Source organism: Ornithinibacillus massiliensis (genome assembly GCF_018310345.1).
In the GTDB taxonomy this organism is placed as follows: domain Bacteria; phylum Bacillota; class Bacilli; order Bacillales; family Amphibacillaceae; genus Ornithinibacillus; species Ornithinibacillus massiliensis.
The window spans coordinates 230,686-288,356 of sequence record NZ_JAGXBY010000002.1 but is presented as its reverse complement, the minus strand read 5'-3'; the positions used below and the strand labels follow the sequence as shown (position 1 = coordinate 288,356).

The following is a 57,671-nucleotide window of genomic DNA, read 5'->3' as shown; positions in this document are numbered from 1 at the left end:
TGATAGCCCTGTTGATAAAGTGTATAACCGCCAACCTTAGCTGGATTATTCATCGTAATTTTATAATCATCTACTTTAACTAGCTCTTCCTCAGCACCTAATACTTCTGCTTCTTCTGCATGATAAACGGTAGCATTTGTTTGGAAATTACTAGGAATAATTCTCCCTTCTTGTTGAAGAGCATCTTTGAATCGTTCATCATTTTCATCATATGTATCCAGGATAAACTCATGATTCTCGATGTAATATTCACCATCCGTCCCTGGGATTACAACGGTTTCACCTTCACGGACCCACATATAATCCGATAAATAGAAAAAGGGGGTTGTCCGAAGTAGTGCAGCAACTAATATAATAATAAGACCGATATGATTAACATAGGGACCCCATCTAGAAAATCTACCTTTTTCAGCTACAATATGCCCATTTTCTTCCTTAATACGATAATGTTGCTTCTGTAAACGTTCTTTCACTGTGTTTACATCTTCATTTGACACTGTTTCTGTTTGACTATAAAATCGTTGTCTATTTATAAATGATTCGTGTCGCTTTGCTCGTTGTCTCTTAAGTGCTCGATACAACGGAACAAATCTGTCAATACTACAAATTACTAACGACACACCAATCAATGCGATTAAAATTAAGTACCACCAAGAACTATATAAGTTATGAAATCCTAGTTGATAATAAATCTTCCCCAATATGCCGTACGTTTCAGGATAAAAAACTGCTGGATCCCGAGACACTGCATCAGCAGGAATATATTGTTCCAAAGGAAAAATCGTACCAATTCCAGATGCTATTAATGCCAAAACAATTAGCCAAACAGCAACTTTTACCGAGGAGAAAAAGTTCCAGATTTTATCAATTATTGTTTTGTTATATGTAGTAGAACGTCTTGCACTTCCCTCATAGCGCATATTCAGCAATTTCCGCTTATCATTACCATCAATATGCTGATTCGCCTGAACAGGTTTACCACAGGCTTCACAAAGGACTGTTCCCTCTGGATTTACATGTCCACATTCACACTTAATATGATTCATAGATATCCCTCTTTTGTCTTATGATTCAGAAGGTTGAATTTGCTTTAAATACCCCTCTAATCGTTCAAGAGTAAGGGCACCCTCCACAACATCAACTATCTCACCCTCAGGACTAATAAAAAATGTACTAGGAATTGGACCTATTTTGTAAAGATCTCTTACCTGTCCTTTCGTGTCATGAGGTATAGGGAAAGTCAAGTTATGCTTCTCAGCAAATTTGTCTATTACAAATTCCGTTGCATCTAGACTAACCGCTATAATTTCTACTCCCTTTTCTTTGTATTCTGGATATAATGATTGCATATATGGCATCTCTGCTTCACAAGGCGCACACCACGTACCCCAGAAATTCAGCATAACCCCTTTGCCTTCATAATCACTTAGACGAACTGTTTCCACTTCATTATGATCATTGACTTGCTTTAATTGAAAATCAGGGGCTTTATCGCCAGCTCTATAAACCGTCCTGTCTGCTGTAATATTGGTCACGAGTGCATAGACTACCGCCAATAGGAGTAAAGCTAAAATAACAGAACGAAATATTAATCTATTTCTTCGCTTATTTTTTTTCTTCAATTTTGCTTGCTCAATACTCATAGTCAACACTCCCCGACCAATTATACCATTATTTGGACAATGAAATTATGTCTAATCTTCAACAATTTGTGTGGCTAGGTTAACCATCTGCTTTACTTCTTTAGGAGTTAATTTCCGATACTCTCCTACACTTAACCCATCTAGAGTCAGTAACCCGTATTGTTCACGTTTCAGCTTCATAACAGGGTACCCTAATTGCTCCATCATACGACGGACATGTCGGTTTTTCCCTTCGCGCAACGTTAATTCCAGAATCATCGTATTTTTCTTCTTATCGGTAGACAGAATCCGGTAACGTATTGCTTTAAGTATTTCTCCTTTATCCCGTACACCCTTCCTTAGTCTACCTAGCTCTATCTTTGATGGAATCCCTTTAATCTTAGCAACGTATACTTTCTCAACACCATGCTTTGGATGCATGACAAGATTGGCAAATTCCCCATCATTCGTTAAAAGAAGAATCCCCGATGTATCATAATCTAATCTACCGACTGGATAAATCCTTTCTTCAATCTCTGGGAAAAAGTCAGTTACAACCTTTCTACCTTTTTCATCCTTTACACTAGAAATAACACCTCTAGGTTTATAAAAAAGATAATAAACCGGAACTTCTTTCTCAAGTTGAACACCATTTACTTCTATTTTGTCATCAGGACTCACCTTTGTACCTAGCTCTGTTATGACTTTATTATTCACCTTCACTTTTCCTTCTATAATTAGTTGCTCTGCTTTTCTTCTAGAGGTTACACCACTTTGTGCAATCACTTTTTGTAAACGTTCATATGTATTTGACATTTCATCACCAATTTCTATTCTTTTTTAACATAATAATAGCGTTAACCATATGTTAACGCTATATAAATGATTTTATCCAAAATGTGCATGATTATAAAATCATCCAAACACCAAGGTAACAATAACAATCGCTGCTATTATACCAATTATATCGGCTAAAAGTCCAACTTTTAGGGCATAGCCCATCTTACGAATACCAACAGCACCAAAGTATACAGTTAGAATATATAAAGTTGTATCCGTGCTTCCCTGCATAGTGGATGCCAGTCTTCCTATAAAGGAGTCCGGACCATGTGTTGCAATTAATTCAGTTGTAACCCCAAGAGCGGCAGAGCCAGAGATTGGTTTAACCAATGCAAGTGGTACAATCTCTGGGGGCACACCAAAAAATAATAAAATCGGTGAAATCATACCGATAATAGCATCTAAAGCACCAGAGCTTCTAAAGATAGCAATTGCTACAATCATCCCTACTAAAAAAGGAAGTAAAGAAAAGGCCATCTTAACCCCTTCTTTCCCTCCCTCGACGAATAATTCATAGGATGGTACCTTTTTCCAGGTAGCAACCAACAAGACGAACATAATAAATAACGGGATAATCCATATACTTACCTGTGAAATAAATACCATATCACTTCTTCCTCCAAGTACTTCTATAATAAAATAGCCGATCAATCATAATAGCACTAGTAGTAGAGATTAAGGTTGCTAGTATCGTAGTCCCTACGATTTCTGTTGGGGAAATAGAATCATATTGCATTCTAATAGCAATAACGGTTGTAGGAATAAGTGTTAAGCTGGAAGTATTAATCGCTAAGAACGTTATCATCGATCTGGACGCCTCATCCGAACCACTTATTTTTTTCATCTCTTCCATTGCTTTGATTCCCATAGGTGTAGCAGCATTACCAAGCCCGAATATATTAGCGGTAACATTGGAAAGTATGTAGCCTATTGCAGGATGATCCTTTGGAATCTCTGGAAAAAGCCTCACCACTATTGGTCTAAATAACTTTGCTAGTCCTTTCAAGATCCCTGCCTCTTCAGCAATCTTCATAATACCTAGCCAAAATACTAGTACACTAATAAGACCGATTGATAACGTAACGGCTTCATTTGCACTTTCAAAAACGGCTTTATTAACCTCATCCATCGTTCCGTTAAACATAGCATATAGAATGCCTATAATTGCTAAGAAAGCCCAGATTAAATTAACCATGTTATCCCATCCTAAATACTTGCTTAAATATCGAAATTACATTGGCAAAAAAGCTATTTTCATCTTCTGGTTTTCCATCTTTAAAAATAGCAACCTCTAATATTGGTTCATCATGTAACGAGAATAATTGCTTCCCGACAATTTGTTCTGTGCCAAGTTCTTTCTCAAAAGGCAACCATTCCGAGCTTACCGCTTCTCTTTCTCCATCTTTTAAAGGAAACAATGTATCATCATGAATATGGCCTTCGATCCTTTTTTCAGGTCCTATTTGAAGATCAATCATTCCTTTATCTCCGATAGATTCCATTTTATAGTTCTCATACCCCCATTCAAACATGTTGATATGATCTCGCCAATCATCTGGAGCGTTTAACGTAACAGCAATTAAGTCCATTCCATCCTTCGATGCAGTGGATACTAATGTTCTACCTGTTTGTTTCGTAAAGCCTGTCTTTCCACCGGTACAATATTTATAGAAAACGGTTAATAATTTATTTTTATTTTTCCAGCTATATTCTCTATTATCGGACTTATAGAATTTAGCACCAGTTATTTCTTGGAATGTTTCATTCTCCATGGCATACCGCATTAGTAATGCCATATCATAAGCAGAAGAATAATGGGTTTCAGAATCCAGTCCATGTGGATTATCGAAATGCGTATTTGTCATTCCTAGCCACTGGGCTTTTTCATTCATAAGATAGACAAAGCCTTCTTCACTACCACCAACATGCTCAGCAATTGTAACCGCAGCATCATTCCCAGACCGTAACATTAATCCATATACTAAATCCTCCAATTTCATTTTCTCGCCTTCCTTTAAGTAAATGGAGGATCCTTCCGTATAAACTGCTTTTTTACTGGCTTTTGCCATTTCATTCATTTTTCCTGATTCAATGGCAATTATTGCTGTCATGATTTTCGTTATACTGGCAATATTTTGTTTTTCATGTGCTTTCTTTTCAAACAATATTCGGCCGGTCGACTGTTCAATTAAGACGGCATTATTCGCAGACACACCCGGCTCAGCATGTCCAATAATCGGAAATGAAAATGTAAAGAGAATGATCGTTAACACTATCATTGCAATAAAACGCATAGTTTGTCCCCCCAGAATCATGTCTATACATTTTATGCGAAAGCTGCTTTGATATGATTAAAAATGTACAACCTCTGAGCATAATTTCTAACCATACTACAAATAAAAGGAGTTAGCCTTAGTTTTCACTTATGATAAAAGATAAAAAAACCTGAGCAAATTCTTTGAGTTCGAATTTGTTTAGGTTTTTACATGAATTATTTATTTTCTGGATCTAAGATAATGGAATAGTTTCATCTTAAGTACAAATTTGCTATAGTACATTCTAATTATTATTTGCTTCTTCTAAATCGTTAAATCGGTCAAAGAATAAATCTGCCTCATCCTCAAATTCTTCCGGATCAAAGTTGTCTGGTAATGGTGGCAGCTCTTCTAATGAGGTTAATCCGAAGTAAGTTAGAAAATCTTTACTCGTACCGAATAAGGTGGGTCTACCGATTCCCTCTTTTCTACCTACTTCTTCAATTAACGATCTTGCAAGTAAGGTTTGAACCGGTCGATCACTTTTCACCCCACGTATTTCATCAATTTCTGACCGTGTAATTGGTTGACGATAGGCGATAATCGCAAGTGTTTCTAAAGCAGCCTGAGACATTCTACTAGATTGAGGAGCTTCTACCAATCTTTTGTAATACTCACTATGCTCTGGTTTTGTCGTTAAATGGAACACATGATGCGATTCCATTATCATAATACCTCTACTCGCATGCTCATAATCATATTTTAACTCTTCGATTAAGTGTTCTACAGCTTTTTCGGAGATTTGCATAATCTTACCTAATTCTTTTATCGTAATTCCTTCATCTCCACTTGCAAATAGTAACCCTTCTAGAATCGCTTTTACATTTTTCATCTTATATTTCATCCCCTGCATAGTATACATATAATGGTTCAAAATGCTGTGTTTGTTTACACGTTACTTGATTAATTTTCATTAATTCTAACAAGGCCATAAACGTAACAACTATATGGGATTTGGTACGTACAGTAAATAATCCATCAAACGTAATTCCACTTCTTGCTTTCCTCTTTACTATATCCAATACTTCTTCCATCCGTTGTTCAATTGGTATTTCTGCCTTTTGAATACGCGTATCTAGTGGCTCTTTCCACTTCTTTCTTTCTAGCATTCTACCTAATGCACCTAGCATATCATAAATCGAGATTTCACCTTGAACGACTGTTTTCTCGATATTTAAATTGTCGAATATAACGGGAGGTCGCGTATAGGTTTGATGTGCTTCTAGTTCTTTTTCTTTGAACGTTTCCGCAGCCTCTTTGTACTTCCTGTATTCGATTAACCGTTGCATTAATTCTTCTCTAGGGTCCTCCATATACTCTTCATCTGTCTCTTCAATCTCAGGTTTAGGAAGAAGCATTTGGCTCTTAATTGCTAGAAGCGTTGCTGCCATTACTAAATATTCGCTTGCGATATTTAGCTCTAAATGCTGCATCGTATGTATGTAATTCATATACTGTTCCGTGATTTGGGCAACTGGAATGTCATAAATATCGATCTCGTATTGATTAATTAAATGTAGCAGTAAATCAAGCGGACCTTCAAATGTATCTAATTTCACCTGATATGCTTGATTCATATATGTCGCCCTTTCTAAAATTAATTCCAAGACATTAAGAGATTTATTTTACTAAAACTCGTTTCAAATGCCTATACACAGGATTGGGTATCTACATAAGTTATTAACGTAAGATAAATGTTACCCAAAAAACATTTATTCATGATTAAAAAAAGGAGGAATTTTAAATGGGTGCAGGATACAATTATGGCGGAGGCTTTGCTTTAATCGTAGTATTATTCATTCTTTTAATTATTGTTGGTGCTGCTTGGTTCTAAGATAAGCTACGATTAGCTTCGTCAACATTAACTAATACTCCTAACAAAAATCAGCCCTATACATGTGTAGGGCTGGTTTTTTTAGAAAAACTCACATTTACTTTGTCGAATATCCTGCTATTCTTATGTAGGCTAAAAACAATATCCTACTTCCCGTTCTGTCAGAAAAACATTATATTCTATAAGTGTTCCCTAGTTATTAGGGTTCTCCTCTTGCTCCATACAATGATCGTAATATACACGTATTTGATCTACTGAACTAACTTGGTGTGAGGAACCATACAGCTTCCTTGCTTCCTGAATCATCTTTTTACCAATACCAACGTTTCTGTGTGAAGGATTTACGGAAATATGTTGAATAATTGCTTGTTCACCGTCAACTCGTAATCCGATTGCACCGACAATATCATCATCTTCTTTCCAAAGATAAAGATGCCAATCTGGATTGGTTTCATACTCTTTTATAGTTTGTTGCAACTTCTTTACATCTTTTTCTTCAGGCATAAAAGACAATAAACCCATTGCAATCTTTTCCGAATTTTTTTTATAGCGATTTAACATAGATACCCCTCACTATGTAATATAACATTTAATCTAATTACTTTAATTAAATTGGAGTTCGTTATATATATTGACCTATTAATCTATATTTGTCAATTATTGTTCTAAAATACAAATATATACCAATAAGCAAATCCCCAGATAATACCCAGCACAAGTAACACCACAAATAGAAGGATATTTTTCTTGCGTTGATTCAAATAACTCATCCCTTATCATTATTGACAATTTTTATTAATTAATATACATTTTTTTGAAATAAGGCCCTCACCATGATTAACCCGTCTGATTCTTGTTTCCCTACTTTATATGGAATAGCGTTCATCACAAACAACCAACAATTATACAGCATAAATATGAGTAAATATGTATTTGGTACGCTTTGATAAAAGAGGTAACAGATGAATACAATTATTGCATTGAGAAGTGGCCCAAATAACGTAATGTAAAAAACTTCAACGTTGCTATACGGTTTTATTCGTTTACTTCCTGTGTATCCGGAACTAATAAACATTCTACCTATCTGCAACTCCATATTATAAAACACCAATCTAAAAAGCTTCTTTCCTCTACCTATCACCAGTGTAATCTCATCTGCTTTTGCAAGCTTGGCACCTAACAGATGTCCAATCTCATGGACAAAATTACTGAGTGGTGCCACGACCAAAATAAGGAAAATCAACAATAAAGCTGTATTCATCTATACCGTCCTAAAATGTTTTATTCAGAAAAAACTTTAACTTCTTTCATTACATCTCCATTACGCATAGCCTTCGCATGTTCAATACCAGATGTAACCTTACCAAAAACCGTATGCACACCATTAAGATGTGGTTGTGGTTCATGTACAATAAAGAATTGAGAACTTCCTGTGTCTCTTCCCGCATGGGCCATAGAAAGTGAGCCTTCTTCATGCTTATGTGGGTTATTATCGGTTTCACATTTAATCGTATATCCAGCGCCACCAGTACCATTACCGATAGGACATCCTCCTTGGCTTACAAAGCCTGGGATAACACGGTGAAATGTTAAACCATCATAGAAGTTTTCATTTGCTAATTTTTCAAAGTTAGCTACTGTTCCTGGTGCTTCATTTGGGTATAATTCAAATTCAATTTTATTTCCATTTTCCATTAAAATATAGCCTTTTTTAGACATCTATTCCATCTCCATTCATTTCGAAAACTATTATTACTTCATCATAATACCATTTCTATACGTTAAATTAAAGTTTTGACTCGGTTTAGGACCCAGTAGCTTAGCTAAGTCAACTTTTGGATAGTTGTTGTTTTCTATTAACACGATACAATCATGATTCATAAGAAAGGTCATGACTAATAATGTCCTCATATGTCTCTCTTTTAATAACTAATTTATCTTGACCATTTTCCACAAATACTACCGCTGCACGTTGGATTCGATTGTAATTACTTGCCATCGAGTAGCCATATGCTCCAGTTGATAGAATAGCTAATATATCTCCACTATTAACTTTAGGAATTGGTAGATCCCAAATTAGCATATCCCCTGATTCACAGCATTTTCCTGCGACAGAAACCACCGTATCGTTGGCGTCATTTGCCCGATTAGCAAGTAATCCATGGTACTTCGCTTGGTATAGTGCTGGGCGAATATTATCTGTCATTCCACCGTCCACTGAAATATAATCACGAACACCAGGTATGTGCTTCTGAGAACCGACGGTATATAAAGTAATTCCCGCATCGCCTACAATAGAGCGACCAGGTTCAATCCAAATTTCTGGTAATGGGATATCTAGTTGTTCACTATGCTCCTTCACTGTTTCAACTAGCTTCTCAACATAATGGTGGAGTGGAATTGGTTGATCCTCTTCTGTATAGCGAATACCAAATCCCCCACCTAAGTTAAGCACCTTCGGAATAAATCCATGAGAATCTTTCCATTCTGCTAGTTTATTAAATAGGATATTTGTTGCTGTAACAAATCTTTCTGTATCAAATATTTGCGAACCGATGTGACAATGTAGCCCTTTAAAATTCACATGTGGATTCTCAAGCAATAAATGAAATGCTTCATCAGCTTGTCCATTATGTAGATCAAATCCAAACTTAGAATCTTCATTACCCGTCATGATATACTGATGTGTTTTAGACTTAATTCCTGGTGTTACACGAATAATTACGTCCATTTTCTTATTATGGTGCTTCAGTATGCTCGTTAGTAATTCGATCTCAAAGAAGTTGTCCACCACCACACAACCAATATGATTCTCAACAGCCATTTCTAATTCGCGGGAACTTTTATTATTACCGTGTAAATGTATCTTTTCTGGGTTAATTCCAGCTTGTAATGCTGTATAAAGCTCCCCCTCAGAAACTACATCTACTGATAATCCCTCTTGTTTAATTACCTGTAAAATTGCAATAGAAGAGAAGGCTTTACTTGCATACGCCACTTGTGCACGTACCCCTAATTGTTTAAACGTATCAACAAATGATCTACAACGCTCCCGTATCACTGCAACATCATAAACATACAGTGGTGTACCGTATTTATTAGCTAACTCCACCGTGTCTACCCCACCAATTTCTATATGACCCAGACTATTTATCTGATATGGATATTGATCCATGAACATTTCCCATCACCTATTCATCTTTATTTGTTTGATAAGTAAAAATACTTATAAAAAATTTATCATAACCAGTCAAAAAACAAAAGGAATAAAATCAATTCACAGTAGCGAATCGTTTTATTCCTTACTCTAATTACTTATCAACTGGTTGTCGATATATATTTTTTGGATGGACTATACTAGGTCTAGTATTGGCAAAAGGAGTTGGAAACCTTAATATTGTTGTAAGCATTGCTTTTGGATTGAATGGAAGCAATGGCCAAAGATACGGCGTTCGCATAGACCGTAAACTCGCCAGGAACAGGATGAACAATGTTGTTCCGATTACATAGCCATATAATCCAAAGATTGCAGTAACTAGTAATAAGACGACTGTTGCTACCTTATTGGCAACACTCAATTCGTAACTTGGTGTTACATATGAACCAATAGCACTTAGCGATATATAGAGAATAACCTCAGGACCTAACAGCCCTACATCTATAGCAATCTGACCAATTAATACAGCAGCAATTAATCCCATCGCGGTGGACAGGGCAGTTGGCGTGTGAATGGCAGCCATCCTTAAAAACTCTATTCCAATTACTCCTAAAATAAGCTGTATTACAATTGGTATATTTCCATCCTCATTTGGTCCAATAAAGGAGAGTTCTCCAGGTAGAAGCGTTGGGTCAAGTACAAATAATAACCATGTCGGTACTAGGAAAATGGATAAAAAAATCGCTAAAAATCGAAGCCATCTAATGCAAGAGCCTATAAGTGGTGCCTGTCTGTGTTCCTCGGCATGCTGCGAATGATGAAAGAAGGTGGTCGGCACAATGATCACACTAGGAGAAGTATCCACGATAATGATTACATGCCCTTCTAACAGATGGTTTGCCGCTACATCTGGTCGTTCCGTGAACCGGACCAATGGGTATGGATTCCATCTCCGTTCGACAATATACTCTTCTAATGACTTTTCAGCCATTGTGATACCATCTATATCGATTTTTTCAATTTTTTTCCTTATTAAATCAACTAATCCATCATCTGCAATATCTTTAATATAGGATAAGCAAACATCCGTTTTTGATCTTTCTCCTACTTTTAACATTTCATTTCGCAATCGCTCGTCTCGTATTCTTCTTCTCGTTAATGCTGTATTTTCGATGATATTTTCCGTAAAGCCATCACGAGAACCTCGGATTACCCTTTCCGTGTCTGGTTCTTCCGGTGAGCGGCCAGGATAGTTACGAACATCAATTGCATATCCGAATCGCTCCCCATTCATTAACACAACGATTAATCCGGAAAGAACCTGGTCCACCACTTCATCCATCGTTTTAATTTCGGAAACTTGTTGATGAAGCAAGCGATTTTTAACAATCTCGGCTATTTTTCTCCGTTCTCTTTCCGTTTCATTTAAGTGGAGTAGTTCTTCAATAAGATCTTGTATGATCATACTGTCGATTAAACCAGTAACATAGTACAATTGAATTTCTGTTTTTAACACGGTTATTTCTCGAAACCCTACATCAAAAGAAGTCCCTACTCCAACTCTCTCTTTCATGTATCGATTGTTTTCTTTAATATTTGCTGAAACTGGTTGTTGACTCAATTGTAATCCTCCAATCTTATCTTACTAAGATTATCCATTGAAATAAGGAACCAACTATTTTTCCTAATACAACAGCCATCATGAGGGTAATAATTTTCTTATCCAGCCCTATGCGCTTAGATAATAATGGAAAAACATTCAACACTTCTGTCAATGCAGCTGCTAGCATACCGTTAAAAACGCCATGGAATGCCCCCCATATAACGAGCAAAATAACTGGATGGCTCCACGATATAGTAGCAAACGATAAATAAGTCCCAAACAAAGTTCCTAATACAACACAACCTGTATATACCTTTACCAGATGTAATGTTTTCGTAAGTTGAATTAATCTGGGAATAATACCTAGTACAGTTAGAAAAGCCACGAACCCACACCCAACAGCAAGTCCACTTGAAAAGCCAATTATGACCTCCATTGCATTAATGAGGATACTTTGGGTCATTTAATCTGTTCTCATAGTAATTGACATAATCATCAAGTGACTGCTGATATTTAAAGATTTCTACCTCTAAAGGGCTTGGCTCTTCATTAAAGCGCTTCTTAAACCAGTGATTAAAAAATAAAATCATCCCAATACCTAAACCAAATGAGTAAGGAATCTGAATCCATAATGGAAATTCATTCTCCTCTCCTGTTAGTAAATAATGTATTTTCTGCTGGACTGCCTGCATGCTTACATCATAATGAAAATTAATTATGGTCATGGCAGTTCCAATAAATAGTAGCAGCCATACTAAACAAACGACTATCATATTGGGATTCTTTTTGTATTTACTGATTCGAATGATGGTCTGCTCTGGACCAATTAATTGAATCTCTATATTTGGATAGTTTTCCGTTAAATGCTTTATAATCAAAAAACTATCGATAATAACAATTTCCTTATCTTTTTCCGTAACTCGATATATCCTTAATTCTTGTAATTTTTTAATTGCTTCATTTGAATTTGAGGATATATATGCTACATCTTTTAGCTTTAGTTCGATTGGATTCTTTATTTCTAATTTCTTTTTCATTCGTAAATAAACAATTCCATCCATTTCCTTCACCTCTGGGGAATCATTGAAGATACAAGTTAGTATTTGTTTAAACATGAAATATTATTAAATGGAAGTACAAATAGCTGAATATCCTTCACGATAATCTCATAAAGTATACAATTGTTTTAACGCTATCTGCTCTATTCCTTATTAAAAAGTAAAATTCAACTAAAAAAGCTGTAAGGGGTTTAGCCCCTCACAGCTTTTAAGGATCAATTTTACTTTTCATTTCAAACAATATTTTCTTTTCCAGTCTCGAAACTTGGACTTGCGATATGCCAAGCCTTTCAGCAACCTCTGATTGCGTCTTATCCTTATAATACCTTAGATACAGGATTAATCGTTCTCGTTCACTTAAACCGCGTATCGCTTCTTCTAACGATAATTTATCGAACCAATTGGAGTCTTGGTCAGCTATTTGATCTAATAAGGTAATCGGGTCACCATCGTTTTCAAAAACAGTCTCATGTATGGAATGAGGTGACTTCGCAGCTTCCTGGGCATGAACAACTTCCTCAGGAGAAATCTCTAATGCCTCAGCAATTTCGTTGATTGTTGGTGATCTTCCGAGTTGTTTCGTTAGATCATCTTTTTTCTTACGGATTTTATTACCAATCTCCTTTAATGAACGACTCACTTTCACACTACCATCATCACGAAGGAAACGTTGAATTTCACCGATAATCATCGGTACTGCATAGGTTGAAAAACGCACATCATAGGAAAGATCAAACTTATCAATCGATTTAATCAATCCAATACTTCCAATTTGAAATAGATCATCCGGATCGTATCCTCTATTCATGAAACGTTGAACAACGGACCATACTAATCGAATATTTTTTTCAACTAAATAATCACGAGCTTCTTTGTCACCCTGTTGACTTTTCAGAATATACGCTTTGACTTGTTCATCCGTTAATGCTTCATTCCGTTTATCCTGCTTTACATTAACCATAGGCATACATCCTTAATTATAAACCGTTTTACTTTTCGTTAACTGCTTTCTCATATGAACAGTGGTACCTTCACCTTGCTTGGATATAACTTCAACAGAATCCATAAAGTTCTCGATAATAGTAAAACCCATACCGGAACGTTCTAGTTCCGGCTTTGATGTATACAATGGTTGCCTTGCCTCATCGACATCATCAATTCCAATACCATAGTCGCGTATCGTTAATTCTATTTCACCATCATCATATACCTTACACGTAATGGATACTTTATGATTAGGGTCGTTATTATATCCATGGATAATCGCATTCGTCACTGCCTCAGAGACTACCGTTTTAATTTCAGTTAATTCCTCCATTGTGGGATCGAGCTGAGCCACAAATGCAGCAACGGTCACACGGGCAAACGATTCATTTTGACTAACACTAGAAAACTCTACATGCATTTCATTTCTCATGAAGCCACCCCCAACGTTTCTAATGCAAACATCTCATTCTCCTCTAAACGAATAATTTTGAACATACCAGACATTTCAAACAAGCGTTTGATAGAATGTGGTATCGAGCAAACAACCATTTGCCCTCCTAATTGCAGTACTTCCTTATATCTACCTAGAATAACACCTAGTCCAGAGCTATCCATAAAACTAACTAGTTCAAGATTTAAAATTACATGCTTAACCGGGCTATGGTAAAGCATGTCCTTCCATTGATCACGTAGGCCCTCTGCTTCATGATGATCCAGTTCGCCAGCTAAGCGAACAATAAGTACATCTTCTTTTACCTCAAATGTATAATCTAGACCCATTTTAATCCTCCTTACATTCCTTATGTAAGTACACATTCGTTGTGAAATGGGTAAATTCCTTCCTTGTAGACAAAAGAAGTAATATTTCTCCTAAACTAGAAGTAATTAGTCATATTTCGACAGCTTCTGAATGGAGCGTTTAAACAAGGTGAATAATGACGCCTTCTCGACATTCTCTTCAACAACAAGAGGTGTTTCAGAGATGACCGTTTCACCATTTTTAACTTGGAGCGTACCAACCTTATCGCCTTTCTTTAAAGGTAATGTAATAGCATCAAGCTTGACAGAGGTAGATAATTCGTCTACAGATTCTCCTTTTTTAAATAAGGTGCTAATGGATTGTGAGGCCACAACCGGAGTATTTCTATTCTCTGCTTTGAATAAATTTAGCTTTGTAATAGATTCTCCCTTTTCAAAGAGCTTTTTCGTTTCATATGTGTTAAATGCATAGTCTAACATCTTAGATACGCTTGCATTTCTTTCTTTTGGAGTCCCGGCCCCCATTACAACAGCAATAACCCGCATGTCACCCTTTTTCGCAGTAGCAGTTAAGCAGTACTTCGCTTCATTGGTGAAACCCGTTTTTAATCCGTCAACACCAGGATAAAAGCGAACCAGCTTATTCGTATTAACAAGCCAGAATTCGTTTTCAGTCCCTTTCCGTAAATAGTCTTCATATATAGATGTATATTCCGTAACGGACTCATGACTTAATAATTCTTTCGCCATCATTGCCATATCATATGCTGTACTATAATGATTTTCTGCAGGTAATCCAGTCACATTTTGAAACTGTGTATTCTCTAACCCTAGCTCTTTTACTTTATCATTCATCATTTTTACAAATGCTTCTTCACTTCCAGCAATTCTTTCGGCTAATGCCACACTTGCATCATTACCAGAAGCAATCGCAATACCTTTTAACAGGTCATTAACGGTCATCTCTTCGCCAGCTTCAAGGAAGATTTGTGATCCCCCCATTGATGCTGCATTTTCACTGACTCTTATGAGTTCATCTTTTTTCAATGTACCTTTTTCTATTTCCTCCATGATTAACAGTAATGTCATCACCTTCGTCATACTTGCAGGTGGTAATTTTTCATGGGCTTGTTTTTCAAACATAATCTTTCCTGTATCTCGTTCGATTAAAATGCCGGATTTAGCATCAGGAGCTAGATCAAATGACTCTTGTTTTTGTGAATCCCCTTTTTCTTCTGCTGCTACTGTAATCGTATAAAAAGAAAGGGTGAAAAATAGTAAACTAATCATTAGAACAAATTTTTTCATCGTGTTTAACCTCCAGCAATCAATATAACTCTAGGATTACCAAAATTAAACAGATTTATAATCAGGAAAAGATAAAATCTTAACAATAAATACGGGAAGTCCCTTAAGCGAGACTTCCCGATTAAACTATTCTGTAATCATTTCATAAATTAGCTTTGGTGCTTTCACATTTTCATCTGTAATGATGATACTAGACTTAATTAGTTCCACAACCGATGCTACATTGTCGATATTACAATGCATAGTAAGAAGTGGCTCTCCCTTACGTACGGGATCACCTACTTTTTTATGGAGCATAATGCCAGCAGCTAGATCAATCTCAGATTCCTTCGTTGCTCTCCCAGCTCCTAGCATCATAGCAGCAGTTCCAAGTTGGTCCGCAACGATTGTTTGCACTGTTCCAGACTGCTCTGCCGTTACCTCAATTTGCTTACGTGCTTTCGGTAGTAATTCTGGATTGTCCACAACAGTTGGATCTCCACCTTGTGAAGCAAGGAATGTCTTAAATTGTTCAAGTGCTTTACCATTAGATAGATTGTCATCAAGCATTTGTCTTGCTTCCTCAATATTGCTTGCTTTCTCTGCTAGTACAACCATTTGACTACCTAATACTAAACATAATTCAGTTAAGTCCTTTGGTCCTTTCCCGCTTAAGGTATCAATAGCTTCTTTTACTTCTAATGCATTACCAATAGCAAGGCCTAGCGGTTGACTCATATCAGAAATAACCGCCATCGTATTTCTGCCAACATTTTTTCCAATTGAAACCATTGCTTGAGCTAATTCCTTCGCATCTTCAATTTCCTTCATAAATGCCCCTGCACCGGTTTTGACATCTAATACAATGGCATCTGCACCAGAAGCAATCTTTTTACTCATGATGGAGCTTGCAATTAGAGGTATCGAGTTCACCGTAGCAGTTACATCTCGTAAACTGTACAGCTTCTTATCTGCAGGAGTTAAGTTCCCTGTTTGCCCAATAACCGCAACTTTATTTTTATTTACTAAATCGATAAATTCTTTATTCGTAATCTCTGTATGGAATCCAGGCACTGACTCTAACTTATCAATTGTACCACCTGTATGGCCTAGCCCACGGCCACTCATTTTAGCTACCGGAGCACCAACAGAAGCAACAAGAGGTGCTAGCACTAGTGTTGTGGTATCTCCAACTCCTCCAGTGGAATGTTTGTCTACCTTAATTCCTGCTATATCAGAAAGGTCGATCTGATCACCAGATTCAACCATAGCCTTCGTTAATAGTGCTCTTTCTGTTTCCGTCATATCCTGAAAATAGATTGCCATCATTAATGCACTAACTTGATAATCAGGAATGTCACCGCTTGTATAACCATTTACAAAGAAGTAGATTTCTTCTTCTGTTAGTTCTATTCCGTCCCGTTTCTTTTCGATGATATCGTACATCCGCATAGAATGTTCTACCTCCTGTTAGTTCAATGGTAATGTCTGAACAATTTTCTTCACGAATTGAAGAAAGTCTTGTTTCACTTTATCCGTAGTTTCAATCACCTCATGATGGGTTAAAGGTTGATCTAAAATACCTGCTGCCATATTTGAAATACAAGAAATTCCTAGTACCTTCATATTAGCATGATTTGCCACCATTACTTCCGGAACAGTTGACATGCCAACTGCATCTCCCCCCCAAGTTCTTAGCATACGCACTTCTGCTGGGGTCTCATAAGCAGGTCCAGTATTTCCTACATATACTCCTGTTTGAACCTTTAAGTCTAGTTCTTTAGCCGCTTCAAGTGCAAACTCGACATACTGTTTATTATAAGCGGAGGACATGTCTGGGAATCTCGCACCTAGTTGGTCATCATTCGGACCAATCAGTGGACTAGTTCCCATATTATTGATTTGATCGGTAATGACCATTAAATCACCAGGCTCAAAGCTTTCATTAATTCCACCAGCTGCATTAGTTACAATTAATGAAGTAATCCCAAGTTCTTTCATTACTCGAATTGGAAAGGTAACTTGCTGCATAGTATAACCTTCATAAAAATGAAAACGACCTTGCATTGCAAGAACTTGTCTTCCTTCTAACTGACCAATTACTAATTGTCCTTTATGACCTGATACCGTTGATTCTGGAAAATATGGAATTTGGTTATACGGAATAATAACAGGATTTTCAATCTCATCTGCTAAAACTCCTAGTCCAGACCCTAAAACTAATCCAATTTCTGGTGTAGTGGATAATTGACTTTTAATAAATTCATTCGCTTCTTTTATCTTTGAATATTCCATCTATACCTCTCCCTAATTAAATCTCTTTCAAAAAGCTCTTACCGTGCTCTGGTAATGTAACATTAAAATTATCAGCAATCGTTGCACCAATATCGGCAAAGGTTTTTCTAATTGGTAATTCCCTACCAACATCAATCCCTTTGTGATGAACAAGCAATGGTACATACTCACGTGTATGGTCTGTTCCATGATGTACAGGGTCATTACCATGATCCGCAGTAATAATTAATAAGTCATCATCCTTCAGTTTGCTCAATACTTCAGGAAGTCTAGCATCATATGCCTCTAGTGCTTCTCCATAGCCTTGTGGGTCTCTACGATGACCAAATTTCGCATCAAAATCAACCAGGTTTAAAAAGCTAATACCATGAAAATCCATGCTCATGGATTCTACTAATTTGGTCATACCGTCATCATTATCTACAGTTCGAATTGCTTTCGTTACGCCTTCACCATCGTAAATATCAGAGATTTTCCCAATGGCAATCACATCGTAGTTTTCATCCTTTAATGTATTCATAACGGTCTTACCGAAAGGCTTCAATGCATAATCATGACGGTTAGAAGTACGTTCAAATGCTCCAGGATTTCCAACAAATGGACGTGCAATAACTCTACCTACCATATATTTTTCATCTAATGTGAGTTCTCGAGCAATTTCACAAATGCGGTACTGCTCATCGATCGGAATAATATCCTCATGGGCAGCGATTTGTAATACAGAATCAGCAGATGTATAAACAATTAATGCACCAGTATCCATATGTTCTTTTCCAAGCTCATCTAATATTTCGGTCCCTGATGCAGGCTTATTGCCAATAATTTTTCTTCCAGTTCTGCTTTCTAATTCTTTTATTAACTCCGCTGGAAAACCATTCGGGAATGTTTGAAATGGTTGTTCAATATGTAATCCCATAATCTCCCAATGTCCGGTCATTGTATCCTTACCATTGGATGCTTCTTCCATTTTAGTGAAATGGGCTTTAGGCTTTACAGCTTTTTCAATTCCTTTAATTTCCCTTATATTACTTAGTCCTAATTCCGCCATATTCGGCATATGTAATCCATTCATATGCTCCGCAATATGTCCAAGTGTATCAGCACCTTTATCATTAAATTTTTCCGCATCTGGTGCTTCACCAATACCAACGGAATCCATTACTACTAAAAAAATACGATTAAATTCACTCATATTCTATAACCTCCCAATCTTATGTTGTCTAATTTTTGAATTTATATGTTTTTTATTGGTTGTATGATGTCAGACAACTTCCGTAAAAAGCAATCCTATGCTCGAGGGTGAAACGATTTATACATATCTTTTAATCTTGTTTTCGTTACATGTGTATAAATTTGTGTTGTCGAGATATCCGAGTGCCCAAGCATCTCCTGTACCGCACGCAAATCAGCACCATTTTCTAATAGATGCGTAGCAAAGGAATGTCTTAACGTATGTGGTGTTATATCCTTCGTGATATTTGCGTCTTTTGCTAGCTTTTTAAGTATTTTCCAAAATCCCTGTCGCGTCATTGGTCTACCATGCTGATTTAAAAATAAAATACTCTCATCTCTATTCTTTTTTAATAGATTAGAGCGAGCATATTTTAGATAATTTTCTATCGATTGCTCTGCCATATCACCTAATGGTACAATTCTCTCCTTTGCTCCTTTACCGAAGCATCGGACAAAGCCCATCGTTAAATGTAAATCATCTGTTTTTAGTGATACTAGTTCACTTACACGTAAGCCGGTAGCATAAATGAATTCAAGCATAGCCTTATTTCGAATATCTAAAGGAGTATTCCCTTTAATATCAAGGAGCTTGTCTACTTCTTCTATGGAAAGAACATCTGGAAGTTTTCTTTCTTTCTTAGGTGTTTCAATATGTAATGTTGCGTCATGATTAACCATTTCCTCACGCAATAAAAAATGGTGAAACTGACGGATGGCAGAAATAGTTCGCGCAATCGTTGCAGATGATTTCCCTTCATCCCTTAGTTTATAAAGAAATCCAACAATATCAGCTCTTGTAATCTCATTCCATGTACTATGTTTTCCTATACCCATATCTTTCGTATATCTACTTAAATCTCGTTTATAGGATTTTAACGTATTATCAGATAATCCTCGTTCAATTTGCAGATAATGAAAAAAATCATTATAGGCATGATTTAGCATTCTCTACTCCCCTAATCGAAAAAAGATATTTAAACGATCAATAAAGCTTTGTTCATTTTGGAATACTTTAACAGATGGACCTTCTGGAGTGTCATATCGATGAAACTGTTCATATTCGGAATGCATGACTTGCAAACCAAAATAAAATAAGCATGTACAAGCAACGAAGATTATAAATACCTTAACCGTATCCCATACCATCCTCTTCATATGGCATTCTCCTTTAATAAATACTAATAATAAAAGATATGCCAAAAAAGATATACTTTATACATACTAACTAGAAAACTAGTCCCATAAATTCATATGATGAACCTACTTATATAGTAACACGAAAAAATGACGATTAAAATTAAATAATGCCTTCTCCTATTTGAAAAGGCATTCCTATCATGAAGTAGACTTAGAAGCAGACTTGACAGTAGCTTTTTGACATACTTTACACAGGCCATGAAAGGTCAGTCGATGATCCTGTACTTGAAAACCCCACTCTTTTTCTACTATTTTCTCAACATCACCTAATAAATCTTCCATTATTTCCTCTACCGAACCACACTCAATACATACTAAATGATGGTGAAAATGCTCGGCTCCTTCTTTTCGTAGATCGTATCTGGAGACGCCATCGCCAAAATTAATTTTATCAATGATTTTCAATTCCGATAATAATTCCAATGTACGATATACGGTAGCCAAGCCGATTTCAGGTGCTTTTTCTTTAACCAATAAATATATATCCTCAGCACTCAAATGGTCCGCTTCCCGTTCAAGTAGTACTCTTACGGTGGCTTCGCGTTGTGGAGTCAGCTTATAGCTCTGTGCATGAAGTTGTTTCTTTATACGATCAATACGATGTTCCATGGCGATCTCCTCCCTCATATCCACCTTTAATTATATGCACACGTATAAAGGGTGTCAAAGTTTATTTGTTTTAACTATTCTGTGGCATATAGAGATTTAATATAGGATACCATGGCTTCATTTGCAACATAGGCTTCAATCAATGCTGGAATAGCAGATAATATCAGTAATATAGCAAATACAGAAGCATATTTTATAAATGGATGTAAAACTGGTTGTGAAAAGGACACCTTTCTAGCGAATAATTTATTCAATAATCCCAATGTGAATATCATAGAAAGACTTCCAGCAATGATATAAATGGGTATAACCAAAATATTTTGAGGTGCAATAGAAAATGTAGCTAACAAAAAGCCCTTTAACCCAAGCTGGTTAACAATAAATCCTACTGAAAAACCAACTACTAATCCCTTTAAAAATATTAGAATCCATACAATTGGCAAGCCAATTACCGATAAGCCTAGTATAAATAGAAGAAATAAATATCTCGCATGATATACATAACTTTCCTTTAATATATCATTATTAGCAATTGTATTCTCATTAGTTAAGTAACCAAAAAAACGTTCTACATAAAAGAAAAGATCTGTTCTCTGCTCAAACCCCATACTATTAACAACAATTGCCCCAAATATTATGCCGGTTAAAAATAATATAATCATAAAAATATAAATTGTCGCATGTGTTTTTAGATGATCCATTGCTAGTGTTCGTTTAATCATAGGAATCCTCCATTCACTTTCTTGTCTATATTAAAAGTTATGAGGGATTCCTGTTAAACATTCCTATCAAATCTATCTTTACAATAATATCTTTTATCATTCAACTAAACAGTAGCATTAGCTCTCGGCAACACTACCATATTTTCCTCCACCACCAGCAATGATAGCTAGTTTTCCTTCTCTCATTTGAATAATAGACTGTGCAATATGTTCTGGAACTACTTCTAGTAAGGTTTCATAAGGAACATGATGGATAATATTCATTTCCGTTTGAAAATGTTCTAATAATTTTTTATATGTTTTCGGCCCTAGCTTCGGTAGATATTCTAGTGGTACTTGATACATATATGGTGGACGTAGCTCTACTTCACCAGTATGATCGCTTAACTCGCCTATTCGATCCGCTACCCCTTTCACAATCTTTCTTGAACCACACTCTGGGCAAACAGTCGAATCCGAATCCAAATAATGAAGACATTGATCACAAACCGTCTTATGGTATTTACCAAGCTTTGGATTCATTCCGAAATTACGGATAATCTTTCGCCCTTTAATCTGGTGCAGGGCATAATTAAATTCTGTAAAAGACGGTTCACTCATTTGAATTTCCTGATATTCCCTACCAATTTTCGCTAATGAATGCGCGTCAGAATTGGTCAAATACGTATAGGAATGAAGTTCTTTGATTTGATCTGCCATATACGTATCCGAACTAAGACCTAATTCAATTCCATCTATTAAGTCTGGGTCAAAGACTTCGTTTAGCGATTGTTTAACCCCTTTACCATATAAGCTTTTATATGGTGTGAATACATGTGCTGGTATAAAAATTCCAGACAATTCTTTTACTTTGTATTGCAATTCCTTAGCTGAACCATAGTAGCGCTGCGAGCTTAACGTAATATTCTTCATTTTCGTTACGAGCCATTCCGAAAACTTCTCCATTTCTACTAAGCTTGGTAGAAAGCAAAGAACATGAATTGGACCTCGACAATTCTCGTCATATACTTCTATTTCAGAACCAAGGAGTAATGTGACTTCCTCAAAACGGATTCCACCGTCATTAAGTTCGTATGCTAGCTCTTGGTCTATCAGCTTTTTTAATTCCAACTGTACATTTGGTGATTGGCAATCAATTACACCAATTAACTGAATCCCTTTGTTCCGACTAGCCTCTTTTAATATATTCGTTATGGTTAAATTCTTGGAAGCCGTAATTTTAACTGGCTTATTAAAAATATCTCTTCCGATATGAATGTGCATATCGGCAAAATAGGATGGTAACATATTATAACAACTCCTGAGTATCTAGGTAAAGTATGGCATAATTCGTTTTTGCATCATGGATTCGTTGTTCTTCTACTAACTTTTTCGCTTCCTCAAGTGTAACCTCTAGAACTTCTACAAACTCATCTTCATCTAAAGCTTTAGGAACTGTTAATTTCTCTAAATCTTTAGCTAGATAAATATGCATTAGTTCATTAGCAAATCCTGGCGAAGTATAGAAGGAGGTTACTTTTGTTAGATGACTGGTAGTGTAGCCTGTTTCCTCTTCTAATTCTCGCACTGCGGTTATTTCTGGCACTTCACCAGGCTCAAGTTTTCCAGCAGGGATTTCAATTATCGATTTTTCTAATGGCTTACGATATTGTTCAACAAGAACAATTTTATTATCCTTTGTAATCGGTATAACCGATACAGCACCTGGATGCTTAATTAATTCTCTCTTTGCTTGTTGGCCATTTGGTAATCGTACATCATCTACTTGTAATTTCAAAACTTTTCCATCATAGATTGTTTCCGAATTTATCGTCTTTTCTTCAAATTTCTTCATTACGTTCATCCTTTAATCATAATGATTCCATTTTAGCATAAGGATTCTTGCAAGTTAATAATCAAAGCTTTAGAACTTGGCATTTGCCTTTCATTTGAAATATGATAAAGAAAGGAGGGAGTACTATGAAGAAAAATAAATTAGGAAAATCAGACATTGAAATATCAGCATTGACACTTGGATGTATGTCACTTGGTACCGATAGAACGAAAGCAAAAGCTATTATTGACTATGCCTTAGACAACGGGATCAACCACCTTGATACCTCTGACTTATATGACTTTGGATTGAACGAGGAGATAGTTGGGGAAGCAATAAAACATAAGCGTGACAAAGTAATTGTTACAACAAAGGTAGGCAATCGTTTCACTCCTGGTCAGGAAGGTTGGTACTGGGATCCATCTAAAGCCTACATAGTAGCAGAGGTTAAAGAAAGCTTACGACGCCTTAAAACAGACTATATCGATTTCTATATGCTTCACGGTGGAACATTAGATGATCCAATTGATCAAACAATCGAAGCGTTTGAACAATTGAAGCAAGAGGGACTGATTCGCGCATATGGAATCTCCTCCATTCGACCAAATGTTATTAGGGAATATGTCCAAAAATCTTCCATCGATGGTGTCATGACGCAATACAGCCTTTTAGACAGAAGACCAGAAGAAAAAACGTTAGATTTGCTATACGAGCATAACATTAGTGTATTAGCAAGAGGGCCACTTGCTAAAGGAATGTTAAGTAATCAAGCGAAAACAGTGATTAACAATAAAGGAGAAAAGGGATATTTAGATTATACACAAGACGAGTTACAAAACATCTATCAAGAACTAAGCGCTATCTCAGATAATCTAAATGATCTTGCATTACGTTATGTGTTAAAACATCCTGTAGTATCAACTGCCGTATTTGGTGCTAGCTCCATTCAACAAATAGAGGAAAATTTAACAATCCAGTCAGCTAACCCTCTTGATGAGGATGTTTATCAAAAGCTTAAAACGATTACGAGAAGCAATATGTATGACAACCATAGATGATTGTGTAATATAGGAAACCAAAGCTCCTTAGTAAAAAAACGAACTTACTTTGTATAATCCTTTTACGAGGATTTCTAAAAGTAGTTCGTTTTTGTACTTTATGACCACTTTAACCAAAACTACCAGTAATATACCAATTATCAACTTGTGAGTCGGATTAGATTGATGTGGCTGGTCCCTTCTCCATTAAACCCTTTGGCTCTAGGAGTCTATTTCACTATACTTTATGTCTTTCATTCGTCAGTTTTCATTACGTTCGGTTTACTTATTTATAATGCCATAATAGACTAAATCAACATATCGATTTTCTTTTCTTACATGCTCCTTTAACATGCCCTCTTTTTCCATACCTATCTTTTCCATCACTCTACCTGAAGCTGGATTCGTACTGAAGAAGCGGGCAAATACTTTATGAAGTTGCTTCTCTTTAAAGGCGAATTCTATCATGGCTTCTGCTGCCTCTGTAGCATAGCCATTTCCCCAATATTCTTCCCCTATCCAATAAGCTAGCTCACCATGATGAAAGCTAGGACTATTCGATAAGGCGATTGCACCGAATAATTCTCCTGTCTTCCGGTCTGTTATAGCAAATTCATAAGCTTTATCAGCTAGAAAATTTTCTAAATGACGCTCCATCCAAACTAAGGCATGATCCCTTTCATAGGGAAAAGGTAGATACATCGTGTTCTTGTAGATCTCGTAATTATTACATAATTTAGCAACAGTATCCGCATCAGATTCTTGGAACAACCTTAGCAGAAGTCGTTTCGTTGTAATGGTTTTGACTTGATCATTGTAAGTCATACGTTTTCCCTCCTGTGTAACCCAAGCTCAATTTAAAACTAACGTTATACATAATCATCTATAAGTGATAAGTAAGTGATGTATATTTATTCGATTATCGATATGTATATATTACCATAATTTACAAGTATAGAAACTATCAGAAAAAATAGACCTCCCTATTATTTTAGTTGTGTAGACAAGAAAAAATCGTGCAAGCAATCCAAGAAAGGATTACAGCACGACTGGGATACATACTTATTTAATTTACAACACTTGTTGTAGAAATAAACGGATTCAAAATACCTTCCGGACTAGATAATCGAAAAGTTCCATTTACATAGTCTAGTTTCATCTCTTCAGCAAAAAAGACTGCCTGCATGCTGTTTATAATGGTAGGAAAGGTATCGTTTTCTACTTCCTGATGTGTTTCTTCTTTCTGCGACACGAACCGAAACGTAGGCATACCATTTACGCCACAGCCCAAGCCTTCTGTATCATAACGTAATAAGATATATGTCACGTTATTTATATTTAATTCATTAAGCTTATGTTGGGCATTCTCTGTAATCGTAAGTTTCATTTATTTCTCCTCTATTGTGCTATTTTTTATTAAACTGTTTTTTTAGTACTTTTTCCATAATACCAGGAAAGACCTGATAAAATCTACTACCTAGATCCATCCAGAGTGGCATATTAATTTCACGTTTACTTGTGAATAGATGTTGGGTGATCTTCATCGCCACTTTTTCCGGATCTAACATATACTTATTTACATTTTCTTGATAACTCCCCTCCGGATCTGCTAAAGAGAAGAAATTCGTTCTAACTGGACCAAGATTAACCGTTGTAACGGCTATATTGTGTGCGACCATTTCCTGCCTTAAAGCATTGGTAAAACCGATTATAGCATGCTTGGTAGACGCATATACAGCTGATTTAGGTGTAGATATTTTTCCAGCTTGTGATGCAATATTTACGATATGACCGGCATTATTAGCCTTAAAATGCGGTAGAAATAGCTTAGTCATTCGAATGACAGCAAGAACGTTTACTTGAAACATTAGCTCAATATCTTGCCATTTCGTTTCATCCACATAGTGAAACAGACCTACCCCAGCATTATTGATGAGTGCATCTATCGTTTCATGTTCTCTAATCACTTGAACAACTACTTCATCCACTTCCTCTAGATTAGTTAAGTCAACCTTATAATAATACCCTTTCACCTGGTATTCTTCTTTTAATTGTTCTTGAAGTTGCCGTAACTTATCCAAAGACCGAGCAAGCATAATAGGTGTTCCACCGCTGGCAGCAATTTTCCTAACAAGCATTTCACCAATTCCACTTGATGCTCCTGTCACGACAAACTTTTTTCCTTGAAAGCTAGTTTGCATGATAAATGATAACCCCGTCTTCCATTGTTGTTGTTACTAATCCCCGGTTCTCTAGGTAATCCAATTGACCAATTGTCTCAGACATCGTTAGATCAATTTGTGATTCAATTTGTCTCGGAAATATTTGCTCACAAAGCTGAAAAGCTGTTTTAGAATATTCTTTTAACAGACTGAGTACTTTGTTAGCACGATTCTCTTGTTTAGCATAGACACGGGAGATTACCTCTTCTACGTCGGTAAAGATCTTACCATGCCCAGGCAATACTACGTTAATATCTAGACTTAAGCATTTCTCTAAATTATCTCGATACTGTAACAGTGGCTTAGGACGTTCTGTTTCACCTTCTGATGGTGGTTCCATTATTGGATTAGGGCTAATATGATGTAGCAGATGATCACCGCCAATAAAGGTACCATCATCACGTAGAAAAGAAAGATGACTTTGTGCATGCCCTTTTGTCTCAACCACACGAAACTCTGGATAACCCGGTAACAAATCCCCTTCCTCTATTACTGTTGTTAAGATACCTTTTCCTGCCCAAACTAATTGTTTTCGTAGTTTATCGATATGAGAACGAAAACGGCTTGGTACCCCATTTGCATCAAAATATTCGTAATAAAATGCTTCAAAACGACTAAAATAATCTTCATCACGGGCTAGCCATGGTTCTACATTCTTGTCTCCAACAATATTCGTTACCCGATCAAAGCGATCTATTAAACCAGTATGGTCAGGATGATGATGTGTTAAAATAATTTGTTCAATATCGTTAGGCTTATAGCCAATTTCTTTCAGCTGTTCAACTAAAGCGTTCCAGGCTGCTTCTGTCCGGACACCAGCATCGACTAAAGAGAGTGTGTCACCCTTTAATAAATATACATGTGTATCCCCAACTGCAAATGGAGTTGGAACGGTCATTTGTTGGATTAATTTTTTTGCTACTTTCATATTCAAAGCCCCTTCACTCTAGTAAACTCTATGTACTGAATAGTCGTTCATTCCTTTATATTTATTCTACAGCTAAAAAGGAAAGAAGTCACTTATCTAAACTGAGATTATATATTGGAATCCAATCCCACAATTTGTTTATTGGTTGACTTTACCTTTCATTTAAAACAAAATCAAATTAGAGGTGATGTAATGTGACGACTAAAATAATTGCCCACCGAGGTGCAAGTAAGCTTGCGCCAGAAAACACCATGTATGCTTTTGAGCTTGCATACAATTTAGGTGCAGAAGGAATCGAAACAGATGTACAATTAACAAAAGATAATATACCAGTATTAATTCATGATGAGACCGTAAGACGAACGACTAATAGTAGTGGTTATGTTAAAGATTTCACTTTTGAAGAACTATCTAAATTAGACGCTGGTTCATGGTTCTCCCCCGATTTTCGAGGAGCTAGAATTATTCGCTTAGAAGACTTCCTTACATGGATTAAACCAAAGGACTTATACGTAAATATTGAATTGAAAAATAACAAAATTGACTATAGTAATTTGGAACAGATAGTTTATAACCAGTTAAAGGAACATCGTTTATTGGAACGGACAACTTTATCAACATTCAATCCGAATAGTGTAAAACGATTAGCTAGCCATCAGGGTGAAGTGGAAATAGCATTCCTTACCTCAAAGCGAAATGCGAACTTAGTCGAATATGCCAAAGCATTAGGTGCCAATGCACTACATATTAAATATCGTTTAGTACATCCATTACTAATTAGCCAAGCTCATGAACAGAACATGCCTGTTCGTGTGTATACCGTAAACAAATACTCGCATATGATGCAATGTTTTGAAAAAGGGTGTGACGGTATCTTTACCGATGTCCCATATAAAGCACTTACGTTTAGAAAAGTATTCCAATTTAAGAAACAATTATAAATGGAGGTTATATTCATGACTAAATTATTTACTCCTATTACTTATAAAAATATGACAATAAAAAATAGAATCGTTATGTCTCCGATGTGTATGTACTCCTGTGAAGACGAGGATGGCAAACTAACACCTTTCCATCTAACACATTACATTTCTCGAGCAGTCGGTCAAATTGGATTGATCATGTTAGAGGCTAGTGCTGTAGAACCTGCTGGGAGAATTACTGCGAAGGATCTCGGAATTTGGGATGATGCGCATGTTAGTGGTTTAAGAGAGCTCGTTCACGAATTACATCGTTACGGCTCTAAGGCAGGAATTCAACTAGCACATGCTGGACGCAAAGCAGAGGATGAAGAGATTAGTTACGCACCATCTCCACTTCGCTTCAATGAAAGATACCAAGAGCCATCTGAATTGGATCGCCAAGGAATTAACAGAATTATAAAAGCTTTTGGCGAAGCAGCAAGAAGAGCAAAAGAAGCCGAATTTGATATGGTGGAAATCCATGCAGCTCACGGATATCTAATCAATGAATTTCTCTCACCAATAGCCAATCAGCGAACAGATGAGTATGGTGGTAGTAAAGAAAATCGTTTCCGTTTCCTTCAAGAGGTGGTAGAGGCAGTATCTAAGGAATTCACTGGTCCAATATTTGTCCGTATTTCTACAGATGAATATCACCAGGAGGGAAATACATTAGAAGATTTCTTGTATTATGCAACGCAATTAAAAGAATTAGGAATTGACTTAATTGATTGTAGCTCAGGTGGTGTTGTACCTGCAAAAATTAATACATACCCAGGCTATCAAATAAAACGGTGTGAAACGATCAAACATACGGTTGGAATTCCAACTGGAGCAGTTGGTCTCATTACAACAGGTATTCAAGCAGAAGAAATTCTACAAAATAATCGAGCAGACCTTATTTTCATTGGGAGATCCCTACTCAATAACCCATATTGGGCTAAAGAAGCTGCAGATGAACTCAACTACGAACTAGAAGCACCGAAGCAGTATGCACGAGGTTGGAAATAAGGAGGCCAAATTTATGGAGTTACTATTTTTAGGTACAGGAGCTGGTGTACCCTCCAAGGAGCGAAATGTAACGGCCATCGCATTAATGCTACTTCAAGAAATAAATAGTATTTGGTTGTTTGATTGTGGTGAAGCGACCCAACACCAAATCCTACACACTTCAATTAAACCAAGAAAAGTAAACAAAATATTTATTACCCATTTGCATGGGGATCATATATTTGGATTACCAGGATTCCTGAGTTCCAGGTCCTTTCAAGGCGGAGAAGATGAATTAATTATTTATGGGCCAAAAGGCATTGAAGAATATGTACGAACTAGCTTGGAACTAAGTGGATCTCATTTAACCTATCCACTTTCTTTCGTAGAATTAAGTGAAGGTATAATAGTAGAAGAGGAAGGATTTATCGTATCCTGCAAGAAATTAGACCATGGTATACCAAGCTATGGATTTAGAATAGAAGAAATTAATAAGCCAGGAGAACTTCAAGTAGAAAAGCTTAAATCTGATGGTATTAACCCTGGTCCGGTTTATAGTCTTATCAAAGAGAACGAAACGACTACACTAGAGGATGGTCGGATGATACACAGAAAAGACTATATCGGACCTGACAAACCCGGAAGACATATTGTCATTCTTGGGGATACAAGATCAACTGAATTAAATCAGGACTTTGTTCAAGCAGCAGATTTATTAGTACATGAAGCAACCTTCGACAAAGAAAGCTATGAGTTAGCACATAACTATTACCATTCTACCACTGCCCAAGCAGCGGATCTCGCTAAAGCTGGTAAGGTAAAAAAATTAGTCCTAACACATGTATCCTCCAGATACCAAAAACAGGATTTGGATCAACTACTTGATGAAGCACGAGCAATATTTCCAAATACAGAAATAGCACATGACTTTTTCAAATTATCTGTTCCATCCCACTAGAAGGAGTGGTATTTGATGAACATCCAACAATTGGTTGAAAACCAACGTAACTTTTTCTTAAATGAACATACACTAGATTATCGCTTTCGAATCGATCAACTACGAAAATTACGTTATATGCTGGAAAAGTACGAAAAGAATATTTACCAAGCTTTAAGGCAGGATTTAAATAAATCAACTTTCGAAACCTTTACAACAGAGCTTGGTTTTTTATATAACGAAATAAAACATCTGGAAAAAAACTTAAAAGAGTGGATGAAAGATGAACCAGTGGACGCCCCTCTTACCCATAAAGGAACGAAAAGCTATATTCGCAAAGAACCATATGGAGTTACTTTAGTTATCTCCCCTTGGAACTATCCGTTACATTTGGCGATTGCACCTGCTATCGGAGCAATTGCTGCAGGAAATACAGTTATTATTAAGCCGTCAGAATATAGTCCATCCACTTCATCTTTACTCGCTAAAATGGTCAAAGAAACATTTGATCCTAGCTTTTTAACAGTAGTAGAAGGTGCAAAAGAAACTAGTGAAGCGTTATTAAATCAACGCTTAGATTATATATTCTTTACTGGCAGTACTCCCGTAGGCAAAATCGTCATGCGTAAAGCTAGTGAATATTTAACTCCGGTAACATTAGAACTTGGTGGGAAAAGCCCTGTTATTGTAGATAGAGATGCCAATATATCGATAACGGCTAAGCGAATTGTATGGGGAAAATTTTTAAATGCCGGACAAACTTGTGTTGCTCCTGATTATATTTATGTTCACTGTAAAATGAAAGATAAGCTTATCAAAGAAATGAAAAAGCAAATAAAGAAGCTATATAAGAAGGATGCACTAACGAATAAAGATTATGTTCGAATTGTTAATGAAAAACACTTCCATCGCTTGTCAGCCTACCTTTCAAATGGTGTAATAGCCTATGGTGGGAATACAGACAATGAGCAATTAAAGATTGAGCCAACCATATTAGATCAGATCACTTGGGAGGATCCTGTCATGCAGGATGAGATTTTTGGCCCAATTTTACCGATTCTTACGTTTGAAACATTAGATGATGCGATCGCCGATTTAAAGCGTCGAGAAAAGCCTTTAGCACTTTATTACTTTGGTGAAAAAGAGAGTAATCAAGAAAAAGTGATGACAAGTTTATCATTTGGCGGAGGTTGTATTAACGATACACTATATCACCTAGCAAATCCTAACCTGCCTTTTGGTGGAGTTGGCAGCAGTGGTATTGGTAGCTATCATGGGAAATATAGTTTTCATACGTTTTCTCATCAAAAAAGTATCCTGAAACAAACAACTAAAATGGATATACCACTTCGTTATCCTGGTGGTAAGCTTGCGTTTTCATTAATTAAGAAAATATTAAAGTAACCGAGTAATCGTTTTTATATCTCCAGTGAATGTTGGCTGAGACAAAAAAATTTATCTTAAAGTAAAAACCGAATGATGAGCAATGACCTCGCTCCGGGAATATACTTGCGGTTGCTTCAAGTACAAGGGCGACATCTGCTCGAATAGATCATCGCAGTGTCTTCTTTACACTTTATCACAGTATAAGTGCGACATCTGCTCGAAAGAACCTCGCAGTGTCTTCTTTACACTTTATCACAGTATAAGCGCGACATCTGCTCGAAAGAACCTCGCAGTGTCTTCTTTACACTTTATCACAGTATAAGCGCGACATCTGCTCGAAAGAACCTCGCAGTGTCTTCTTTACCGCCGGGCGGCTGGTGAGCCTCCTTGTGCTAAGCACTTCAGGTTCTCAACCTTGCCCTATCCTGCTGCAGGAGTCTACGTATATTTCCGGAGCTAGCATCGTGTATCATTCGGTTTACATTTAATTCTATTAGTTATGTGCCAACGCCTTCTTCTGTATCAGGTATGGACTAGCATCTTACATATTTACGCTTAAAACCTAGTGAACCTCTGTCTAAATCCTTCTGAATCTTTTCGGAAGCATGTAAGATAGTACTTTTCTTCTTGTCCTTTTTCATTTCGACTGGCCCAATTCTCTTTGCCACTTCAACTGCCTTCTCGTGAAGGGGCACATACGAAATTGCAACGGTGTAGATAAAATTATTCATGGAAGACTTCGTACGTTCTGGTGCTTCATGAATTGTCTTCATCACTTGGTCCAACATACTGGAAAGCTTGTCCGAATTAAATTCATCATCTGGGCGACTACCTAATAACCAACAATAACAGCTCCAGCCTGCTGACATCTTAAGCTCCTCACCACTAGCAATCCATTTATCAGCTACTTCTTGAGCAATATCCGTTTCAGATAACGTTACAGCTACAACATAATCGGAAATCATATAAAAATATGCACTCTCCATCCAACGATTAAAGTCTTCCTCCGTCATCACTTGTGGGTCTGCGATAATACCAGCAAAATACATAGCATCATAGTTTCCTGTTGCATATAATTCCTCTGCCAATTGTTGATTCTTCTTAATTTTTCTAGCAATTGGTTTCATTGCACCAGTCGCTACACCAAATAATGGTTCATGTGCGCCATTACTTAAGTATCTTTTTTTCGTTCGCTCCGTACCAAGTGATTCTAATTCTTCCATTACTGTTTTTAAATCCATGGCTTAACTTCCTTCCTATAAAATTCTTCTTCAATTAAATCGACCCAACTATCCGCTATTCAAGCAAATACTACTTCTATTTACGCCAAAAAGTAGTACAGTCCGCTTTATCCAATATATTAAATGTAATCATTTTCTCAAGTAATACGTAGTTAAAGGGATTATCCCAGTTGAAGCGTACCAGTTCCTTCGTATGCTCTAAGCCTGCCTCCTCTATTTCATTTGCAAAGTGAATCATCCCTGCTCTTTCCGGTGCAACTGCTAGATGGTGTTTAGCCGCACTAAAACCAATAATATAGGTGCCATGATCAGTAAACATAGGTTGATTCCACTTCACTACTGGCATTAAATTGGGAAACGTCTTTATCACCCAATTCAAAACCTCATCCATTCTTGCTCGATGTTCCAAATTATCGATGCGTCTTAAACATTCATCAAAAATTTCCATCTTATTTTTCCTCCCATCTACCTAGCTATTAATATAAATGCAGTATAACGTTTATTTTCTATAATCATCCAGAAAGTCTTTTTGAAAGCTAGTTTTAGGTTGTTGATTCACTTCCTCCTTCACCTCAACGAAGGGGTTTTTACCAAACTTTTGTGTTAATTTATCGATAGCATCGTACAGCTTTTCTTTTTCAGCATCCTTCTTATACGTAAACAAATCCAATTGTTGAGCAATATTTTGTTTTTCTTCTATATCCTGAACAGTTACGCCAAGTAAGCGAATTGGTTCTAAATTCCAATGAAGGTCAAAAAGTTCAAAAGCTACCTTTAAAATATCCTCCTTCTTTTCAATATAATTCGGAAGCTTTTTACTTCTAGTAATAGTACTTCGGTCATGATAGCGAATGGTTAACTGGACAGATCGACCTGCTGCATGCTTCCGTTTCATTCTACTCTCTACATTTTGGGCCAGTGCCGTTAGTAAGCTTCGGATTTCGTTAGCATCGGTTGTATCCACCGGCAATGTCTCGGAGCTACCAATACTTTTAAATTCATTAACTGCATCCGGATCGACTGGCCTCAAGTCAATACCATTCGCACGATTCTTTAACCGTTCACCATTAATACCCAATAACTGTTTCAATTGATAAACATCCGCTTCAGCCAAGTCACCAATGGTATGAATATCCATTGTGTTTAATTTTTCCGCTGTCTTTTTCCCTACTCCATACATTTCACCGACTGGTAATGGCCATAGCATCATAGGAATATCTCGTTTTCTTAGGATTGTAATTCCCATTGGCTTCTTCATATCCGATGCCATTTTTGCTAAGAATTTATTCGGAGCAATACCAATACTACACGGCAGATCGAGCTCTCTTTTTATTTTGTGCTGTAATTCCTCAGCTAATTGTAGCGTATTAGAAGGTGATGTGGCGTCCGTTACATCCATATACCCTTCATCAATTGATACGGGTTCTACAAAAGGCGTTATAGAATTTAGTATTTTAAATATTTCACTTGAGGCGTAGCGATACCGTTCAAAATTAGGGCGGAGGATAATTAATTCCGGGCATAATTTTCTTGCTTGCCAAATTGGCATCGTTGTCTTAACCCCTTTAGCCCTAGCTTCATAATTGCTTGTAATAATAATCCCTTTTCGCTCCTCTGGATTTCCAGCTACTGCTAATGGTTTTCCTTTATATGCTGGATGATAGGCCGTCTCCACCGAAGCATAAAAGCTATTCATGTCCAAATGAAAAATAATCCGTGCCTTATTCGCTTTCATATCACTTTACACCTTTCCGAACGGTTGTTTCTACTTTTATTATATCACAAAAACAAAAAAGCCCTTTATACTAGTAGAAAGGGTTAATTGGATTTAAAGAAAAAAACATTAAAGATGCCAATAAAGGTATCTTTAATGTTCATGGAAAAATATAAGATGAATTAATTAGCAACTTCTTCAATGATTGCAGCTACTAATTCCGTTACTTTTACTAATTCCTCAACTGGTATACGCTCATTTGTCGTATGAATTTCTTCATATCCTACTGCTAAATTGACAGTCGGGATGCCAAATCCTGCAATAACGTTCGCATCACTTCCACCACCGCTCTTCAGTAGCTGACTTTCTCTACCAATCGATGCGGCTGCCTTTCTAGCAACTTCAACAACTTCATCTCCAGCCTGTTGTTTGAATCCGGGATACATTACCTTAATATCCACAATTGCTTCTCCGCCCATTTCTTTAGCGGTTGTTTCATAAGCTTCCTTCATGGCCTTCACTTGAGCTTCCATTTTTTCCGGCACTAGGGAACGCGCTTCTGCTAGGATTTCCACATGATCCACTACGATGTTTGTTTGCTTTCCGCCTTCAAATCGACCAATATTTGCTGTCGTTTCTTCATCAATTCTTCCTAATGGCATTTTAGCAATAGCTTTAGCAGCAATGGTAATAGCAGAAACTCCTTTTTCCGGTGCAACACCAGCATGGGCTGTTTTGCCTTTAATAATGGTATTAATTTTTGCTTGCGTTGGCGCAGCAACGATAATATCCCCAACTTTTCCATTACTATCTAATGCATATCCAAACTTCGCATGAATCATGGATGAATCTAGTGCTTTGGCACCGACTAATCCAGACTCTTCTCCCACCGTAATCACAAATTGCACATCACCATGTTGGATATTGTTCTCTTTTAGTACACGAATTGCTTCAAGCATGGCACTAAGTCCCGCTTTATCGTCTGAACCAAGAATCGTTGTACCGTCTGATACAATATATCCATCCTGAATAGATGGTTTAATACCTTTACCCGGTACTACGGTATCCATATGGGAAGTGAAATAAATCGGGTCAACCCCATCCTTATTCCCTTTTAATGTACAAATAAGGTTATTCGCACCATGACCTGTCTTTTCTTTTGCCTCGTCTTCTAGTACTTCCAACCCTAGTTCGCTAAACTTCTTTTTCAAAACCTCTGCAATTTCAGCTTCAAAGCCTGTCTCTGAATCTACTTGAACTAGCTCCATAAATTCACTAACTAATCTGTCCTTATTGACCATGTTGTTAACCTCCTAAAATTAAAGAGGGATATTCCCATGTTTTTTGCTTGGGCGATCCTCTTTTTTATATTGTAACATTTCTAACCCTTGAATAAGCTTTATCCGAGTTTCCCTAGGGTCGATAACATCATCGACCATGCCTAGCTTTGCCGCAATATATGGATTTGCGAACTTTTCTCGATATGTATTAATCTTTTCTTGACGTGTTTTTTCAGGGTCTGTACTTGCCGCAATCTCTTTAGCAAAGATAATATTTGCTGCACCTTCTGGTCCCATAACTGCAATTTCTGCATTTGGCCATGCATAAACTAAATCTGCACCAATTGATTTACTATTCAATGCTACATAGGCACCACCATAAGCTTTTCTTACAATAACAGTTAGCTTAGGTACTGTAGCTTCAGAATATGCATATAAGATTTTAGCTCCATGTCGTATGATACCACCATGTTCCTGTTTTATGCCAGGAAAGAAACCTGTCACATCTTCAAATGTAATAATTGGGATATTAAAACAATCACAAAAGCGAATAAATCGTGCTGCTTTATCACTTGAATCAATATCGAGTCCACCTGCCAAATGTTTCGGTTGATTACAAACTAATCCAACTGTTTGACCATGTACTCTCGCAAAACCTACTACAATATTTTTAGCAAATTCTGCATGAATTTCATAAAAGCTATCCTCATCCACTACTTGTTCAATAACTCGTTTTATATCATATGGTCGTGTAGAATCAAATGGAACAATATCAACTAATCCTGGTCGATAATTTTGTAGGGCATCTTCTGTTACGGTCCTTACTGGTGGTTTATCATTATTATTGTTCGGTAAATACGATAGCAATTTCTTCACATGATTTAATGCATCTGTCTCATTTTCTGCTTGGAAATGGGCATTGCCACTTTTACTATTATGAATATGTGCTCCACCTAAATCTTCAGAGGAAATTTTTTCTCCTGTTACCGTTTCAATAACTTTCGGCCCCGTAATAAACATTTGTGAGGTCTTCTCGACCATTATCACAAAATCCGTTATAGCTGGTGAATATACCGCACCACCTGCACTTGGTCCCATAATAACGGAAATCTGTGGTATATAGCCGGAATAAATGGCATTGCGGTAAAATACTTGACCATACCCATCTAGTGAGGATACCCCCTCTTGAATTCTAGCACCACCAGAGTCATTTAATCCAATAAATGGAACACCATTCTTTGCCGCAAGATCCATAACGGCAGCGATTTTCTTTCCATGCATTTCACCTAAAGCCCCACCATAGAGAGTAAAATCTTGTGCAAATAAATAGACTGGACGGCCATCGATTTTTCCATACCCAGTGATAACACCGTCCCCCATTCCACTGGACCCATTCATTTCAAAATCAGTTCCACGAGATTCAATAAACGTATTTAATTCAACGAAACTCCCGTCATCTAATAAGTAATCAATTCGTTCCCTAGCAGTCCATTTCCCTTTAGCATGCTGGTTTTCAATCCGTTCATCCCCACCACCTAATTCTGCCATTCTTCGTTTATCATAGAGCTCATTAATCCGATCAAACATATCCATCATGCTTCTTCTCCCCCTGCTTCTTCACATAGTTCAAACAGTACGCCATGTGCTGATTTAGGATGTAAGAAAGCGATTTGTGATTGATGACTGCCTTGTTTCGGTTCTGCATTAATTAATTGAACACCATTCTTAGACAAGCTGTTAATCCTTGCCTGAATATCATCCACATCTAAGGCGATATGATGGATGCCTTCTCCTTTTTTTTCAATAAATTTATGAATAGCAGAGGATTCCTCTAAAGGTTGTAGTAATTCAAAACGACTCTCCCCAATTTTAAGGAAGGCTACTTTTACTCCCTCAGACGCTACCTCTTCCATTCCCTCTAGTTCTAACCCTAATGTCTTCGTATAAAATGGTAGCACCTGATCGATTGATCTAACGGCAATACCAATATGGGATATTCTGTTAGAAATACTACCTTCCTGTACTCCTACGAGTTGATTAATATAATCTGCTAACGCTTCAATCGTAGAACCACTTGTAAAAATTTCCTTTACCCCTTTTTCTTTAAGGAATGGAATATCCTCTGAAGGAATGACACCACCACCAATTACTGGAATATCTTCAGCACCTAACGCTTTTAATTCCTCAATTACTTTTGGAAAAAGGGTACGATGTGCACCTGATAAGGAAGATAATCCTACTACATCAACATCTTCCTGAATTGCCGCTTTGGCTATTTGAGCTGGTGATTGTCTTAAGCCAGTATAGATTACTTCCATTCCATGATCTCTTAACCCTTGAGCGATTATTAATGCACCTCGATCATGTCCATCAAGACCAGGTTTTGCTATTAATACTCTTATCTTTGCCATACTATGTTCTCCTCCCCTTTTGTATTAGATGCTACCGTATTCTCCAAACTCTTGACGGAGTACATTACATATTTCTCCAACAGACGCATAAGCTTTTACGGCATTTAATATATATGGCATTAAATTCTCATCGGCTTGACTTGCTGCCCATTTCAGTTGTTTTAATGTACTTTCTACCATTTCACTATCACGTTTTTCCTTTATCGACTGGAGCTTAGCCTTCTGCTCCCGTTCTAATTCTTCATCTACCTTTAATAATTCTGGATTAACCTCTTCCTCGATTGTAAATTTGTTTAACCCAACAATTATTTCCTCATCCTTTTCAATTTTTCTTTGTGTTTCATAAGCTGTCCGATGAATTTCTCGTTGCATATAGCCTTCCTCTACAGCAGATACTGCTCCGCCAAGCTCGTTAATTCGCTTCAAGTAAATTTCTACCTCTGCTTCTATTTTATCTGTCAATGCCTCCAAGTAATATGAGCCACCTAACGGATCAATCGTGTCTGCAACGCCACTTTCATGGGCAATGATTTGTTGTGTTCGTAAAGCTATCCGTGCCGATTCCTCTGTTGGCAGAGCAAGAGCCTCATCACGAGAGTTTGTATGTAAACTTTGTGTACCACCAAGAACTGCTGCCAATGCTTGCAGAGTTACACGAACTATATTATTATCCGGCTGCTGGGCAGTTAAAGTAGAACCACCTGTTTGGGTATGAAAACGGAGCTTCCAACTCTTCGGATTTTTTGCTTGATAATGCTCTTTCATAATTTTAGCCCACACTCTTCTAGCTGCACGGAATTTCGCAATCTCTTCAAAGAAATTATTATGGGCGTTAAAAAAGAATGCTAGTCTAGGAGCGAATGAATCCACATCCATCCCTGACTCGATAGCTGCATCTACATAAGCCATTCCATTAGCAATCGTAAAGGCCGCCTCTTGAACTGCTGTAGATCCCGCTTCTCGAATGTGATAGCCCGAGATACTAATCGTATTAAATTTTGGAACAAACTTCTGGCAGTATTCAAAGATATTGGTTATCAATCTCATGGACGGCTTTGGAGGAAATATATACGTTCCACGAGCAATATATTCTTTTAAAATATCATTTTGAATTGTCCCTGTTAATTTTTCCATAGGAACACCTTGTTTTTCTCCAACAGCAATATACATACAGAGCAAAATGGATGCAGGAGCATTAATCGTCATCGACGTACTAACTTGATCTAAAGGTATTTTCTCGAGTAGGTCTTCCATATCATAAAGGGTATCAATTGCCACTCCAACCTTTCCTACTTCCCCTTCAGCCATCGGATCGTCTGAATCATAACCAATTTGTGTTGGGAGATCGAAAGCTACAGATAATCCAGTCTGCCCTTGTTCCAATAAATATCGGAAGCGCTTATTTGTTTCTTTTGCCGATCCGAAACCAGCATATTGACGCATCGTCCAATATTTACTTCGATACATAGTCGGTTGTATTCCACGTGTATACGGGTATTCCCCTGGAAAACCTAGCTTATCCATATATGTACTATCTACTTCTGATGGGTAGTACAGCCTTTCTACTTCAATATCTGAACTAGTTAAAAAAGTTTCCTTCCGTTCAGGAAAGCGCTTTAATATTTCTGCAACCGAATCTTTCCACTTCTTTTGAACCTCTTTTTCATCGATATTCATACTTGTTCCCCCATTCTGTTAAACTCGAATCTTCCCATCTGTTCAAATAAGGAAAATATTAAGATAATTTATACTAAAAAAATAGGATTGAATTTATTACTTGTCCTATTACTATTTTAACGTTAAAATAAGTAGAGCATATGGATTGAAGGAGGGCTAACAAATGTCTGCAAACCAAACTACCAAACCTGTACCAAAACGAAAATCCAAACGCGAACGTCGTATGAAGCTAGCAGTATATATTATGATTATTGCCATGGTTGTTTCTACAATAACTTATGGTTTAGCTGTGTTTGTTGGTTTATAAAGGAATGGTAAGACTGGATTACAGATTCAAGTAATCACAGTCTTTTTTATTTTGCTACTTTTGGTTTCCTCCATAAGCTTACATCACTATCTTTATATCGCTTCTTGATGATAAGGTAACCCTCAATTTCATGTAATAATCGAAATAAATTTGCCCGTGTTTCAAATTCCTCTTGCGTTGTTGGTAAATCCTCGTTATGAAACTCATCACGTAATTCCTTCAATTGCTCGAGAAATACAATGGCCGTATTCTCAGGATGAACAGAATCAGCTAATCCCTCGAAGAAATCTGCAATTTTTAATGATATTTCATCGCGATTCGGTAGTTTTGTCACTAAAGGAAGCATCCTTCTAAGTAAATCTAATTGCTTATTACGCATGTAAAAATAGTCATAATAAGTATGCTGGGATCGTAACAAGTGATTTTCCCTATCAATTTCAACTAATCGAGTCGCTTGTTCGAGTAATTCCTCTGATTGTCTTATTTCTTTGCCATCCCATACAGTATTATTATCCCTTAAATATAGAGCGATTTCGGTTAGTACCATCCGAAAGTTATGCTCCAATTTCATTTGAATTTGCTTTAATTTTTGGTCGTATCCAGGCATATATAAGTTTATTAATAGACCTGTTCCTATCCCTACCAAGATGATAATAAATTGTTGAAGCAATAGTGAAACGGGAATACCGTTAGTACTATAAAGATTGAGGATAATGACGGAACTGGTTATAATCCCTGGAGTAACTTTTAACCATACTGTAACCGGAATAAATACCATAAGCATCAATCCTAAAACAACCGGATGATAGCCAATAAACTCAAAAAACAAATACGAAAGTATACTTGCAACAATACAGGCTAATAATCGATGCCACGCACTAATAACGGACTGTTTACGTGAGGGCTTAATTGTCAAAATCGTTAGTATCCCAGCTGAAGTGAAATTGGTCAGTCCTAACGCTTGTGCTATAACGATTGAGATAGGTGTGCCTATTGCTGTTTTAATAGTTCTATACCCGATTTTCACCCATTTTTCTCCTTTTAACAAGAAATAAGACTGACCTTATGGTATAGGACAGCCTTATTTGGTTCTTTCTTATACTTCTTCACAATGTTTGTCAAACATCTCTTGAAGCTTCGTCATTACTTCCATTGCACTGTGGCCTTCAATGTCATGACGCTCAAGCATCGTTACAATTTTTCCATCTTTCAAAAATGCAAAAGAAGGTGATGAAGGCGGATAGCCTTCGAAATATGTACGAGCTTTCTCTGTAGCTTCACGATCTTGTCCAGCAAACACTGTTACTAAATGATCAGGACGTTTATCATAATGAATCGCATTAGCAGCAGCTGGACGAGCTACACCACCAGCACAACCACAGGTTGAGTTAATCATGACAAGTGTTGTACCCTCACGATTCAGTGCAGCATCTACATCTTCAGGTGTTCTTAGCTCCTCATATCCTGCTTCTGTTATATCTTTACGTGCAGCATCAACGATATCATTCATAAATAAATTAAAATCCATACAAGCCACCCCTTTATGTTAAGTTTCTTCTTTCCTAACATATAGGTTATCAATTTTGCAACTAAAATTCAATTTATAAAACTTGATCTAATACACTTGAACGGTATTTTCATTCATATTTTCCAGTGTTTCTTTTACATAGGCTAAAAATTGACCACAAATCAATCCATCTAAAATTCGGTGATCCAGTGATAAACATAGATTTACCATATCTCGAGCAGCAAACATGTTATTAATGATAACCGGTTTTTTCACAATCGATTCAACTTGTAAAATGGCAGCCTGGGGATGATTAATTACTCCCATAGACTGTACAGAGCCAAAGGAACCAGTATTGTTAACTGTAAATGTACCACCTTTCATGTCACCAGCAGTTAGTTTATTGGTACGCGCCTTTTGAGCTAATTCATTTATTTCTCTTGCTATCCCTTTTATACTCTTTTCATCCGCATGCTTAATAACTGGTACAAATAACTCTTGATCTTTCGCAACCGCGATTGATAGATTTATATCCTTACGTTGAATGATTTTATCCCCTGCCCATGTACTGTTTAACTGTGGGAATTTTTTCAAGCCTTGTGCGACCGCTTTTACAAAGAATGCAAAGTAAGTTAAATTATAACCCTCATTTTGTTTGAATTCAGATTTAATTTTATTTCGGTAACTAACTAGATCGGTAACATCTACTTCCACCATCATCCAGGCATGTGGTATTTCCGTTTTGGAGCGTACCATATTTTGCGCAATGACCTTACGTACTCCTGTTACAGGGATTTCAATATCCCCAACCTGGCTAGTAGGTTGTGAGACAGGTGGAACAGAAGCAGTGGATTGCGGTTGTGCTTCCTCTTTTTCTTTTGGAGCTTGTGTATTCACCGATTCGCTCACTGGTGCACTAGGAATATCACCTGTAGCGATAATCTTTTCGATATCTTTACGCGTGATTCTTCCACCACGACCAGTTCCTGTCACGAGCTCTAAATCTATATTGTTCTCTTGTGCCATACGGAGTACAGCTGGAGAATAACGTTTTTTCATAGATTGGTCTAAAGCGACCTCCGTTGTCGAGGTAGAGGCTTCCTTCGTTACGTCCTTCTCAGCTTCATTGGATTCATTAGCTGCACCAGCTTCTGTTTCGATATAGCAAATTAGTTCTCCAACAGCGACCGTTTCTCCCTCACCTGTAACGATTTCTTTGATTGTTCCAGTAAAGGAAGAAGGCACCTCTGCATTGACTTTATCTGTCATGACCTCAGCAATAGGATCATACTTGTTAATATGATCTCCTTCTTTAACAAGCCAAGAGCTTATGGTTCCTTCTGTAACACTCTCCCCTAATTGGGGCATCGTAATTTTTTCCAGTGCCATCGTTTTCCCTCCTAGTTAAAATTCAGCTAATTCACGAATTGCTTTTTCGATTTTATCAGGATTCATCATAAAGAATTTTTCCATTGTAGGTGCATATGGCATGGCAGGTACATCAGGTCCAGCAAGTCTTTGAATAGGAGCATCTAGGTCAAACAAACAATTTTCTGCAATGATTGCTGCAACTTCCCCAATAATACTACCTTCTTTATTGTCCTCTGTGACTAATAGAACCTTTCCAGTCTTTTTGGCAGCTTCAATAATGGCTTCCTTATCCAATGGATAGATTGTACGTAAATCTAAAATATGAGCATCAATACCTTCTTCTGCTAACTTTTCAGCAGCTTGTAAGGCAAAGTGAACACATAATCCGTATGTAATGATGGTAATATCGGATCCTTCACGTTTCACATCCGCTTTACCTATTGGTAATACATAATCATCTTCTGGCACTTCACCTTTTAGTAAACGATAAGCACGTTTATGCTCAAAGAATAATACTGGGTCATTATCCCTAATTGCTGCTTTTAATAAACCTTTTACATCATAAGGTGTGGAAGGCATCACGATTTTTAATCCAGGTTGGTTAGCAAAAACAGCCTCAACCGATTGTGAATGATATAAAGCACCATGAACTCCACCGCCATAGGGTGCTCGAATGACAATTGGACAGTTCCAATCATTATTTGAACGATAACGAATTCTGGCTGCTTCTGAAATAATTTGGTTAACCGCAGGCATGATAAAATCTGCAAACTGCATCTCAGCAACTGGGCGCATTCCGTACATTGCTGCACCGATACCGACACCGGCAATAGCGGATTCTGCTAGTGGTGTATCTAGAACACGGTATTCACCGAACTCATCATATAATCCTTCTGTAGCCTTAAAAACGCCACCTTTTTTCCCAACGTCTTCCCCTAATACAAAAACCTTTTCATCACGTTGCATTTCTTCTCTTAAAGCAGTAGTAACAGCTTGTATATAAGACATGACTGGCATGGTTATCCCTCCCTACTTTTCTTCGTAAACATATTTTAATGCATCTTCTGGTGCAGCATACGGAGCATTCTCAGCATAGTCCGTTGCTTCATTGACAATTGAGTTGATTTCATTTGTCATATCTTTTTCTACTTCGTCCGTTAACACACCAACATCTTTTAGATACTGGGAAAATGTGAATATAGAATCAAGTTTTTTCGCTTCTTCTACTTCTTCACGACCACGATATGCACGGTCATCATCATCACTTGAGTGAGCAGTCAATCGATAAGATACTGCCTCAATCAGTGTTGGACCTTCACCACTAATTGCACGGTCACGAGCTTCTTTTACTACTTTATATACTTCTAATGGATCGTTTCCATCAACAGTGTAGCCTGGCATACCATAACCAATGGCTCTGTCCGATACCTTTTGGTTTCCTAGTTGTTTTTCCGCAGGTACGGAAATGGCATATTTATTATTTTCAACCATTGTAATTACTGGTAATTTATGAACTCCTGCAAAGTTCAACCCTTCATGGAAATCTCCCTGGTTAGACGAACCTTCACCTAATGTGACAAACGAAACAAATTGCTTCTCTTCCATTCTTGCAGCAAGCGCAACACCAACGGCATGTGGCAATTGCGTTGTAACAGGAGATGAACCCGTTAGAATTCGATTTTTCTTCTGACCAAAGTGACTTGGCATCTGTCTTCCACCAGAGTTTGGATCTTCTGCTTTGGCGAAGGCGGACAACATTAATTCTTTTGCTGTCATACCAAAAGCAAGTACAACTCCTAGATCACGATAATAAGGTGCTATATAATCTTCTTGACGATTTAAAGCAAACGCAGCTCCAATCTGTGCTGCCTCCTGACCTTGGCAAGAAATAACGAAAGGAATCTTCCCAGCACGATTCAATAACCACATTCTCTCATCTAGTTTCCTAGCAAGAAGCATTGTTTTGTACATTTCTAAAACTTGATCATTTGTTAGCCCAAGTTCTTCATGACGATTTTTTGCCATTTTTTAAGTCCCTCCCTTAACTAATTAAACATAAATATTATCCATGAATTTGTAAACCGTCAACCGCTAACGCTGCCTCGCCCATAACTTCAGAAAGGGTTGGATGTGGATGTACGGTTTGGGCAATTTCCCACGGTGTTGCATCCAATACTTTAGCAAGACCAGCCTCAGAGATCATATCTGTTACATGTGGACCGACCATATGCACGCCAAGTAAGTCCTCATTTTCTTTATTCATGATGATCTTGACGAAGCCATCCGATTCACCGTATACTAATGCCTTCCCAATTGCCTTAAACGGGAACTTTCCTACTTTTATATCATAGCCCTTTTCTTTTGCTTGTTTTTCTGTTAATCCGACACTTGCAGCCTCAGGACTAGAATAAATACAAGCTGGGATATTATCATAGTTTAAACGATGTGGTTGCTTCCCTGCCATATGTTCGACTGCAACAATCCCTTCATGAGATGCGACATGGGCTAATTGCATACCACCAATTACATCCCCAATTGCATAAATATGAGATTCTTTCGTTTGATAAAATGGTGATGTTTGAATAAATCCTTTCTCCATTACAATATCTGTATTTTCTAAGCCAATATTAGTTGTATTTGCCTGGCGTCCTACAGATACAAGGAGTTTATCCGCTGTAAAAACTTGATTAGATCCAGCAACTTCGGCTTCAATGGTTACACTGGCATCCTTTTTAACTGTTTCAGGTAGTACTTTTGCACCCTTAACAAAAGTTACCCCCTTACGCTTCAGTTGTTTTTCTACTTCTTTTGCAACATCAGCATCCTCAGTTGGTAAAATTTGATCTGTATATTCAATAACCGTTACGGCTACACCAAAGTCAGCTAACATAGACGCCCACTCAATACCGATTACACCACCACCGATAATGATGATAGACTCAGGCAAGCTCTCCATTTGTAATGCCTCATCTGAACTCATAATCATAGAACCGTCTATCTCAAGACCTGGTAATGATCTAGGAGAGGATCCTGTTGCAATTAAGACAAATTTTGGTACGATCATCGTGTTTTCATCACCACTTGCATATTCAATCGAAATCGTACCAGGTAGTGGAGAAAATATACTTGGCCCCAATATTCTCCCAAAACCATGAAAAACATCAATTTTCCCTTTCTTCATTAATGCCTGAACACCTTTATGTAGCGTATTGATAATCGAGTTTTTTCTCTCTTGAACACGATTAAAGTCTAGCGTTACATTATTGGCTTGAACACCAAACTCAAAAGCATTCTTCGTTTGCTTATACACTTCAGCACTTCGTAAAAGTGACTTAGATGGAATACAGCCTCTGTGTAGGCATGTACCACCAAGTTCACCCTTTTCGACAACCGCAACTTTCATGCCAAGCTGAGAGGCGCGGATAGCAGCTACATAGCCACCCGTTCCGCCTCCAAGTACTACTAAATCATACTCCTCAGCCATACTAATATGCCCCCTTACTTTCTTCTACTTAATGTATGAAGCCCATTTAATAAAAATTGACCTCTTGATTTTCTAACCGATTCGATACGTTCTTCTGCCATTCTATCAGCAGCTAAGTAAGTAGGAATATTATCTCTTCTTGAGATTTCAAACACCTTTAATAAACTGTCGTAAATTCCTTCTACCTTTTTCATCGCTCTTGATTGATTATAGCCATTTAACTCATCGGCAACATTGATTACCCCACCAGCATTGATAACATAATCTGGTGCATATACAATTCCCTTCTCAAACAATATATCACCATGTTCGGTACTTTTTAATTGATTATTAGCAGAACCAGCGACAACTTTTGCCTTTATGCGAGAAATAGTATCATCATTAATCGTTGCGCCTAATGCACATGGTGCATAAATGTCACAGTCCACTTCATAAATATCATCAGGATCTACTGCTGTCGCTCCAAATGCTTCTACTGCGCGATGGGCTGCAGCTTTATTAATATCTGTAACAATTAATTTCGCACCCTCTTTATGTAAATACTCACATAAAGTAAAAGCAACACTTCCGATTCCTTGTACAGCTACTGTTTTCCCCTCTAAAGAATCATCACCATATGCTTCTAAAGCAGCAGCTTTCATTCCTTTATATACGCCATAAGCTGTTACAGGAGATGGGTCACCAGATGAACCGAACTCAGGTGAAATTCCGGTAACAAAGTCTGTTTCCATATGGATTAAATCCATATCCTCAACCGTAGTTCCTACATCTTCTGCAGTTATGTATCTGCCATTTAAACCTTGAATATATCTTCCAAACGCTCGAAACATCTCTGGATTCTTATCTTTTCTAGGATCACCAATGATGACAGTTTTTCCACCACCTAAGTTTAATCCAGCAGCAGCGTTTTTATATGTCATACCTTTCGCTAAACGCATTGCATCAACAATTGCATCTTCCTCTGAAGCATATGTCCACATTCTAGTCCCGCCAAGAGCTGGTCCTAACGTCGTATCGTGAATTGCAATTATTGCTTTTAAGCCAGAGTTCTTATCTTGGCAAAACACCAATTGCTCGTAATCATATACTTCCATGTCTTTAAAAATATCCATTTCTATTCCTCCTCATTTATAAAACGTTGCTATTTATAACTGCTTAAGCTATTAATAAATAAGCTTTCTTGACGTTAAATAAGCCATTGAAACTAACACTTTAAAAACACTACTTTTACATTATAATACAAAATCCCTATTCATAGGAAATGTAAGCGCTTTATTTATTATTCAAATAAAAAATATTTTTTAAATATTAAAAAATATTGAGGTTATATAGCTATATATTTCGGTATTTTTTTATGCGCTTTTCTCTATCATACGGTACATTTTCCATAATGGCAAATTAAAATTTTATCTATTTTTTATATTTTGGTATACTATGGGCTAAGTAGAATCTATCTATCGGGAGAAAGAAAAGGAGATAAAATGGTCAGATTATTAGCAGTATTAGTTATTTTTATACCTGGCATTATTGCAGCAATTGGGATTAAATTAATGCGAGACACATTATTTGATGATTTCCACCCTATTTTTTTCCACGCTTGGATCCAATTTGGGATTGGTTTGTTCCTATTTATTGCAGGACTAGCATTTTTAGGAGGATTTATCATTTATCGTGACCGCAAGAAGCAAGCAGAAAAGAAGGCAAAGGGCATCTAGTAAACGTTTACTACTGTTTTTATGAAAGTAGAAAAAAATTAGATAAGAAATAGTTTTCGATATAACAGTGATGAAGTTAGTAAACAAAATTTATCCAAGCTAGGAAAAATCTAGGAGAGAAATGAAGAAATCTTAGGTAAGTAGATCCATGGCTTGACAGTATAAAAAAACAGAGCCTAAAAATTATCTTGCACATACGTGTAAACATCAACCAATTCATCTGATAACATTAAAAAAGACACCATCCTTTATTGATTTTTTACAAACCAATAAAAAATGATATCTTTTATCAATTGCTAGGCATTTATCGGTAACTACTCTTGTTTAGCAATATATGTAAAATTGCTATTAACCCATTAATACCAACGATTCATTAAGAAGCCTTGTGGTCAAGCCTTAAACGGTCCGCCACCATTGCGATAAATTCAGAATTTGTTGGTTTGGCTTTTGAAATACTTACCGTGTATCCAAATAAGGCGGATATAGAGTCGATGTTTCCACGGCTCCAGGCGACTTCGATTGCATGTCGAATAGCACGTTCGACACGTGATGAAGTCGTATTAAATTTCTTTGCGATATCTGGATATAACACTTTTGTAATGGAGCCAAGTAATTCAATATCATTATATACCATGGTAATGGCTTCTCGTAAGTACATATAACCTTTAATATGAGCAGGTACGCCTATTTCATGAATAATATTGGTAATACTTGCTTCTAAATCTTTCTTCTTTCTTTCCTTCTTCATACCAAAGTTTGAACGGTTAGAAAGAACACTTCGTCCATTTACTTGGCGAATCTGTTCCGCAAGATTCTCTAAATCAAATGGTTTTAAAATAAAATAAGATGCCCCTAAATCAACAGCTTTTTTCATAACCTCCTCTTGTCCAAAAGCCGTTAACATAATAACATACGGATCATTACTTGACTTACCTTTTTCTCTAAGCATATTTAGAACGGCTAACCCATCTACATGAGGCATAATGATATCCAGCACCAATACATCAGGTTTCTTTTCTTCAACTAATGCTAGACAATCTTTACCGTTGTATGCTGTGCCAACCACTTCAATATCTGGTTGTTCATCAAAAAACTCTTCCATTAAATTGATTAAATCCCTGTTGTCATCTACTAAACAAACTGAAATCTTATCCACAAAATGCTCCTCCTTTAAGGTATTTCCATAATGTCCACTCTATGTATTCGACAAAACTTCAAAATATCCTTCTTTTTTTAAAAAAACTTTGCGTTTTTTTATCTTTTCTTTAATTTACTTTATTTTGCTTTCATTTTCGTTATGATTCGATTTTATCCGACAGCTAATTCGATTTTTTGTCGAAAAATATTTAATTCTATTCCTCCAAGTCGTATATTCCCGGTTACATACAAAATAAAACCTAAAATCAAATTTAAAGAACCCATGCATCAATGCACAGGTTCTCTTTCCACACTATATTAACTCGCTTGTTTCTTCTCTTTATTATAGATATCCACTCCAGCATCCTGGAGCATCCATTCAATATGAACACCATATCCACTTGTTGGATCATTGACAAAAACATGTGTTACTGCTCCAATAACTTTGTCATTTTGAATAATCGGGCTACCACTCATCCCCTGTACAATACCACCAGTTGCTTCTAATAATTTTGGGTCGGTAATTTGTATAACCATACCTTTTGTAGCAGGAGTTTTTTGCGGTACACTAGAAACAATTTCCACATCAAATTCCTCTACCTTCTCCCCATCGATAACCGTTAATATTTTGGCCGGTCCTTCTTTAACTTCATGTGATAACGCAATTGGCATTGGTTTATCATACTTACCATTCTCAATCGATTCATCTAACTTACCAAAGATACCAAATGGACTATTCTTCGTAATAGTACCGATTTTATTTTCTCTGATTGAAAACTTAGCTTGCTTTTCACCAGGGGTACCGTTATTCCCCTTTTGAATCGAGGTCACAGTGGATCTAACAATTGTACCGTCATGAATTTCGATCGGTTTCTTCGTATCCATGTCCGAGATAACATGTCCTAATGCACCGTATTTTTTCGATTTAGGCTCGAAGAACGTCATCGTGCCTATACCTGCGGCTGAATCACGAATATATAAGCCAATCCGGTATTCATTTTCCTTTTCATCCAATACAGGCTTTAATTCCGTATCAAAGGTCTCCTTACCACGTTTGACCTTCACTTTTAATGGTTCGGAGCTTTTACCGGACTCTTCGACAATTGGTTTAACGTCCTTCATTTCCTCTATCTTTTGACCATTTATTTCCATGATTACATCACCGACTTTAATCTCTGCCTCTTCACCAGGAGACATCGTACCATTTTCACCGTTTACAAGATGATGGCCAACTACCAATACTCCAAGGGTTTGTAGCTGTACACCAATTGATTGTCCACCTGGAATTACTTTAACGTCCTTTAATATCGAAACGTCAACTTTCTTAATTGGTACTCCAGCAACGGAATAATATAATTGACTATCGCCTGGTTCAGTAACATGGAAACTCGACGCGTTAACCGCTTCTGAATTATTGTCCGTAGATGCGTATACTTGAACAGCATTACCTAGGTTAGGAACCTCTAAGGGGAATTGATTTTGAAACGTTACAATCTTATTTGGAATGGTAAAATAATTTTGTATAGGGGGCGTAAAAGGAACAATTAGCAATGTGAGTAGTAGTAAAAATCCTGTTACGATTCGAATTTTGTCTATGTGCTTCACAAATGTCCACTCTCCTTGTTCCTAAACCCATACCATATTTTTATATCTGTACTTCTAATTTGACCTTTAATAGCTATTTTTAAACCGGGAAAAGATAAGAAAACCTGCTTATCTTTTCCTTTACAAATATTGTATGAAGAAAATTCAGGGAATCGAGACTAGACATCATGTTTCACACAGATATAAAAAAATGCTGTCCCTTCGTTATATCTAATAAGGGACAGCATTTTAATATATATTAACTATTTACTGTAGCTCTTTTAAACCCTTGTGCTAATTTATGTAGCTCTTTGGCATGCTCCTTCGCTGTTTCTGTCACTTTTGTACCCGTCATCATTCTCGTTAACTCATTGATTTGTTCTAATTCCGTTAGTTCGCTAACTTGCGTGACAGTACGATTCTCTAATTCGTTTTTTTCAATAAATAAATGTGTATCTGCCATTGCTGCTACTTGTGGTAAGTGGGTAATACATAACACTTGAGAGTCATTAGATATTTGGAATATTTTCTCCGCAATAGCTTGTGCTACTCTTCCACTTACTCCCGTGTCTACCTCATCAAAAATGACACTAGTCACACCTTGATGCTTAGCAAACAATTTCTTCAATACTAACATAATTCTAGAAAGTTCTCCGCCTGATGCGACTTTGGAGATCTCTTTTAATGGTTCACCTAAATTCGTTGAAATAAGAAAACGAATTTGATCAAAACCATTTTTATGAAGGGGGACATTTTCTACAACATTCTCAGGTATGAATTGAACAGAGAACGATGCTTTTTCTAAATATAAGTCCTTTAATTCTTCCTGTACCTCTCGGATTAAATTGCTCGCCGCCTGTTTTCGGATCGCATGTAATTGCTGCGCCTCAATAAACGCATCTTCCTCTAGTTCGTTTATTTCATTAGCTAAACGCTGGAGGTGGGAGTCTTTATTTTTTATTTGCTCAATTTCTTCCTCGATAGAACCCATATATTCAATCATTTCGCTAACGGATGTACCATATTTCTTTTTTAAACGACTTATCTCAGCTAATCTTCCTTCAATTTCATTTAAACGGTCCGGATCGTATTCTAAGGTTTCTAAGAAATTACTCAATTCGTATGTCAGATCTTCCATCATATAATAATGATTGGATAATGACTCTGATTTTTTGGCAATTACATCGTCATAGTGGTTTATTTCCTCTAGTGACCTTTGTGCAACACTTAACCATTCAAGTCCTTTTTGCTCACCATATAATGCATTATACGCCTCGTGAACACCTTTATAAATTTTTTCATAATTAACCAGCTGGTTGCGTTCTTTCTCTAATTGAACATCTTCGTCTGGGACAAGATTTGCCTTTTCCAGTTCATTTAATTGGAACTCCAGTAGATCTAATCGTTGAGCCATCTCCTGCTCGTTTTCATTTAGCTCTTTATAACGTCTTTTTAATGTTTCAAGTCGCTGAAATAATTCGGTGTACTCTTCTTTAACTTGTTCAATCTCATCACGGTTATATAAATCCAATAATTCTATATGGTTCTCTGGTTCCATTAAAGATTGGGTTTCATGCTGACTATGAATATCAATTAGTGTTCTTCCAAATTCCTTTAAGATAGCGAGTGTAACTAATTTTCCATTAACACGGCAAATACTTTTACCAGAAGTCGTGATTACCCGTTGCAACACGACTTCCCCATCATTAATTTCTATCCCATATTGTTTGCCGACTAAATAAATTTGATGTGAAGTAGATTCGATTAAAAATAACCCTTCTATTTCTGCTTTGTCTTCTCCATGCCTAATAAAATCTACAGAAGCTCGTCCACCTGCAAGTAATTGAATCGCATCAATTATAATGGACTTACCTGCCCCTGTTTCACCAGACAATACGGTTAGACCTTCTTTAAATGTTAAAGTAATCTGGTCAATAATCGCAAAGTTACGTATCGATAATTCAGTTAACATCTGGTCACCCCATTTTGCTTAAAGCATATTGATAAAACGGTCTTTAATTTCAACTGCATCTTCTTCCGTGCGGCAAATAATAAGAATTGTATCGTCTCCACAAATTGTTCCCATGATTTCTTCCCAATCTAGATTATCAATTAGAACACCAACTGCATGAGCATTACCTGGTAAAGTCTTTAGTACGATAAAGTGGCTCGTATGATCGATTTTTACGAAAGCATCCATGATAAGTCGCTTTAATTTATCATGGGGATTAAAACGTTGGTCTGCAGGTAAGCTATATTTATATTTACCACCAGTGGTAGGAACCTTTACTAGGTGTAGTTCTTTTATATCTCTTGAAACCGTTGCTTGTGTCACGTTATAGCCTAAGCTTTTTAACCGGTCTACTAACTCATCTTGCGTGTCGATATCATTCTCTGTTATTAATTCTCTAATTTTTATATGTCTTTGAATCTTACTCATATTGCACCCCCAATTTAATTAAAAAGGACTACGATTGTAGTCCATTTACTCATGTATTCTGTGCTGATTTCAATTCTGAATGAGCTTCATCGACTACGACTCCAGGATTCAGTTCTTCGATGGATTTTCCAGGTTCGTCTTTATCCCAACCTAGATGAGCTAAAAATTCAACATTTCCATCTCCTCCCGTTATAGGGGAAAATGTTAAACCGTAAAGCTCAAACCCCTCTTCCATAGCGAATGCCAGAATCGTTTGTAACACTTCCACATGTACTTTTTTATCACGTACAATGCCTTTTTTTCCAACTTGTTCTCTTCCAGCTTCAAATTGAGGCTTAATTAACGTGACAATATCACTATTTGGCAATAACAGCTTCTTTAATACAGGTAGAATTAATTTTAACGAAATAAATGATACGTCTATCGTGGCAAAGTTAGGTAATCCTTTTCCTAACATATCTTCTGTTACATATCTAAAATTCGTTCTTTCCATCACTTCTACACGTGGATCGTTCCGGAGTTTCCAATCCAGTTGATTATATCCTACATCTATTGCATAACAAAGCTTAGCCCCAGACTGTAATGCACAATCTGTAAATCCACCAGTTGATGATCCTATATCCATCATAATTTTATCATGAACATCCACAGAAAACACTTTCAAAGCCTTCTCCAGCTTCAGCCCACCTCTACCAACATACGGTATTAACTTACCCTTGATGGTTAAAGGGATGTCCTGATCAACCTTCATCCCTGGTTTATCTAGTCTTTCTTGTTCAGAATATACTAATCCAGCCATAACAGCTCGTTTAGCCTTTTCTCTTGTATCGATTAAATTACGTTCTACAAGGAGAACATCAAGTCTAATTTTGCTCATATACTTAAATCCTTTACTGGTTGGAGTTTAATGATCACGCTCGCTGAAATAATCGGTTAAATCTGCGAGTCTAGATGTATCCGCATTTGCTTTTTTTAATAATTCTTTTGCTTTCTCTATATAGTGCTTCTTCATCTCGATAGCACCGTCTAACCCTAATAACTTCGGGTATGTACTTTTATTGTTGGATTCGTCACTACCTACAGCCTTCCCTAATTTTTGTTCATCACCGGTAACATCTAGTATGTCATCTTGAACCTGGAAAATTAATCCTAAATAATGGGCAAAATCTTGTAAATAGCTGATTTGTTCCTTAGTAGCATTTCCTAAATAAGCTCCGGCTGTTACGGCAAATCTTAACAGCTCACCTGTTTTTAACGCATGGATTTTCTCCAGCATTTCTATGGTAACCGTTTGATTCTCAGCCTCCATATCTAGAATTTGACCTGCAACCATACCGGTTGGTCCACTTGCTTGAGCTAACAGCTGAATAAGGTACACTTTTTCGGAATTTGATAACAATGCATCGTTTGTAATCATTTCAAAACTAAAGGTTAATAATGCGTCCCCAGCTAGGATAGCAGTTGCTTCACCAAACACTTTATGGTTCGTGAGCAATCCTCGTCTATAATCATCATCATCCATTGCTGGTAAGTCATCATGTATTAAGGAATACGTATGAATCATTTCAAGTGCTGATGCTGTTCGATATGTCTTTTCCACATTTGAAGCATACGCCTCAAAGCTTGCTAATAATAAAATCGGACGTAGCCTCTTACCGCCTGCTTCCAAGGAATAAAGCATAGACTTCTTTAACGACGTAGGGATGTCTAATTGACGTACGTGTTTCGTTAATTCTTCATGAAATACTTTTTGGTTCGTCTCTATGTAGTTTTTTAATAACGTTCCCACTACTTTTCATCCTCCTGTATATCAAAAGGAACTAGTTCTCCCTGGTCATTCATAATTTGCACCATTTTATCTTGGATATGATTTAATTTATCACTACAGATTTTAGATAGCATCATTCCATCCTGATAATATGAGATTGCCTTTTCTAAAGGTACATCGCCTTCTTCTAATTTCCCAATGATATCCTCTAATTTCTCCATCGCTTCTTCAAATGTTAAATCTTTATATTTATCCATTATGAGTCTCCTTTACATCTAAAACTTCACAGTCCACTATACCATCGTGGAGATTGATACTAATCCGATCATGCTGTTTTACTTGTGATTTCGATTTAATAATATCACCTGTTGGTGTATAAGGAATCGCAAATCCGCGTTTCATGATTTCTAGTGGATTTAATAAACTAAGTTTATCCATTGATCGGGTTAACTGAATAGACTGCTTTTCGACATATTGATTCATCACTTGATTATTTTTTTTTATCAATTGACTTAATGCTTTTGTCGCTTGTTCTATTCGTCTTTTTGGATGTTGAGTAGAAAGCCTCGTCTTATAATTAGTGAATCGCTCCATCTTTTTGTTAACTTCTAGTTGGAAGGATCGGTCCATTCGTTCCCTATTCTTATCTAGCTCCTGTTCCTTTTGTCTTATTAGCTGTTCAGGGTAACGAAATGCATAAGCATTTGCCATTTGCTTCAATTTACTCTGCTGATGCTTAATGGAAATCGTAACTAAACTAGTTAACGTTTGTTTCATTTTAGTGATCCGGTCTAGTAATTCATATTGCGATGGAACCGCAAGCTCAGCTGCACCAGTCGGAGTTGGCGCTCGTAAATCTGCTACATAATCACTAATGGTAACATCTGTCTCATGTCCAACAGCAGATATAATGGGAATCTTAGAATGAAAAATAGCTTCAGCTACACTTTCCTCATTGAAACTCCACAATTCTTCTATAGATCCGCCACCTCTTCCAAGTATAATGACATCAAATTCCCCCATATCATTCGCTTTATATATTGCTTTCGTAATGGAGGATGCTGCATTAACACCTTGAACTAAAACTGGTAACACGGTCACTTGTGCGACTGGATACCGTCTTTTAATTGTTGTGATAATATCGCGGACAGCTGCACCAGTAGGAGAAGTAATTACACCAATATGGTGAGGAATGGTAGGAATTTTCTTCTTATACTGTTCATCAAAGTAACCTTTTGTTCGTAAGCGTTCCTTAAGTTGTTCAAAAGCTAAGTACAAGGATCCAAGACCATCAGGCTCCATTTGTTGAATATATAACTGATATTGTCCAGTTGCTTCGAATACACTAACTTCTCCACGAACTAAAACCTTCATTCCATTTTCAGGTTTAAACTTAAGAAATCGATTGTTTCCAGCAAACATCACCGCATTGATTCGTGCCTGGTCATCTTTGATGGTTAAATACATATGGCCTCTAGAGTGTAATTTAAAATTAGATATTTCCCCCTTGAGCCAAACGTCTCGTAGATGGGGGTCCATATCTAATTTTCGTTTCATATATTTAGTTAAAGCGGTAACTGTTAAGTACTTATTTGTCATTTTACCAAACCTTTTGCAGCTTTAATGGTATTATGTAATAACATCGTAATGGTCATCGGACCTACACCACGGGGAACTGGTGTTATATAGTTAGCCTGTTCAGAGGCACTTTCAAAGTCAACATCGCCTGTCAATGATCCATCCTCTAGTCGATTAATACCGACATCTATCACTACAGCACCTTCTTTTATATACGCTTTGTCAATGACATTCGGTCTACCAACGGCAACAATAAGAATGTCTGCTGTATTCGTTATCTCTTTTAAATTATTTGTTTTAGAATGGCAATATGTTACCGTTGCATTTTCGTTGAGTAATAATTGTCCAACTGGTTTCCCTACAATATTACTTCTCCCAATTACAACAGCATGCTTCCCTTCTATTGTAATATTTTTGGACTTTAGCATCGTGATAATCCCATACGGCGTGCAAGGCAAGAAAGTGTCTTGTCCAGTCATCATTTTTCCAATATTATAAGGATGAAAACCATCCACATCTTTTTTTGGATCAATGGATTCAATAATATGTTCTACATTAATATGATCTGGAAGTGGTAATTGAACTAGGATTCCGTGTACCCCGTTGTCACTGTTAAGCTGTTCGATTGTCTGTAATAATTCTTTTTCTGTTACAGTGTCAGGGA

The 57,671-nt window shown here is 36.9% G+C and carries 63 protein-coding genes (2 of these 63 only partly in view); 8 read left to right on the top strand and 55 right to left on the bottom strand.

Going from position 1 to position 57,671, the window contains the following annotated elements; all coding sequences use genetic code 11:
- The 8 genes from resB to KGF86_RS05580 all read right to left on the bottom strand — a co-directional run.
- Nucleotides 1–1,046 carry the 5' portion of a cytochrome c biogenesis protein ResB gene (gene resB / locus KGF86_RS05615; protein WP_211741329.1) on the bottom strand. It extends 670 nt beyond the left edge of the window, so only the first 1,046 of its 1,716 coding nucleotides appear in the window; the start codon lies at nt 1,044–1,046; its stop codon lies beyond the left edge, outside the window.
- Between the two features lie 18 nt (nt 1,047–1,064).
- Nucleotides 1,065–1,643: a thiol-disulfide oxidoreductase ResA gene (gene resA, locus KGF86_RS05610; RefSeq protein WP_186869818.1), complete on the bottom strand. Its 579-nt coding sequence runs from the start codon at nt 1,641–1,643 to the stop codon at nt 1,065–1,067.
- 51 nt (nt 1,644–1,694) lie between these two features.
- The gene (locus KGF86_RS05605) at nt 1,695–2,438 is read right to left on the bottom strand and encodes a pseudouridine synthase (RefSeq protein ID WP_186869819.1); all 744 of its coding nucleotides are present in this window, start codon (nt 2,436–2,438) and stop codon (nt 1,695–1,697) included.
- A 99-nt stretch (nt 2,439–2,537) separates the two neighbouring features.
- Nucleotides 2,538–3,068 (bottom strand): spore maturation protein, encoded by a 531-nt coding sequence (locus tag KGF86_RS05600; RefSeq protein ID WP_186869820.1) that lies wholly within the window; start codon nt 3,066–3,068, stop codon nt 2,538–2,540.
- Nucleotide 3,069: 1 nt separating this feature from the next.
- Entirely contained in the window at nt 3,070–3,657 is a 588-nt protein-coding gene (locus KGF86_RS05595) for a nucleoside recognition domain-containing protein (protein ID WP_186869821.1), read from the bottom strand.
- Nucleotide 3,658: 1 nt separating this feature from the next.
- Nucleotides 3,659–4,756 carry a D-alanyl-D-alanine carboxypeptidase family protein gene (locus KGF86_RS05590; protein WP_186869822.1) on the bottom strand — a complete coding sequence of 366 codons (1,098 nt, stop codon included), beginning with the start codon at nt 4,754–4,756 and terminating at the stop codon, nt 3,659–3,661.
- A gap of 265 nt (nt 4,757–5,021) precedes the next feature.
- The gene (gene scpB / locus KGF86_RS05585; RefSeq protein ID WP_186869823.1) at nt 5,022–5,609 is read right to left on the bottom strand and encodes an SMC-Scp complex subunit ScpB; all 588 of its coding nucleotides are present in this window, start codon (nt 5,607–5,609) and stop codon (nt 5,022–5,024) included.
- Between the two features lies 1 nt (nt 5,610).
- Nucleotides 5,611–6,354, bottom strand: coding sequence for a segregation/condensation protein A (locus KGF86_RS05580; RefSeq protein WP_211741587.1), 744 nt, complete (start codon nt 6,352–6,354; stop codon nt 5,611–5,613).
- A 167-nt stretch (nt 6,355–6,521) separates the two neighbouring features.
- On the opposite strand from KGF86_RS05580, the gene KGF86_RS05575 reads away from it, so the two are divergent.
- Nucleotides 6,522–6,611 (top strand): YjcZ family sporulation protein, encoded by a 90-nt coding sequence (locus KGF86_RS05575; protein WP_047980004.1) that lies wholly within the window; start codon nt 6,522–6,524, stop codon nt 6,609–6,611.
- A gap of 192 nt (nt 6,612–6,803) precedes the next feature.
- On the opposite strand, the gene KGF86_RS05570 is transcribed toward KGF86_RS05575, so the two are convergent.
- From KGF86_RS05570 to KGF86_RS05475, 20 genes are all read right to left on the bottom strand, one after another.
- The gene (locus tag KGF86_RS05570) at nt 6,804–7,172 is read right to left on the bottom strand and encodes a GNAT family N-acetyltransferase (RefSeq protein ID WP_186869825.1); all 369 of its coding nucleotides are present in this window, start codon (nt 7,170–7,172) and stop codon (nt 6,804–6,806) included.
- Nucleotides 7,173–7,410: 238 nt separating this feature from the next.
- Nucleotides 7,411–7,872, bottom strand: coding sequence for a site-2 protease family protein (locus KGF86_RS05565; RefSeq protein WP_186869826.1), 462 nt, complete (start codon nt 7,870–7,872; stop codon nt 7,411–7,413).
- Nucleotides 7,873–7,892: 20 nt separating this feature from the next.
- Nucleotides 7,893–8,330 (bottom strand): peptidylprolyl isomerase, encoded by a 438-nt coding sequence (locus tag KGF86_RS05560; protein WP_186869827.1) that lies wholly within the window; start codon nt 8,328–8,330, stop codon nt 7,893–7,895.
- Nucleotides 8,331–8,481: 151 nt separating this feature from the next.
- A complete protein-coding gene (lysA, locus tag KGF86_RS05555; protein ID WP_211741328.1) occupies nt 8,482–9,792 on the bottom strand; it encodes a diaminopimelate decarboxylase in 1,311 nt (436 codons plus the stop codon).
- Between the two features lie 130 nt (nt 9,793–9,922).
- Entirely contained in the window at nt 9,923–11,341 is a 1,419-nt protein-coding gene (locus KGF86_RS05550) for a spore germination protein (RefSeq protein WP_186869962.1), read from the bottom strand.
- Between the two features lie 64 nt (nt 11,342–11,405).
- A complete protein-coding gene (locus KGF86_RS05545; protein WP_186869829.1) occupies nt 11,406–11,834 on the bottom strand; it encodes a stage V sporulation protein AB in 429 nt (142 codons plus the stop codon).
- Nucleotides 11,812–12,432 (bottom strand): stage V sporulation protein AA, encoded by a 621-nt coding sequence (locus tag KGF86_RS05540; protein WP_211741586.1) that lies wholly within the window; start codon nt 12,430–12,432, stop codon nt 11,812–11,814. The genes KGF86_RS05545 and KGF86_RS05540 overlap by 23 nt, the downstream gene beginning before the upstream one ends.
- 205 nt (nt 12,433–12,637) lie before the next feature.
- The gene (gene sigF / locus KGF86_RS05535) at nt 12,638–13,390 is read right to left on the bottom strand and encodes an RNA polymerase sporulation sigma factor SigF (protein ID WP_186869830.1); all 753 of its coding nucleotides are present in this window, start codon (nt 13,388–13,390) and stop codon (nt 12,638–12,640) included.
- 12 nt (nt 13,391–13,402) lie between these two features.
- On the bottom strand, nt 13,403–13,846 hold the full coding sequence (gene spoIIAB, locus KGF86_RS05530; protein ID WP_186869831.1) for an anti-sigma F factor: 444 nt from the start codon (nt 13,844–13,846) through the stop codon (nt 13,403–13,405).
- On the bottom strand, nt 13,843–14,196 hold the full coding sequence (gene spoIIAA / locus KGF86_RS05525; protein WP_186869832.1) for an anti-sigma F factor antagonist: 354 nt from the start codon (nt 14,194–14,196) through the stop codon (nt 13,843–13,845). Before spoIIAA ends, spoIIAB begins: the two co-directional genes overlap by 4 nt.
- Nucleotides 14,197–14,301: 105 nt before the next feature.
- Entirely contained in the window at nt 14,302–15,483 is a 1,182-nt protein-coding gene (locus KGF86_RS05520; protein ID WP_186869833.1) for a D-alanyl-D-alanine carboxypeptidase family protein, read from the bottom strand.
- A gap of 126 nt (nt 15,484–15,609) precedes the next feature.
- Nucleotides 15,610–16,914, bottom strand: coding sequence for a pyrimidine-nucleoside phosphorylase (locus KGF86_RS05515; protein ID WP_186869834.1), 1,305 nt, complete (start codon nt 16,912–16,914; stop codon nt 15,610–15,612).
- Between the two features lie 18 nt (nt 16,915–16,932).
- The gene (locus KGF86_RS05510; protein ID WP_186869835.1) at nt 16,933–17,757 is read right to left on the bottom strand and encodes a purine-nucleoside phosphorylase; all 825 of its coding nucleotides are present in this window, start codon (nt 17,755–17,757) and stop codon (nt 16,933–16,935) included.
- A gap of 16 nt (nt 17,758–17,773) precedes the next feature.
- A complete protein-coding gene (gene deoB, locus KGF86_RS05505; RefSeq protein WP_186869836.1) occupies nt 17,774–18,949 on the bottom strand; it encodes a phosphopentomutase in 1,176 nt (391 codons plus the stop codon).
- A gap of 95 nt (nt 18,950–19,044) precedes the next feature.
- Nucleotides 19,045–19,935, bottom strand: a complete 891-nt coding sequence (gene xerD / locus KGF86_RS05500; protein WP_186869837.1) for a site-specific tyrosine recombinase XerD — start codon at nt 19,933–19,935, stop codon at nt 19,045–19,047.
- A gap of 3 nt (nt 19,936–19,938) precedes the next feature.
- Complete coding sequence (locus tag KGF86_RS05495; RefSeq protein WP_186869838.1) at nt 19,939–20,145, bottom strand: YqzK family protein; 207 nt, start codon at nt 20,143–20,145, stop codon at nt 19,939–19,941.
- A gap of 180 nt (nt 20,146–20,325) precedes the next feature.
- Complete coding sequence (gene fur, locus KGF86_RS05490) at nt 20,326–20,796, bottom strand: ferric iron uptake transcriptional regulator (RefSeq protein WP_186869839.1); 471 nt, start codon at nt 20,794–20,796, stop codon at nt 20,326–20,328.
- Nucleotides 20,797–20,870: 74 nt separating this feature from the next.
- Nucleotides 20,871–21,518: a stage II sporulation protein M gene (gene spoIIM / locus KGF86_RS05485; protein WP_186869840.1), complete on the bottom strand. Its 648-nt coding sequence runs from the start codon at nt 21,516–21,518 to the stop codon at nt 20,871–20,873.
- A 117-nt stretch (nt 21,519–21,635) separates the two neighbouring features.
- A complete protein-coding gene (locus KGF86_RS05480; RefSeq protein WP_211741327.1) occupies nt 21,636–22,805 on the bottom strand; it encodes an endonuclease Q family protein in 1,170 nt (389 codons plus the stop codon).
- A gap of 1 nt (nt 22,806) precedes the next feature.
- Complete coding sequence (locus KGF86_RS05475; protein WP_211741326.1) at nt 22,807–23,352, bottom strand: NUDIX domain-containing protein; 546 nt, start codon at nt 23,350–23,352, stop codon at nt 22,807–22,809.
- Nucleotides 23,353–23,477: 125 nt separating this feature from the next.
- Between KGF86_RS05475 and KGF86_RS05470 the strand changes: the two genes are divergently transcribed.
- Entirely contained in the window at nt 23,478–24,389 is a 912-nt protein-coding gene (locus KGF86_RS05470) for an aldo/keto reductase (RefSeq protein WP_211741325.1), read from the top strand.
- Nucleotides 24,390–24,650: 261 nt separating this feature from the next.
- On the opposite strand, the gene KGF86_RS05465 is transcribed toward KGF86_RS05470, so the two are convergent.
- The 4 genes from KGF86_RS05465 to KGF86_RS05450 form a co-directional block, all read right to left on the bottom strand.
- Entirely contained in the window at nt 24,651–25,193 is a 543-nt protein-coding gene (locus KGF86_RS05465; RefSeq protein WP_186869844.1) for a GNAT family N-acetyltransferase, read from the bottom strand.
- Between the two features lie 241 nt (nt 25,194–25,434).
- A complete protein-coding gene (locus KGF86_RS05460) occupies nt 25,435–25,755 on the bottom strand; it encodes an iron-sulfur cluster biosynthesis family protein (protein ID WP_211741324.1) in 321 nt (106 codons plus the stop codon).
- 19 nt (nt 25,756–25,774) lie between these two features.
- Nucleotides 25,775–26,569 carry an SDR family NAD(P)-dependent oxidoreductase gene (locus KGF86_RS05455; RefSeq protein ID WP_211741323.1) on the bottom strand — a complete coding sequence of 265 codons (795 nt, stop codon included), beginning with the start codon at nt 26,567–26,569 and terminating at the stop codon, nt 25,775–25,777.
- On the bottom strand, nt 26,559–27,518 hold the full coding sequence (locus KGF86_RS05450) for an MBL fold metallo-hydrolase (protein WP_211741322.1): 960 nt from the start codon (nt 27,516–27,518) through the stop codon (nt 26,559–26,561). Before KGF86_RS05450 ends, KGF86_RS05455 begins: the two co-directional genes overlap by 11 nt.
- A 194-nt stretch (nt 27,519–27,712) precedes the next feature.
- Here KGF86_RS05450 and KGF86_RS05445 point away from each other — a divergent pair, with 194 nt between their 5' ends.
- Genes KGF86_RS05445 through KGF86_RS05430 form a run of 4 tightly spaced genes read left to right on the top strand, consistent with a single transcriptional unit; the run spans nt 27,713 to nt 31,811 of the window.
- Nucleotides 27,713–28,459: a glycerophosphodiester phosphodiesterase gene (locus KGF86_RS05445; protein ID WP_211741321.1), complete on the top strand. Its 747-nt coding sequence runs from the start codon at nt 27,713–27,715 to the stop codon at nt 28,457–28,459.
- Between the two features lie 15 nt (nt 28,460–28,474).
- Nucleotides 28,475–29,491 (top strand): NADPH dehydrogenase NamA, encoded by a 1,017-nt coding sequence (gene namA, locus KGF86_RS05440; protein ID WP_211741320.1) that lies wholly within the window; start codon nt 28,475–28,477, stop codon nt 29,489–29,491.
- A 13-nt stretch (nt 29,492–29,504) separates the two neighbouring features.
- Complete coding sequence (rnz, locus tag KGF86_RS05435) at nt 29,505–30,428, top strand: ribonuclease Z (RefSeq protein ID WP_211741319.1); 924 nt, start codon at nt 29,505–29,507, stop codon at nt 30,426–30,428.
- A gap of 15 nt (nt 30,429–30,443) precedes the next feature.
- On the top strand, nt 30,444–31,811 hold the full coding sequence (locus tag KGF86_RS05430; RefSeq protein WP_211741318.1) for an aldehyde dehydrogenase: 1,368 nt from the start codon (nt 30,444–30,446) through the stop codon (nt 31,809–31,811).
- Nucleotides 31,812–32,326: 515 nt separating this feature from the next.
- On the opposite strand, the gene KGF86_RS05425 is transcribed toward KGF86_RS05430, so the two are convergent.
- From KGF86_RS05425 to KGF86_RS05395, 7 genes are all read right to left on the bottom strand, one after another.
- Nucleotides 32,327–33,034, bottom strand: a complete 708-nt coding sequence (locus KGF86_RS05425) for a DNA alkylation repair protein (protein WP_211741317.1) — start codon at nt 33,032–33,034, stop codon at nt 32,327–32,329.
- 76 nt (nt 33,035–33,110) lie between these two features.
- Nucleotides 33,111–33,482 (bottom strand): iron chaperone, encoded by a 372-nt coding sequence (locus KGF86_RS05420; RefSeq protein WP_211741316.1) that lies wholly within the window; start codon nt 33,480–33,482, stop codon nt 33,111–33,113.
- A 51-nt stretch (nt 33,483–33,533) separates the two neighbouring features.
- Nucleotides 33,534–34,769, bottom strand: a complete 1,236-nt coding sequence (locus KGF86_RS05415; RefSeq protein ID WP_211741315.1) for a DNA polymerase IV — start codon at nt 34,767–34,769, stop codon at nt 33,534–33,536.
- A gap of 161 nt (nt 34,770–34,930) precedes the next feature.
- Nucleotides 34,931–36,049: a M20/M25/M40 family metallo-hydrolase gene (locus KGF86_RS05410; RefSeq protein ID WP_211741314.1), complete on the bottom strand. Its 1,119-nt coding sequence runs from the start codon at nt 36,047–36,049 to the stop codon at nt 34,931–34,933.
- A gap of 18 nt (nt 36,050–36,067) precedes the next feature.
- Nucleotides 36,068–37,621, bottom strand: a complete 1,554-nt coding sequence (locus KGF86_RS05405) for an acyl-CoA carboxylase subunit beta (RefSeq protein ID WP_211741585.1) — start codon at nt 37,619–37,621, stop codon at nt 36,068–36,070.
- Complete coding sequence (mce, locus tag KGF86_RS05400) at nt 37,621–38,439, bottom strand: methylmalonyl-CoA epimerase (RefSeq protein WP_211741313.1); 819 nt, start codon at nt 38,437–38,439, stop codon at nt 37,621–37,623. The genes KGF86_RS05405 and mce overlap by 1 nt, the downstream gene beginning before the upstream one ends.
- 24 nt (nt 38,440–38,463) lie before the next feature.
- A complete protein-coding gene (locus KGF86_RS05395) occupies nt 38,464–40,116 on the bottom strand; it encodes an acyl-CoA mutase large subunit family protein (protein ID WP_211741312.1) in 1,653 nt (550 codons plus the stop codon).
- A 163-nt stretch (nt 40,117–40,279) separates the two neighbouring features.
- Between KGF86_RS05395 and prli42 the strand changes: the two genes are divergently transcribed.
- Nucleotides 40,280–40,423: a stressosome-associated protein Prli42 gene (gene prli42 / locus KGF86_RS05390; protein WP_186869858.1), complete on the top strand. Its 144-nt coding sequence runs from the start codon at nt 40,280–40,282 to the stop codon at nt 40,421–40,423.
- Nucleotides 40,424–40,469: 46 nt separating this feature from the next.
- Here prli42 and KGF86_RS05385 read toward each other — a convergent pair whose 3' ends face one another.
- The 7 genes from KGF86_RS05385 to KGF86_RS05355 form a co-directional block, all read right to left on the bottom strand.
- The gene (locus tag KGF86_RS05385) at nt 40,470–41,450 is read right to left on the bottom strand and encodes an aromatic acid exporter family protein (RefSeq protein ID WP_211741311.1); all 981 of its coding nucleotides are present in this window, start codon (nt 41,448–41,450) and stop codon (nt 40,470–40,472) included.
- A 69-nt stretch (nt 41,451–41,519) separates the two neighbouring features.
- Nucleotides 41,520–41,951: a BrxA/BrxB family bacilliredoxin gene (locus KGF86_RS05380; RefSeq protein ID WP_186869860.1), complete on the bottom strand. Its 432-nt coding sequence runs from the start codon at nt 41,949–41,951 to the stop codon at nt 41,520–41,522.
- 87 nt (nt 41,952–42,038) lie between these two features.
- The gene (locus tag KGF86_RS05375) at nt 42,039–43,319 is read right to left on the bottom strand and encodes a dihydrolipoamide acetyltransferase family protein (RefSeq protein ID WP_186869861.1); all 1,281 of its coding nucleotides are present in this window, start codon (nt 43,317–43,319) and stop codon (nt 42,039–42,041) included.
- A gap of 15 nt (nt 43,320–43,334) precedes the next feature.
- A complete protein-coding gene (locus KGF86_RS05370; protein ID WP_186869862.1) occupies nt 43,335–44,318 on the bottom strand; it encodes an alpha-ketoacid dehydrogenase subunit beta in 984 nt (327 codons plus the stop codon).
- A gap of 12 nt (nt 44,319–44,330) precedes the next feature.
- Nucleotides 44,331–45,326, bottom strand: coding sequence for a thiamine pyrophosphate-dependent dehydrogenase E1 component subunit alpha (locus KGF86_RS05365; RefSeq protein ID WP_186869863.1), 996 nt, complete (start codon nt 45,324–45,326; stop codon nt 44,331–44,333).
- A gap of 37 nt (nt 45,327–45,363) precedes the next feature.
- Complete coding sequence (lpdA, locus tag KGF86_RS05360) at nt 45,364–46,785, bottom strand: dihydrolipoyl dehydrogenase (protein ID WP_211741310.1); 1,422 nt, start codon at nt 46,783–46,785, stop codon at nt 45,364–45,366.
- Nucleotides 46,786–46,799: 14 nt separating this feature from the next.
- A complete protein-coding gene (locus KGF86_RS05355; RefSeq protein ID WP_211741309.1) occupies nt 46,800–47,897 on the bottom strand; it encodes a Glu/Leu/Phe/Val family dehydrogenase in 1,098 nt (365 codons plus the stop codon).
- A 369-nt stretch (nt 47,898–48,266) separates the two neighbouring features.
- On the opposite strand from KGF86_RS05355, the gene KGF86_RS05350 reads away from it, so the two are divergent.
- Nucleotides 48,267–48,500 (top strand): DUF2627 family protein, encoded by a 234-nt coding sequence (locus KGF86_RS05350; protein WP_186869866.1) that lies wholly within the window; start codon nt 48,267–48,269, stop codon nt 48,498–48,500.
- Between the two features lie 373 nt (nt 48,501–48,873).
- Here KGF86_RS05350 and spo0A read toward each other — a convergent pair whose 3' ends face one another.
- From spo0A to folD, 9 genes are all read right to left on the bottom strand, one after another.
- Entirely contained in the window at nt 48,874–49,656 is a 783-nt protein-coding gene (spo0A, locus tag KGF86_RS05345; protein WP_186869867.1) for a sporulation transcription factor Spo0A, read from the bottom strand.
- Between the two features lie 299 nt (nt 49,657–49,955).
- Nucleotides 49,956–51,242, bottom strand: a complete 1,287-nt coding sequence (spoIVB, locus tag KGF86_RS05340; RefSeq protein ID WP_186869868.1) for a SpoIVB peptidase — start codon at nt 51,240–51,242, stop codon at nt 49,956–49,958.
- 238 nt (nt 51,243–51,480) lie between these two features.
- Nucleotides 51,481–53,193, bottom strand: a complete 1,713-nt coding sequence (recN, locus tag KGF86_RS05335) for a DNA repair protein RecN (RefSeq protein ID WP_211741308.1) — start codon at nt 53,191–53,193, stop codon at nt 51,481–51,483.
- Between the two features lie 18 nt (nt 53,194–53,211).
- Nucleotides 53,212–53,661 carry a transcriptional regulator AhrC/ArgR gene (gene ahrC / locus KGF86_RS05330; protein WP_186869870.1) on the bottom strand — a complete coding sequence of 150 codons (450 nt, stop codon included), beginning with the start codon at nt 53,659–53,661 and terminating at the stop codon, nt 53,212–53,214.
- Between the two features lie 49 nt (nt 53,662–53,710).
- Nucleotides 53,711–54,538, bottom strand: a complete 828-nt coding sequence (locus tag KGF86_RS05325; RefSeq protein WP_186869871.1) for a TlyA family RNA methyltransferase — start codon at nt 54,536–54,538, stop codon at nt 53,711–53,713.
- A gap of 27 nt (nt 54,539–54,565) precedes the next feature.
- Nucleotides 54,566–55,450 (bottom strand): farnesyl diphosphate synthase, encoded by an 885-nt coding sequence (locus KGF86_RS05320; protein WP_186869872.1) that lies wholly within the window; start codon nt 55,448–55,450, stop codon nt 54,566–54,568.
- Complete coding sequence (locus KGF86_RS05315; RefSeq protein ID WP_186869873.1) at nt 55,450–55,686, bottom strand: exodeoxyribonuclease VII small subunit; 237 nt, start codon at nt 55,684–55,686, stop codon at nt 55,450–55,452. Before KGF86_RS05315 ends, KGF86_RS05320 begins: the two co-directional genes overlap by 1 nt.
- Nucleotides 55,679–57,028, bottom strand: coding sequence for an exodeoxyribonuclease VII large subunit (gene xseA, locus KGF86_RS05310; protein WP_186869874.1), 1,350 nt, complete (start codon nt 57,026–57,028; stop codon nt 55,679–55,681). Before xseA ends, KGF86_RS05315 begins: the two co-directional genes overlap by 8 nt.
- Nucleotides 57,025–57,671: the 3' portion of a bifunctional methylenetetrahydrofolate dehydrogenase/methenyltetrahydrofolate cyclohydrolase FolD gene (folD, locus tag KGF86_RS05305; RefSeq protein WP_186869875.1), read on the bottom strand. Its footprint extends 205 nt past the window's final position; only the last 647 of its 852 coding nucleotides appear in the window; the start codon falls outside the window, past its right edge; it ends in the stop codon at nt 57,025–57,027. Before folD ends, xseA begins: the two co-directional genes overlap by 4 nt.

What these genes read in the sequence shown, in the direction of transcription:
- resA (WP_186869818.1), bottom strand. Translation starts at nt 1,643, where the DNA reads ATGAGTATTGAGCAAGCAAAATTGAAGAAAAAAAATAAGCGAAGAAAT.
- KGF86_RS05605 (WP_186869819.1), bottom strand. Translation starts at nt 2,438, where the DNA reads ATGTCAAATACATATGAACGTTTACAAAAAGTGATTGCACAAAGTGGT.
- KGF86_RS05600 (WP_186869820.1), bottom strand. Translation starts at nt 3,068, where the DNA reads ATGGTATTTATTTCACAGGTAAGTATATGGATTATCCCGTTATTTATT.
- KGF86_RS05595 (WP_186869821.1), bottom strand. Translation starts at nt 3,657, where the DNA reads ATGGTTAATTTAATCTGGGCTTTCTTAGCAATTATAGGCATTCTATAT.
- KGF86_RS05590 (WP_186869822.1), bottom strand. Translation starts at nt 4,756, where the DNA reads ATGCGTTTTATTGCAATGATAGTGTTAACGATCATTCTCTTTACATTT.
- scpB (WP_186869823.1), bottom strand. Translation starts at nt 5,609, where the DNA reads ATGAAAAATGTAAAAGCGATTCTAGAAGGGTTACTATTTGCAAGTGGA.
- KGF86_RS05580 (WP_211741587.1), bottom strand. Translation starts at nt 6,354, where the DNA reads ATGAATCAAGCATATCAGGTGAAATTAGATACATTTGAAGGTCCGCTT.
- KGF86_RS05575 (WP_047980004.1), top strand. Translation starts at nt 6,522, where the DNA reads ATGGGTGCAGGATACAATTATGGCGGAGGCTTTGCTTTAATCGTAGTA.
- KGF86_RS05570 (WP_186869825.1), bottom strand. Translation starts at nt 7,172, where the DNA reads ATGTTAAATCGCTATAAAAAAAATTCGGAAAAGATTGCAATGGGTTTA.
- KGF86_RS05565 (WP_186869826.1), bottom strand. Translation starts at nt 7,872, where the DNA reads ATGAATACAGCTTTATTGTTGATTTTCCTTATTTTGGTCGTGGCACCA.
- KGF86_RS05560 (WP_186869827.1), bottom strand. Translation starts at nt 8,330, where the DNA reads ATGTCTAAAAAAGGCTATATTTTAATGGAAAATGGAAATAAAATTGAA.
- lysA (WP_211741328.1), bottom strand. Translation starts at nt 9,792, where the DNA reads ATGTTCATGGATCAATATCCATATCAGATAAATAGTCTGGGTCATATA.
- KGF86_RS05550 (WP_186869962.1), bottom strand. Translation starts at nt 11,341, where the DNA reads ATGAAAGAGAGAGTTGGAGTAGGGACTTCTTTTGATGTAGGGTTTCGA.
- KGF86_RS05545 (WP_186869829.1), bottom strand. Translation starts at nt 11,834, where the DNA reads ATGACCCAAAGTATCCTCATTAATGCAATGGAGGTCATAATTGGCTTT.
- KGF86_RS05540 (WP_211741586.1), bottom strand. Translation starts at nt 12,432, where the DNA reads ATGGATGGAATTGTTTATTTACGAATGAAAAAGAAATTAGAAATAAAG.
- sigF (WP_186869830.1), bottom strand. Translation starts at nt 13,390, where the DNA reads ATGGTTAATGTAAAGCAGGATAAACGGAATGAAGCATTAACGGATGAA.
- spoIIAB (WP_186869831.1), bottom strand. Translation starts at nt 13,846, where the DNA reads ATGAGAAATGAAATGCATGTAGAGTTTTCTAGTGTTAGTCAAAATGAA.
- spoIIAA (WP_186869832.1), bottom strand. Translation starts at nt 14,196, where the DNA reads ATGGGTCTAGATTATACATTTGAGGTAAAAGAAGATGTACTTATTGTT.
- KGF86_RS05520 (WP_186869833.1), bottom strand. Translation starts at nt 15,483, where the DNA reads ATGAAAAAATTTGTTCTAATGATTAGTTTACTATTTTTCACCCTTTCT.
- KGF86_RS05515 (WP_186869834.1), bottom strand. Translation starts at nt 16,914, where the DNA reads ATGCGGATGTACGATATCATCGAAAAGAAACGGGACGGAATAGAACTA.
- KGF86_RS05510 (WP_186869835.1), bottom strand. Translation starts at nt 17,757, where the DNA reads ATGGAATATTCAAAGATAAAAGAAGCGAATGAATTTATTAAAAGTCAA.
- deoB (WP_186869836.1), bottom strand. Translation starts at nt 18,949, where the DNA reads ATGAGTGAATTTAATCGTATTTTTTTAGTAGTAATGGATTCCGTTGGT.
- xerD (WP_186869837.1), bottom strand. Translation starts at nt 19,935, where the DNA reads ATGCTAAATCATGCCTATAATGATTTTTTTCATTATCTGCAAATTGAA.
- KGF86_RS05495 (WP_186869838.1), bottom strand. Translation starts at nt 20,145, where the DNA reads ATGAAGAGGATGGTATGGGATACGGTTAAGGTATTTATAATCTTCGTT.
- fur (WP_186869839.1), bottom strand. Translation starts at nt 20,796, where the DNA reads ATGGAACATCGTATTGATCGTATAAAGAAACAACTTCATGCACAGAGC.
- spoIIM (WP_186869840.1), bottom strand. Translation starts at nt 21,518, where the DNA reads ATGATTAAACGAACACTAGCAATGGATCATCTAAAAACACATGCGACA.
- KGF86_RS05480 (WP_211741327.1), bottom strand. Translation starts at nt 22,805, where the DNA reads ATGTTACCATCCTATTTTGCCGATATGCACATTCATATCGGAAGAGAT.
- KGF86_RS05475 (WP_211741326.1), bottom strand. Translation starts at nt 23,352, where the DNA reads ATGAAGAAATTTGAAGAAAAGACGATAAATTCGGAAACAATCTATGAT.
- KGF86_RS05470 (WP_211741325.1), top strand. Translation starts at nt 23,478, where the DNA reads ATGAAGAAAAATAAATTAGGAAAATCAGACATTGAAATATCAGCATTG.
- KGF86_RS05465 (WP_186869844.1), bottom strand. Translation starts at nt 25,193, where the DNA reads ATGACTTACAATGATCAAGTCAAAACCATTACAACGAAACGACTTCTG.
- KGF86_RS05460 (WP_211741324.1), bottom strand. Translation starts at nt 25,755, where the DNA reads ATGAAACTTACGATTACAGAGAATGCCCAACATAAGCTTAATGAATTA.
- KGF86_RS05455 (WP_211741323.1), bottom strand. Translation starts at nt 26,569, where the DNA reads ATGCAAACTAGCTTTCAAGGAAAAAAGTTTGTCGTGACAGGAGCATCA.
- KGF86_RS05450 (WP_211741322.1), bottom strand. Translation starts at nt 27,518, where the DNA reads ATGAAAGTAGCAAAAAAATTAATCCAACAAATGACCGTTCCAACTCCA.
- namA (WP_211741320.1), top strand. Translation starts at nt 28,475, where the DNA reads ATGACTAAATTATTTACTCCTATTACTTATAAAAATATGACAATAAAA.
- rnz (WP_211741319.1), top strand. Translation starts at nt 29,505, where the DNA reads ATGGAGTTACTATTTTTAGGTACAGGAGCTGGTGTACCCTCCAAGGAG.
- KGF86_RS05430 (WP_211741318.1), top strand. Translation starts at nt 30,444, where the DNA reads ATGAACATCCAACAATTGGTTGAAAACCAACGTAACTTTTTCTTAAAT.
- KGF86_RS05425 (WP_211741317.1), bottom strand. Translation starts at nt 33,034, where the DNA reads ATGGATTTAAAAACAGTAATGGAAGAATTAGAATCACTTGGTACGGAG.
- KGF86_RS05420 (WP_211741316.1), bottom strand. Translation starts at nt 33,482, where the DNA reads ATGGAAATTTTTGATGAATGTTTAAGACGCATCGATAATTTGGAACAT.
- KGF86_RS05415 (WP_211741315.1), bottom strand. Translation starts at nt 34,769, where the DNA reads ATGAAAGCGAATAAGGCACGGATTATTTTTCATTTGGACATGAATAGC.
- KGF86_RS05410 (WP_211741314.1), bottom strand. Translation starts at nt 36,049, where the DNA reads ATGGTCAATAAGGACAGATTAGTTAGTGAATTTATGGAGCTAGTTCAA.
- KGF86_RS05405 (WP_211741585.1), bottom strand. Translation starts at nt 37,621, where the DNA reads ATGGATATGTTTGATCGGATTAATGAGCTCTATGATAAACGAAGAATG.
- mce (WP_211741313.1), bottom strand. Translation starts at nt 38,439, where the DNA reads ATGGCAAAGATAAGAGTATTAATAGCAAAACCTGGTCTTGATGGACAT.
- KGF86_RS05395 (WP_211741312.1), bottom strand. Translation starts at nt 40,116, where the DNA reads ATGAATATCGATGAAAAAGAGGTTCAAAAGAAGTGGAAAGATTCGGTT.
- prli42 (WP_186869858.1), top strand. Translation starts at nt 40,280, where the DNA reads ATGTCTGCAAACCAAACTACCAAACCTGTACCAAAACGAAAATCCAAA.
- KGF86_RS05380 (WP_186869860.1), bottom strand. Translation starts at nt 41,951, where the DNA reads ATGGATTTTAATTTATTTATGAATGATATCGTTGATGCTGCACGTAAA.
- KGF86_RS05375 (WP_186869861.1), bottom strand. Translation starts at nt 43,319, where the DNA reads ATGGCACTGGAAAAAATTACGATGCCCCAATTAGGGGAGAGTGTTACA.
- KGF86_RS05370 (WP_186869862.1), bottom strand. Translation starts at nt 44,318, where the DNA reads ATGCCAGTCATGTCTTATATACAAGCTGTTACTACTGCTTTAAGAGAA.
- KGF86_RS05365 (WP_186869863.1), bottom strand. Translation starts at nt 45,326, where the DNA reads ATGGCAAAAAATCGTCATGAAGAACTTGGGCTAACAAATGATCAAGTT.
- lpdA (WP_211741310.1), bottom strand. Translation starts at nt 46,785, where the DNA reads ATGGCTGAGGAGTATGATTTAGTAGTACTTGGAGGCGGAACGGGTGGC.
- KGF86_RS05355 (WP_211741309.1), bottom strand. Translation starts at nt 47,897, where the DNA reads ATGGATATTTTTAAAGACATGGAAGTATATGATTACGAGCAATTGGTG.
- KGF86_RS05350 (WP_186869866.1), top strand. Translation starts at nt 48,267, where the DNA reads ATGGTCAGATTATTAGCAGTATTAGTTATTTTTATACCTGGCATTATT.
- recN (WP_211741308.1), bottom strand. Translation starts at nt 53,193, where the DNA reads ATGTTAACTGAATTATCGATACGTAACTTTGCGATTATTGACCAGATT.
- ahrC (WP_186869870.1), bottom strand. Translation starts at nt 53,661, where the DNA reads ATGAGTAAGATTCAAAGACATATAAAAATTAGAGAATTAATAACAGAG.
- KGF86_RS05325 (WP_186869871.1), bottom strand. Translation starts at nt 54,538, where the DNA reads ATGAGCAAAATTAGACTTGATGTTCTCCTTGTAGAACGTAATTTAATC.
- KGF86_RS05315 (WP_186869873.1), bottom strand. Translation starts at nt 55,686, where the DNA reads ATGGATAAATATAAAGATTTAACATTTGAAGAAGCGATGGAGAAATTA.
- xseA (WP_186869874.1), bottom strand. Translation starts at nt 57,028, where the DNA reads ATGACAAATAAGTACTTAACAGTTACCGCTTTAACTAAATATATGAAA.